The organism is Kitasatospora sp. NPDC057738 (assembly GCF_042798815.1).
In the GTDB taxonomy this organism is placed as follows: domain Bacteria; phylum Actinomycetota; class Actinomycetes; order Streptomycetales; family Streptomycetaceae; genus Kitasatospora; species Kitasatospora lactacystinica.
Genome location: NZ_JBHVJT010000028.1, coordinates 1 through 52,676, shown reverse-complemented (window position 1 = coordinate 52,676; position 52,676 = coordinate 1). Strand labels below are relative to the sequence as shown.

Below are 52,676 nucleotides of genomic sequence, written 5' to 3'. Positions count from 1 at the left end.
GGGGGGGTGGGGGACCGTCCGGGAGGAAAAAAGAGGGGGGGGGGGGGGGGGGGGGGTGGGGTGGGTGCTCTGGGCAGGAAGACCCCCCACACCGCAGTCAACCCTGCCATGAGTCGAGGGAAATGCTCGGACCATCGCCGAGGTAGCTGATCAGTGCCCCCTTAGTGGTGGAGACGAATTCGTCCGGTACGGCATCGACACCGACCCACGCCACTTCCGAGTGCTTGTCAGGCTCCCCGTTGGCAAGTTCGCCGGACCACCGATGAGCGGCGAAGACGACGGTCAGAAAGCCGTTGGGCGCCTCGACGCCCCGGGCCCCGTGGATGACGTGGGCCAGGCACAAATCCTCAGGGCTGACAACGAGTCCTGTCTCCTCCCTGAGCTCACGCACCGCGGTCTCCGTGATCGGCTCGCCGGGTTCGTTCTTGCCAACCGGCAGATCCCACATGCCCTGCGCAAACTTCGCCTTGGGCCCTCTCCGCAGGAGAACGACCCGCTGGGCTTCGAGATCATGGACGATGACAGCCGCGACCAGCAAGGTCATCGACTCCGTGGCCGGTTCGAGAGTGCTCTGATCAACGGTCGAGTGAGCCACGTCGGTCGGGTCCTTCCTGCGGTGCGGCTGTCATGTCAGTGCCTCGCGTACGCGGCGTTCCAAGTCAACGGCTCCTGGGACACCACGCCTACGGCAGACCGCCAAGCGTGGGCGAATCGAAGAGATCGCCTTTCTCGTCCGATCCGAAGTCATACCTTCCATCAGATCGAGCGCCCGCCCCCAGATCGCCACCGCCTCGTCCGCCCGCGCCTGCGCCTCCACGCTGTCGCCGAGATCGGCATAGGTGAGGGCATGGACTCTCCTGTACTTCTCGGCGTCCCAACGGATCAATGCGGCACGGTGCTGCCGCTCCGTTCCCACGTGATCTCCAAGATCAGTGAGAGTACGCGCCGTATGGCTGGCGACGGTGCCGGCTGCCGGTCCACTGACGAGCGAGAAGCTCGGCTGCTGATCGCCGCCACGGGTAAGCGAGTTCTCCGCTGCGAGGAGCGCCTTGGCTGCCGCAGGCTTATCACGGATTGCAGCAAAAGCGCGTGCATGGGTGATGTGGAGCAACGCTTCGGTCCTACTGTCCACCCGTCCGATGCTTCGGGTGAGCGCGTTCTCGATCAGCGCGACACAGTGGTTGGACAGCTTGAGGCTGAGCGCTTGGTGGGCCAGGGCACGCATCATCCAACCGGCATGACCATGAGGATCGGCCTCGACAGCGAGCTGGTAGCCGACCTGGTAGTAGCGCTGGGCCGCGCCTTCTTGGCCGAGATCATGGTGCTTCCACCCCGCAAGGTAGCCAAGTTCAGCGACCGCCCCGAAGGCCCGACGCCGCGTATCTTCGTCAGGAAAACAGCCATTGAGCATCGGGGCTGCCGTGTCGGCAAGATAGGCGGTCACGGTCGTCAGTCCATGCCCGCCGCCGAGCCGTTCGTCCGCCGCGCTGAACACTGCCGTGATCTGTCGGACGACTTCGACTTCCAGCTCGCCCACCCTCGCCATGCCGGTTCGAGCTCGCATCAGACGCGAAACCGGTTCGGGGTCGTAGAGCAGCGGCATCGCCACTCCGGTGGTGGTAAAGGCAGCAGCAGCCAGGAAGGTCCGACGCTCCACATCGGCGCGACCGAGGTTGGCGGCCGCCTCCACTGGATCGAGACTCGCCGCCAACGACTCTTCCGGGCTCGCGAAGCCGAGTTCGGCGAGGGTGACGCGGCGCCCGGAGCGACGGGACAGCGCCTCCGCGATGTACTGACCTACTTGCCCGGTCGGCTGTGCGCCATTGATCCAGTGGACCACGGCGGACTTGTTGGTCAACAAGCTCTCGCCATTCTCCGCACCGACCCGCCGCACCGCGCCCGCCAACGACTCATAGGTACATCCGGCGGCTGAAATAGCCTCCCTGAGGCGGTGATTGGGCTCTTTGAACGTGGCCACGACCGATCCTCCGACTTGGAGCAGTAAACCGCGTAAACCACTCTACGTGTCGAATCGCCTACCCATCGTGCCCCTGGATCGGTTCACTGAACAGTGCCTGCCGGGACCACCTCCCGCAAACCCGGCCCCCTGTCGGTGCCACACCCGGCGCCGCCATCCCGACCACCACGTCGCTGTCCATGCACTCCCGACAGCGAAGCGTGGGATCAGGTGTGCCGGCAGCGGCGCCCGATCCGATTCATCCAGCACCACGTGCCCTCCGGCTCGCCATGCCGAAAGCCGGAACAGGAGGGAACCGATGGACAACACCCTGACCGCTCTGGCCGGGCAGATCGCCCAGCTGGACGCCGTGGACTCCGCCCCCTTGGAGCGGATGCGCCACGAAGCCCTGACCGCCCAGGCCCCCTGGAAGGAGGAGTACGGCGCCTACCAGTCCGGCGGCTGGTGGACCACCTCGCTGATGAACGCCTCCGGCGACGCCGCCGACGTGACGATCGGCGACTGCGCCGCCCGTCCGACCGACCTGCTGGGCCGGATGCCGGCCACCGCCGCATTCCTGGCCGACCTCGGCCTGGACTTCATGTGGGTGCGGCTCGCCCGGCTGGAGGGCAACGCCTTCCTCTGGGAGCACCGCGACTACGACGAGCTCGACCAGGTCGAGCGGCACCGGCTGCACATCCCGCTGCACACCAACAGGTCCGCCTTCCTGGTCACCGGCGGCACCAAGGTGCACATGACGGGCGGGCGGATCTGGCGGCTCACTCCGACCTACGCCCACGGGGTGTGCAACCTGCTCGGCCCGGACCGGATCCACCTGATCGCCGACGTGTACGCCGACGACGCCTACCGCCACCTGGCCCGACGTCCCGCGCTCAGCCCGGTGGTCGCGGAGCCGCTGCCCGTCGCCGACCAGACGGTCCTGGCCGCGCGGCTGGAGAACGCCCGCAACATGGCCACCCTCGGCTACACGGAGGCGGCCGAGCGGATGCTGCTGCGGCTCTTCTACACGTACGCCCTGCCGGAAGGCACGGTCTACGACCTGATCGCCGAACTGCACACCTCCCTCGGCGACATGGAGGCCGCGACGCGCTGGGAGACCGCCAAGCGCCGCCTCCTCGCGATCCCCGCCTGATCCCAGCCCGCACCTACGCCCGGAAGGAAGAAGCGCATGCCCACCCTGCAACTGGCGGCGATCACCCAGGCCAACCGGCCCGCGCAGCTGCCGCTGCTGTCGAAGCTCGCCGACGTCCTGGCCACCTCCCCGGCGGTGACCCACCTGATGGTCCGAGGGTCGCTGGCCCACGGCACCGCCGACCGTCTGTCCGACGTCGACTTCGTCGCCGGCGTCCACGACGCCCACTTCCCGTCGTTCGTCGAGGCCCTGGACACCCTGATGCCGGTCGAGGCCGGCGCCCTGCTGCCCGGCTGGCGCGACACGATCGTCGCCGACCTCGGCGGTGTCGGGATGGTCTTCCTCGTCCCGGACGAGGGCAAGCTCCACCAGATCGACCTCTACCTCGCGCCGGCCTCCCGGATCCCGCGGCTGCAGGAGACGGTCAGCACTGCCGTCCTCCTCGACCGACGGCCCGGACCGGTCACCGCGCCGGACGTCGCGGCGGCCGAGAGCTTCGCCGCCGCCTTCCTCGCCCGGCCGCCCTCCTGCGCCGAGCTGCTGATCGAACACCTGGTGCTGGCCGTTCTCCTGCACAAGCGGATCAAGCGAGGCCAGCGGTTCGTGGCGTACTCCGAGTGGCACCGGCTGCACACGGCCACGAAGGACCTGATCAAGACCGCCCTGGCCCCCGCCTCGCGGTTCTGGGGCTGGTACCAGCTGCGCGAGGAGATCGCCGTCACCCCGATCGGCCGCGCCTGCCTGGGCGACCTGGACGCCGCGATCAGCGGCCCGGCCATCCCGGAGGCGGCCGACGTCACCGAGGCGATCGAGCGGGTGCTCGCCCTGGCCGAGCGGGCCTGCCCGCAGGCGCTCGACGGCCTGCACGACGCCGTCGCCGCCTACCGCACCTACCAGGAGCTGGTGTGAACGCACTCCACCTCGCGGGCCCGGCCGCCAGCCGGGCCCGCGAGGGCCTGACCGCCGTCTTCTTCGGCGGCGTCGTCCCCGCCTCCGCCCAGGAGGAGACGCTGGCCGAGGAGATCGGCCGGTCCCTCGCCCAGGCCGGCTACCAGCTCCTGCACGGCGGCTACAACGGGCTCATGGAGGCCGCCGCCCGCGGAGCCGGAGGCCAGGGAGCCACGGTCACCGCCGTCACCCTGACCGGCAAGCACGACGAGTGGGGCGTGTTCAACCCCCACACCACCCTGTCCGTCCACCTGCCCGACCCCGGCGCCCGCCTCAACCACTACCTGGAGAACGCCGACCTGGTCGTCGCCATGGGCGGCGGAGTCGGCACCCTCCACGAGCTGACCGCCGCCCTCTACTACGCGACCACCATCCGGCCCGTGCCGGTCTGCCTCGCGGGCGCGTCGGCCCTTCGCCTGCTCGCCTTCCTGCGCGAGGAGCGGTGGCTGTACGAGACCCCGACCCGGCCGCTCGGCTTCCTCACCACCGTCGAGTCCGCCGACGCCTTCCGCGCCCACCTCGCCTCGCTCGGCACCACCCCGATCGGAGGAGCATGACCACCCGCACCCCACCGGCCGGCCTCGCCGCCCGGCTCGCCGAAACCGCGTGCGTCAACGCTCCGTTCAAGCTCGCCGACGGCGGACGGCTCGACGCGTACTTCGACGAGTACCGGCTCGCCTCCGACCCCGCGCTCCTGCGCGACACCGCCACCGCCATGGCTGACCTCGTCCCCGACGGCGCCCAGGTGCTCGCGGGCATCGAACTCGGCGGTGTCCCCCTCGTCGTGGCGCTGTCCGCCGCCACCGGCCTGCCCGCCGTCTTCGTGCGCCGCAAGCCCAAGAGCTACGGCTCGCGCCACCAGGTCGAAGGCCTTCCCATCGACGGCCGCCGCATCGTCCTGGTCGACGACGTGGTCCGCTCCGGCGGCCAACTGCTCCACATGGCACGCATCCTGCGGATGGTGGGCGGACCGGTCACCCACGCGCTCTGTGTCCTGGAGCGCCCGCTCGGCGGCCGGACATTGCTGGCCGAGCACCGCGTCACCCTGAACTCGCTGTTCACCGAAGCCGACCTGCCGTCACCCCGGGCGGGCGGTGCCGCGTGAAGCGAGCCGTGCTCTTCGACCTCGACGGCGTCCTCGTCGACAGCCGGGACGCCCAACTCGCCACCCTGGCAGGCTATGCGACCGCCGCCCTCGGCAAGCGGGTGACCGTCGCCGATCTCCCGGCCGGCGCCGCGACCACCCCGCGCGAGTACGTCCTGTCCGACCTCGGACTGGACGGATCGATCAACGAGGATGGCTGGGCCGCGGCGAGCGCCACGGCCACCCTGACCGCCGAGGTGTTCCCCTACGTCGCCGAGACCCTTGCGGCGCTCCGCGAGGCCGGAGTCGGCACCGGTGTCGTCACCCTGCGAAGCCGCGAAAGGGTCAACTGGCTGCTGCCGCCGGACATCCTCGACCAGCTGGACACGGTCGTCTGCTACGAGGACGCCCAGCCCAAACCCGCCCCCGACGGCGTCCTGCTCGCCCTCGACCGGCTCGACGTTCCTCCGAGGGCGGGCATCTTCGTCGGCGACACCGAGACCGACATCCACGCCGCCCACGCCGCGGGTGTCACCGCCGTCGGCGCCGGCTGGGGCTTCGCCGGCCCCGAAGCCCTCGCCCGGGCCGGAGCCCACCTCGTGATGCCCCGCGCCGACCACGCCGCCTTCGTCCTCCCCCTGCAGGTCGGCATCGGCCGTCAGGAGGACAACTCCAAGCGATCTTGACCCCGGAGCCGCTACTGTTGGTGGCGCAGTCGCAGCGCACCGTTGCGTCCGTTGTCGGCTGCGCCACCTCAGAGCGACGGATACCGGAGTCATGGTCTACACCGTGGGGGCGCGAGCTATCTGCGCCGAGCTGGAGAACTGAGAACCACTCAGTCCTCGTTCTCGGCCCGGCTCGGCGTGTGATCACCCCCCCACCTCTCCGCGACTCTTCCGTGAGGGCCCTACCGCCATGCGCTCGACGCAGATCCGCTCCACCTTCCTGGACTTCTTCACCTCACGCGGCCACCGCCACGTCCCGTCCAGCCCGCTCATCCCCTCCGACCCGACCCTGCTGCTGGCCAACGCCGGCATGAACCAGTTCAAGCCCTACTTCCTGGGCGAGGTCACCCCGGAGTACCCCCGCGCCACCACCATCCAGAAGTGCGCCCGCACCTCCGACATCGACAACGTCGGCCGCACCAACCGGCACGCCACGTTCTTCGAGATGATGGGCAACTTCTCCTTCGGCGACTACTTCAAGGCCGACGCCATCGCTTACGCCTGGGAACTCCTCACCCAGGGCTACAACCTGGAGAAGGACCGCCTCTGGATCACCGTCCACCAGAGCGACGACGAGGCCGAACAGCTCTGGCGCAAGATCGGCGTCCCCGCCGAGCGCATCCAGCGCCTCGGCGCGGACAACTTCTGGGACATGGGCGTCCCCGGCCCCTGCGGCCCCTGCTCCGAGGTCAACTACGACCGGGGCCCGGCCTTCGGGCGCGAGGGCGGCCCGGCCGTCGACGGCGAACGGTACGTCGAGATCTGGAACCTCGTCTTCATGCAGTCCATGCGCGGCGAGGACGACGACAACGGCACCTTCCCGATTCTCGGCGACCTCGCCCAGCAGAGCATCGACACCGGCCTCGGCCTCGACCGCCTCGCCGCGATCCTCCAGGACGTCGAGAACGTCTGCAGCACCGACCTCCTCCTGCCCACCCTGACCACCGTCCAGGAACTCGCCGGCCGTGACTACCCGGGCAGCGGTTCCGGTGGTGAGGAGAAAGTCTCGTTCCAGGTCGTCTCCGAGCACGCCCGTTCCATCGCCTACCTCATCGCGGACGGCGTGCTGCCCGCCAAGGACGGCCGCGGCTACGTCCTGCGCCGTCTGATGCGCCGGGCGATCCGGCACGCCCGCATGCTCGGCATCGACCAGCCCGTCCTCGCCCCGGCCACCGCCAGCGTCATCGCCAACCTCGGCGACGTCTGGCCCGAACTCACCGGCCAGGCCAGCCTCATCGAGCAGGTCGTCATCGCCGAGGAGGAGTCCTTCACCCGCACCCTCACCCAGGGCACCCGGCTGCTCAACGCCGCCATCACGCGCAGCCGTGAGGGCCGTTCCACTGCCCTCACCGGTGAGACCGCCTTCGAACTGCACGACACCTACGGCTTCCCCGTCGAGCTGACGATCGAGGCCGCCCGCGATGCCGGCCTGACCGTCGACGAGGACCGCTTCACCGCCCTGCTCGCCGAACAGCAGAAGCGCGCCAAGGCCGGAGGCAAGGCCAAGACCGCCGAGGCCCTGCGCCGCCAGGACGCCTACCGCGAACTGTCCGCCCGCCACGGCCGCACCGACTTCGTCGGCTACGACCGCCTCGACACCGAAACCACCGTCCTCGGCATCATCTCCGACGGCACCGTCGTGCCCGGCGCCGACCAGGGCAGCACGCTCGAACTGGTCCTGGACCGCAGCCCGTTCTACGCCGAGTCCGGCGGCCAGGTCGGCGACAGCGGCACCATCCGCACCACCGGCGGTGCGCTCCTGGAGGTCCTGGACACCAGGCTCGGCCTGGAGGGCTTCCACGTGCACACCGTTCGCGTCTCCGAGGGTGAGATCCGGGCCGGCGAGCAGGCCGAAGCCCTGGTCGACGGCCCGCGCCGCGACGCCGTCGCCCGCTCCCACACCGCCACCCACGTCCTGCACGCCATGCTCCGCCGCACCCTCGGCGACCACGCCCGCCAGCACGGCTCCCTTGTCGACGCCGGCCGCCTGCGCTTCGACTTCGCCCACTTCTCCGCCCTCGACCCCACCCAGCTCGCCGCCATCCAGGCCCTCGTCAACGACCACCTCCTCGACGGCCCCGAAGTCCGCATCTGGCACGCCACCCGCTCAGAGGCCGAGGCTGCCGGAGCCACTGCCCTGTTCGGCGAGAAGTACGGCGACCAGGTCCGCATCGTCGACATCGGCGACTTCTCCCGCGAACTCTGCGGCGGCACCCACGTCCCCCACGGCTCGAACGCCGGCCCCGTCCGCATCCTCGGCGAAGCCTCCATCGGCTCCAACCTGCGCCGCATCGAAGCCCTCACCGGCCGCGACGCCCTCACCTACCACGACACCGAACGCCGCCTCCTCGAAGAAATCTCCACCCTCCTCGGCACCCGCCCCCAGAACGCCCCCGACACCCTCCGCAAGCGCCTCCACGCCCTCACCACCGCCCAGCAGGAACTCGCCCGCCTCCGCGACACCGAGCTCCGCACCCGCGCCCAGCAGCTCGCCGCCTCCGCCCGTACCGTCCCTGGCGGCCGGATCGTCACCGAGAAGGTCGCCGACCTCAGCCCCGACGAAGTCCGCACCCTGGCCACCTACACCGCCGACATCCTGGACGCCAACCGTGCCATCGTCGTCCTGGGCGCCGAGCACGACGGCAAGGCCCTCCTCGTCGCCGCCATCACCCACAGCCTCCACAGCACCGGCACCCAGGCCAGCCAGATCCTCGTCCCGTCGGCCCGCCTGGTCGGTGGCGGAGCCGGTGGCGAGGGCACCGTCGCCAGCGCCGGCGGACGCCGCCCCGGGGCACTCGACCAGGCGCTCGCCCTGGCCGCCCAGGACGCAACCCAAGTTCTCGGGCAGTAGAGCCAGGCCACCCTGGCACGGGCTGGAGGCTTCCCATCCCCGGGAGGTCCCGCCAGCCCGTGCCACCTCCGATTCAGACCATCAGGTCCTTCAGCAAGACCACACTCTCGTAGTTGGTCACATCCCACCGCCACGTCCCGACCGACACGTACCCCCGCCTGCGGTACCAGCCGACCAACTCGACGGCCTCCGCCGACGTATCGATAACAGCCGCCGTGGAACCGAGCGCAACGATGCGATCCTCCGCCAAGGTCAACAGCCGCTGTCCGAGGCCCGTCCCCTGATACGTGGGATCCACCGCAAACTGCCAGAACGAGCCCGCTCCCGCTGGGGCCGGATACCCCTCGGGAATCGGGTACGGGGCCGCCACCGTCACCGATCCCACCAGCTCAGCGGCCCGGAAGGCGAGCCAGCACTCCCCGTTCCTCACTCGGTCGACCGTGTCCTGTACGGACTGGTACGACGCGAAGAAGACTCGACCAGCCGCGGCGTGATCGGCGTATGCACGATGAAGCAAACGCGTGAGCTCCTCCACAGAGTCGCCCTCAGTGAACCGCCGCACGGCGGGACCTGCCGAAGGTCTGGGGGATGCCGAGATGCGGGCTGAACGAGCGGTCACGAGACCAAGTGTTGGCTGGACGGCGGACCCCTGCCAGTTGTGCCGTGAGCATTCGGAGACAAAGGTTCGAATGTGCAAGCACCGCTATGTCATCGAGCAACGTCAAGCTGAAAATATGACTTGCTTTGCATCGAGGTCCTTGTTGTCAATACGAGACGCATCGGGTCGGCGCCGAGGGTAGGTTCCTGGCTGTATCGCATCGACCACGCCACCCGGGGGAGACCGGAAAATGCTCGATCCCGCTCTAGTCGCTATCGCGACCGGCGCAGGCGGAAACATCGCCGCATCGATGATCACAGAGGGAGCCCTCGTCATCCGAGCGCGGATCGTGGAGCTCTTCCGCAGAGGCACCCCTGACGAACAGGCCTCAGCCATGGCCGCCTTCGACAGCGACGCGCGAGTTCTCGCCGAGTGGACTCGTGCCACCGAACACAACACCGAGTTCGCGGCCGAGCTTTCCCGTGCCACGGAGCGGATCTCACAGGAGTGGACCAACCGTGTAGGGGAGTATGTCACGGCCCACCCAGAGGCTCGACCCGACCTTGAAGCTCTCACCGTAACGGGAACAGTCTCGAATTCCGGCACTCAGCGCAACACCGGTTCAGGGACTTTCGTCAACGGGGCTGTTATCGGAGGAGTTCATAACTCTTACGGCTGGGGAGCCTGCTGATGCCTACCGCTCCAGATAAAGTTCCCCGCAGACAGCACAATACGGGATCCGGTACGTTCGTCAACGGAAATGTCTTCGGCGGCGTGCACAACTACGAGCTACTCGACAAGGAAACAAAGGCACACCTGGCCCAGATCGCAAAGACCTCGCCCGATCTAGCGAATCTCCTCGCCGACGCGGCCGCTCGAAGTGCGCAGGATGCGGCTACCGCCGACCTGATCGCCGTGACTGCAGGACGATTCCACCTCGCGAGTTCCGTGGAACTCCTTGCATCCGCGACGAAGGCTCTTGAGCGAATGTCATTCTCCAATTCGGTCGAGCTTTTAGCCTCTACTGCGAGGGACCTTGCGGCACTTACCCCCAAGCTCCTCACTGCGGCCGACGAGCTCAGATCAAGCCGGCGCGGCCGCCGGGATTGGGAGCAGTAAGCACAATGCCTGACTCCCAGCCCAGAGAGCAGCGCAATGACGGGCCCGGCACGTTCATCAACGGAAACGTCGAGGGCGGCGTGCGGAATCTTTTCTTCTTCGAATCCGCAAGCGGCAATGGCTTCAATCGTCACAAACAAGAAAGTCGGAGCCCGAAAGAGCGAAGCGAAACCGAGGATGATGACGACCCTGGAGATGCCCTGCTTGGCACAATAGCGCTAGGGTCGATGCCATTAGGAGCAATCGGCCATTCTATCGGCCTGCTGCCGGTAGGCGGCTGGTCCGACCATCCTTCCATCCTGGAGCGACTCCTTATCGGACTGGCCGGTATTATCGGTCTAATTCTGTGCACAGCATGTGCCCTCGCCAGGCTCGCCCAGATCTTCGCGCTGTGGGCAGCAAGAGCTTCCGGCTCGGCAAAAGCCAACGCGCCGAGGCATGGCCGGATTGCGGCTGGGAACGCGAGGACCGCCAGCTCGGCGGCATTGTTCGCCCACATCTCGGCGGGGCTCACATCGGCCCTCGCCGTACTTTTTGCATGGTTTTCTCTCGGCGCTACCGTCTCAAGGCGGGCGCACGACGCTGCTGGCGAAGCTGCGGCATCGGCAACGGCGGCATGGGCTCACGTTCGAGAAATCAGCACCAAGCCTCGGTGAGCGCCCTCGGCGGCGGAGCAAGCCTGTTAGCTCGCGGTCGGCCCCATGTCGTCGGCTCGCCTGACCTGCTCCGACCGGGAGCACAGCTCCGCCTGCGAAGCCACGCTGGTCAGGTCGAGAAGAAGAACGCCTGCACTGGTGGCTCAACTGGCAGTTTTCCGAAGTAGGGTCCTCGATCGCCAAGGCTGCGGCAGCCAGTCGTCTAGCCTCAGCTGCGGTCTCATTCACCGCCCCGCTACATCTTGGATCACACCCTGCGCAGCGACCTGCTTCGAGCCCCCCGCCCAACTGTCAATGGTGAAGCACAGAAGGAAGGATCCGCATCCGCGAGAGGTCACCGTCACCGCCGACGACATGGGGCACCAGCCGCGACACGTGGACCATGCCCGGGCCACCGGTATGCTCCGCCTTCACGCAGGCCCGGACCGCTTAGCGGTCCGGGCCTGCGTCGTCTCGTGGTTGCAGTTTTGGTTGCAGTCGCCGTCCCGCTTGCCGGCGTGCCGCGAGCGGCCGCCGGGCTGCGGGTCAGGCCGTCCGGCCGGGGGCCGGGCGGGGCAGGCGGCGGAGCGCCCAGACGGCCGCCGCGAGGGCGAAGCCGTAGACGGACACCAGCCCGTGGCCGTTCTCCTGGGCGAGCCACACGGCGAGGCCCAGCGCGGGGACGCCGGCGGCCAGGGCGATCTCCTTGGGGAGGCGGGTGCGGGTGAGGAGGGCGAGGGCGAGGGTGGCGCCGAGGAAGTAGGTGGCGCCGGAGCTGCCGGCGAAGTTGCGCGGGTCGGTGCTGGGGCCGCCGCCGAGGCCGAGCAGGGTGTCGATGCGGCCGGGCAGCAGGATGCCGGCGAGGAAGAAGCCGAGGGTGAGCGGACCGCCCCAGTACCACTGGGCGAGCGCGGCGACGGCGGCGAGGGTGACGAGGTTCCACAGGCCGCCGAACAGGCCGCCGTTCTGCATGAACACCGAGGTGAGCTCGCGCCACCAGCCGGACTTGGCGGGGTCCGCGTCCAGCGCGTCCATCGCGCCGGACCAGAGGAGTTGGAGCAGCACGCCCGCGACGGCGACCGCGGTCAGGGCGATCGCCGCCCACGGGAACGGGCGTCCGCGCAGGGTGTCGCGGCCCACCACGCCGAGCCCGCAGTTGACCATCATGACCATCAGTGCGGCCGTGGTCACGTTGAAGACGATCGCCCCCATGTCCGGCTCCTCCCCCTGGCTCCGGCGTTTTCCAACACCGTTCGAAAACTTGATGGGGCAAAGCTAGCACAGTTTTCGAACGGTGTTGGAAAACGCTGTACGGTGAGGTCATGAAGCTCACCAAGGACCGCATCGTCGACGCGGGCATGGCCGTCTTCGCCGAGGTCGGCTACCAGAACCTGTCCATGCGCCAGGTCGCCGACCGGCTCGACGCCCACGCGGGCAGCCTCTACTACCACGTACGCGGCAAGGACGAACTCCTCGCCCTGATGGCCGACCGGGTCTGCCGCCGGGCCTACGACGCCGGCACCCGGGCCCTCACCGCCCTCCCGCCCACCGCCACCTGGCAGGACCGCACACAGGCCCAGGCCACCGCCCTGCGCCTGAGCATCAAGCAGCACCCCGGCGGCGCCCAACTCCTCGCCGAGAGCCCCGGCATGCTCAGCACCGGCGCCCTCTCCCTGATGGAACGCCTCCTGCGCACCCTCCTCGACGCCGGCCTGCCCGCCGATCACTGCCACATCGCCGCCGACACCCTGCTCAGCCACGTCACCGGCTTCGTCCTCCAGGAGCAGAACCAGCCCGCGACACCCCCACCCGTCACCGCCGAGCTCTACTCCGAACTGCGCGAACGGTTCCCCCTCCTCATGGACCCGTCCACACCCCGCCACAGCCAGGACGAGAAGTTCGCGCGAAGCGTCCGCCTGCTCTGCGCCGGCATCGCGACGCTCCCCTAGGCTGACGGCATGTCGAACCACGCCCTCGCCGAACGCCACCGGCTCGCCCAACTCCTCACCGCCGCCGGGCCGGACGCGCCCACGCTCTGCGCCGGGTGGACCACCCGGGACCTCGCCGCCCACCTGGTGGTCCGGGAGCGCCGGCCCGACGCGGCGGCCGGCATCCGGGTCGGGGCGCTGGCCGGGTGGACGCGGCGGGTGCAGGACGGGTACGCCGAGCGGCCGTACGAGGAACTGGTGCGGCTGTTCCGGGCCGGGCCTCCGGTCTACTCCCCGTTCGCCCTGCCCGGCGCGGACGAGGCGGCGAACACCGTGGAGTACTTCGTCCACGCCGAGGACGTCGTACGGGCGGCCGAGGACTGGACCGCTCAGCCCGTGCCGCCCGGGCGCGCCGAGGCCCTCTGGCGCCGCCTCCCGCTCATCGCCCGCCTGGAGGCGGGCCGCCGCTCCCCCGTCCGCCTGGCACTCACCCACCCGGACGGCCGTTCCCTCACCGTCGGCCCGGCCGGAGCCGCCACCGTCCGCGTCACCGGAGAACCCGGCGAGCTGGTGCTCTTCACCTACGGCCGCGGGGCCCTGACCGCCCTCGCCGTCGACGGTGCCTCCGACGCCGTCGAGGCCCTGCGCCACGTCCTTCCCCTGCCCCCGAGGTAGCAGCGGAACGGGGGCCGGGTGGCCGCCGGCCCACGCGCGGCCGGGGGTGGGCGGTCAGCTTCCGGGGCGGCCCTTGGAGACGAACAGCTGGACGACGCCGTTCGCCGCCGCGGTGCGCCCGGCCTGCGGCTCGGAGTTGACGACCGACCCGGCGGGCACCTTCCAGTCGGTGAGTTCGTGGACCTCGTAGCGCAGCCCGGCCGCGTCCAACAGCCGGGTGGCGGCGTCCCGGGACAGGCCGGTGACCGCGGGGACGGTCACGGTCGCGGTGCCGGGCGCGGGCGGGGCGACGGGGGAAGGGGTGCCTTCGGTCGCCGACGGCGCGAGCGCGGACGCCGACACCGGAGCGGAGGGAGCGGAGGGAGCGGCAGGGGAGGCGGGCGGGGCAGGGGCCGGTGGCGCTGACTGGACGGCCGGGCCCGGCGCGGTCCCCGCCGGGCCGTCGCCGCCGCCCGGCGATCCGGGCAGGAGCAGGGCCGCGCCCGTCGCGATGGCGGCCACCGCCGCCACCGCCGCGACCCCGGCGAGGGCGGTGCGACGGCGCACCGCGCGCCGGATTCCGGCGGCGTCGATCACGGGGGTGGGGGTGTTGTCGGCGAAAGCGGTCATGGCGGCGAGGAGTTCCTTGTCGAAGCCGGGGTCGGGGGCGGGGGCGGAAGCGGGGTCCTGGGGCGGGAAGCGGATCATCACGCACCTTCACGCGAGGTCGACGACGCGGACGGGACGTCCTGCCGGGGCAGCGCGGCCCGCAGTTTCGCAAGCCCGCGGGCGAGTTGCGAGCGCACGGCGCCGGGGGAGATGTCGAGGGTCTGCGCGATCTCCCGGTCCCCCAGGTCGTGGAGGTAGTACAGGACGACCACGGTGCGCATCCCCATCGGCAGGGTGTGCAGCGCCGCGACGAGCTCGGCGCGCAGCTCCACCGACCGGTAGGCGTCGCGGGGGTCGGGGCGCTCGATGACGGGTTCCGGCGCGGGGCGCTCACCCGAGCGGTGCAGGCGCCGCCAGCGGTCGTTGGCCAGGTTCACCAGGATCCGGCGCACGTACGCCTCGGGCACCTCCGCGCGCGCGACCCGCCGCCAGTGTCGGCAGGCCCGTTCCAGGGCCTCCTGCACCAGGTCCTCCGCGGTGTGCGCGTCCCCGGTGAGCACGTACGCCGTGCGGAACAGCGCGCCCGCACGCTGTTCCACGAACTCGACGAAGTCGATCCCGGGACTGGCCCTGCGCAGCCTCACCCGCGGCCTCACTCTCTCTCCCGCCGTCTCTTCCGCCCCCCTGACGGCCCCCGTCCGCCCGCTGCTGCACGGCGGGCGGGGAAGTGACGCGGCTCACAGCGGGCCCCGGCCGCCTCCCCGGCTGTCCCAGGCCGTCCCGGGCCGTCCCCGGCCACCTCCCAGGCCGTCCCCCCGGCGGCTTCCCCGGCTGCGGATGTCAGTGCCCGGGTGCAGACTCGCAGGTGGCCGGGGTCCGCCCCGGGCCACCCGGCCGTCCCATCCGTCGAAGGGCACACCGCCATGCTCACCACCGACTTCCCCATCGGCTCGCCCTGCTGGATCGACCTGGGCAGCCCGGACATCCCCGCCACGGCCGCGTTCTACAGCACGGTCTTCGGCTGGACGTTCCTGGAGATCCCCGACACCGGTGGCTACGGCTTCGTCCAGCTGAACGGGAAGACCGTCGGCGCGATCGGCTCGCTCAACGAGGGTGACCCGTCCACCTGGACGACGTACTTCCGCAGCTCCGACGCGGACGCCACCGCCAATGCCGTCCGGCAGGCCGGCGGCAAAGTCCTGGTCGAGCCGATGGACGTGATGCAGGAGGGCCGACTGGCGCAGTTCTCGGACCCGCAGGGCGCCCGGTTCGCCGTCTGGCAGTCCGGCAACACCAAGGGCCTGGACGCCGTGTCGGAGGAGGGCGCCCTGGTCTGGGCCGAACTGCACACCTCCGACCAGGACGGCGCCTTCGCCTTCTACCGGCAGCTGTTCGGCTGGCGGGTGGAGAACTTCGAGCCGTCGCCGGGCATGACCTACCGGGTGCTCTCCACCGCCGAGGGCGACCAGCGGGACACCAGCTTCGGCGGCATCGCCCCGACGATGTCCCCGGAGCAGCCCTCCGCCTGGACGCCGTACTTCGCCGCCGAGGACGTGGACGCGGTGATCGCCAGGGCGACGGCGGCCGGCGGCTCGGTGCTGATGCCGGCCGCGGACGTGGAGAACGTCGGCCGGCTGGCCTGGCTGGCGGACCCGAACGGCGCCCCCTTCGCGCTGATCAAGGGCGAGCCCCAGGAGTCCTGAGGGTGCGGCGAGGGCCCGCGGTTCCGGGAACCGCGGGCCCTCGTCACGCACGGAACGCGCACGGAACGCGCGCGCCGAACGTCAGCGCACACGCAAACGAACACTCCGAACGTCAGCGCACGCGCGGAACGCACACGCACGCGCCGAACGTCAGCGCACCGGGTGCCCGGCCTCGCGCAGCGCGCCCTTGACGTCGCCGATCCGCAGGTCCCCGAAGTGGAACACGCTGGCGGCCAGCACCGCGTCCGCGCCCGCCTCGACGGCCGGCGCGAAGTCGGCGAGCCTGCCCGCTCCGCCGGAGGCGATCACCGGCACCGAGACGGCCTTGCGCACGGCCCGGATCATCTCCAGGTCGTAGCCGTCCTTGGTGCCGTCGGCGTCCATCGAGTTGAGCAGGATCTCGCCCGCGCCCAACTCGGCGGCGCGGCCCGCCCATTCGACGGCGTCCAGGCCGGTGCCCTGCCGCCCGCCGTGCGTGGTGACCTCGTAGCCCGACTCGGTCTCCGTCCCGGGCGGGCAGCGCCGGGCGTCCACCGAGAGCACCAGGACCTGCCGGCCGAAGCGCTTGGCGATCTCGCGGATCAGCTCGGGCCGGGCGATGGCCGCGGTGTTGACGCCGACCTTGTCGGCGCCGGCCCGCAGCAGCTTGTCGACGTCCTCGACGGCACGGATGCCGCCGCCCACCGTCAGCGGGATGAAGACCTGCTCGGCGGTGCGGCGGACCACGTCGTAGGTGGTCTCCCGGTCGCCGGAGGAGGCGGTGATGTCGAGGAAGGTGAGCTCGTCGGCGCCTTCGGCGTCGTAGAGCTTGGCCATCTCGACCGGGTCGCCGGCGTCGCGCAGGTTCTGGAAGTTGACGCCCTTGACCACCCGCCCGGCGTCGACGTCCAGGCAGGGGATGACACGTACTGCGAGGGTCACGGCTGTTCGCCTTCCAGGGCTTCCAGGGTTTCCAGTGCTTCCAGGGTCTTCGCCAGCCCGGACCGGTAGGCGTCGAGCTCGATCTCGACCATCATCCGGGAGTCGATGAGTCCCTCGACCACCACCATGGTGGCCGCCGGGCGTGCGGCGTCGAAGAGTTCACGGTGGGCGCGGCCCACCTCCTCGGCGTCGCGGACGTGGGTGATGTACATCCGGGTGCGGACCACGTCGTCGATGGTCAGACCGTACGCGGCCAGGGCCTTGAGCCCGACGCCGAACGCGGCGAGGGTCTGCCGGTACGGGTCGCCCTCGTGCTCGATCCGGCCGTCCACCCAGGCGGTGGAGCCGGCCACGTGCACGTGGTCCCCCGCGGCGACCGCCCGGGAGTAGCCGAACTCGTCCTCCCAGGGGGAGAATCCGCCGACCCGGCCGCGCACGACCGCGCCGTGCCCGAGCGCGCCGTGTTCGACCTCGCCGCGTACGATCCGACCATCCGTCATCCTGAAACCGCCTCCAGGGCCTCTTCGAGGGTGAACTTCTGCTCGTAGAGTGCCTTGCCCACGATGGCTCCCTCGACACCCTCACCGACGAGCGAGGCGATGGCGCGCAGGTCGTCGAGCGAGGAGACGCCGCCGGAGGCGACCACGGGCTTGGCGGTCGCGGCGCAGACGTCGCGCAGCAGCTGGAGGTTGGGGCCGGTCAGGGTGCCGTCCCGGTTGACGTCGGTGACGACGTAGCGGGCGCAGCCCTCCTGGTCGAGGCGCTCCAGCACCTCGAAGAGCTGGCCGCCGTCGCGGGTCCAGCCGCGGCCGCGCAGGGTGGTGCCGACGACGTCCAGGCCGACGGCGATCTTGTCGCCGTGCTCGGCGATGGCCTTGGCGACCCACTCCGGGGCTTCCAGGGCGGCGGTGCCGAGGTTGACCCGGGTGCAGCCGGTGGCGAGCGCGCGGGCGAGCGACTCGTCGTCGCGGATGCCGCCGGACAGCTCGACCTTGATGTCCAGCCGGCCGGTGACGTCGCGCAGCAGCTCGTAGTTGGAGCCGGTGCCGAAGGCGGCGTCCAGGTCGACCAGGTGCAGCCACTCGGCGCCGGCGTTCTGCCAGGCGAGGGCGGCGGCGAGCGGCTCGCCGAAGGAGGTCTCGGTGCCGGAGGCGCCCTTGACCAGGCGGACGGCCTGACCGTCCCGGACGTCGACGGCGGGCAGCAGTTCGAGGCTCATCAGATCCAACTCTCAGACAGTCAGAGGGTGTTGACCCAGTTGGTCAGCAGGGCGGCGCCGGCGTCGCCGGACTTCTCGGGGTGGAACTGGGTGGCCCAGAGCGGGCCGTTCTCGACGGCCGCGACGAACGGCTGCCCGTGGGTGGCCCAGGTGACCAGCGGCGGGTTGATCCGCGCGCTGTGGGCCTCCAGTTCCCAGTGCCGCACCCCGTAGGAGTGCACGAAGTAGAAGCGGGTCTGCGGGTCGAGGCCGGCGAACATCCGGCTCTCCGCGGGCGCGTCCACGGTGTTCCAGCCCATGTGCGGGACGACGGGGGCGTCCAGCGGCTCCACGGTGCCCGGCCACTCGTCGCAGCCGGCCGTCTCCACGCCGTGCTCGACCCCCTTCTCGAAGAGGATCTGCATGCCGACGCAGATGCCCATGACGGGTCGGCCGCCGGCGAGCCGGCGGCCCACGATCCAGTCCCCGCGGACGGACTTGAGTCCGCGCATGCAGGCCTCGAAGGCGCCCACGCCGGGGACGAGCAGACCGTCCGCGGCCATCGCGGTGTCGTAGTCGGAGCTGACGGTGACGTCCGCTCCGGTCCGCTCCAGGGCGCGCTGCGCCGAGCGGAGGTTGCCGGAGCCGTAGTCGAGGACGACGACGTTCTTGCCCATGTTCAGGTGTCCAGTCTCTGTGCGGCGGGCGGCGGGTCCCGGGCGGCGGGTCTACAGGCGCAGGAGGCCGGAGGCCAGGCACATCACGGAGCCGAAGGCGAGCACCAGGATGACGCTCTTCGAGTGCTTCTGCTTCCAGAAGGAGATGACTCCGCCGGCCAGGAAGAGGCCGACGAAGATGAGGATCATCGCGGTATTGCTCACAGCGCACCCTTGGTCGACGGGAGGATTCCGGCCGCGCGCGGGTCGCGCTCGGCGGCGTAGCGCAGCGCCCGGGCCAGCGCCTTGAACTGGCACTCCACGATGTGGTGCGCGTTGCGCCCGTACGGCACGTGGACGTGCAGCGCGATCTGCGCCTGGGCCACGAAGGACTCCAGGATGTGCCGGGTCATCGTGGTGTCGTACGAGCCGATCATCGGCGCGATGCCCTCGGGCTCGGTGTGCACCAGGTACGGCCGGCCGGAGAGGTCCACGGTGACCTGGGCGAGCGACTCGTCCAGCGGCACCGTGCAGTTGCCGAAGCGGTAGATGCCCACCTTGTCGCCGAGCGCCTGCTTGAAGGCGGCGCCGAGCGCGAGGGCGGTGTCCTCGATGGTGTGGTGGGTGTCGATGTGCAGGTCGCCGTCGGTCTTGACGGTGAGGTCGAACAGGCCGTGCCGGCCGAGCTGGTCGAGCATGTGGTCGTAGAAGCCGACGCCCGTGGAGATGTCGGTCCTCCCGGTGCCGTCGAGGTCTATCTCGACCAGGACCGAGGTCTCCTTGGTGGTGCGCTCGACGCGTCCGATGCGGGACATGGGGTTACAGCTCCTGACTGGCAGCGCGCGCGGAGCGTGCTCGATCAAGGGTGGGGGTGGGAGACGGGAGGGCGGTGCGGACGGCGTCCAGGAAGGCGTCGTTCTCGGCGGGCGTGCCGGCGGTGACGCGCAGCCACCCGGGGACGCCGTTGTCGCGGACCAGGACGCCCTGGTCGAGGATGGCCTGCCAGACCGCGTGGGTGTCGGCGAAGCGGCCGAACTGGACGAAGTTGGCGTCCGAGTCGGTGACCTCCAGGCCCATTCCCCGCAGCGCGTCGACCAGCCGGTCGCGCTCCTCCTTGAGCCGCCCGACGTACCCCAGCAGGGTGTCGGTGTGCTCCAGGCAGGCCAGCGCGGTGGCCTGGGTGACGGCCGACAGGTGGTACGGCAGGCGCACCAGCTGCACCGCGTCCACCACGGCCGGGTCGGCGGCCAGGTAGCCCAGGCGCAGTCCGGCCGCGCCGAAGGCCTTGGACATGGTGCGGCTGACCACCAGGTTGGGGCGGCCCTCGATCAGCGGCAGCAGCGAGGCGCGGTGCGAGAACTCGACGTACGCCTCGTCCACCACCACCAGGCTGGGCCGGGCGGCCTGCGCGGCCTCGTACAGCCGCAGCACGGTGTCGGCGTCCACGGCGGTGCCGGTCGGGTTGTTGGGTGAGCAGACGAACACCACGTTCGGCCGGTGCTCCGCGATGGCGGTGACGGCGGCGTCCACGTCGATGGTGAAGTCGTCGTTGCGCGGGCCGGAGATCCAGGCCGTGCCGGTGCCCCGGGAGATCAGCGCGTGCATCGAGTACGAGGGCTCGAAGCCGAGCGCGCTGCGGCCGGGGCCGCCGAAGGTCTGCAGCAGCTGCTGGAGCACCTCGTTGGAGCCGTTGGCCGCCCACACCTGCTCACGCCGGACGGGGAAGCCGGTGGTCTTCCCGAGGTACCCGGCGAGGCCCTCGCGCAGCTCGACCGCGTCCCGGTCGGGGTAGCGGTTCAGCCCGCGGGCGGCCTCGGCGACGCGCTCGGCGATCCGGGCGACCAGCTCCTCGGGCAGCGGGTACGGGTTCTCGTTGGTGTTCAGCTGGACGGGCACGTCCAGCTGCGGCGCGCCGTACGGGGACTGGCCGCGCAGCTCGTCCCGGATGGGCAGGTCGTCGATGCGAGTCATGGCAGTCACGCTCCCGGCACCGTCCAGTCGAAGCGGGCCTTGATGGCGTCCCCGTGCCCCGGCAGGTCCTCGGCGTTCGCCAGGGTGACCACGTGCGCGGCGACGTCCGCCAGCGCCTCCCGGTCGTACTCGACGACCTGGACGCCGCGCAGGAAGGTCTGCACCGACAGCCCGGAGGAGTGGCAGGCGCAGCCGCCGGTCGGCAGCACGTGGTTGGAGCCGGCCGCGTAGTCGCCCAGCGAGACCGGGGTCCAGCGGCCGATGAAGATCGCGCCGGCGTTGACCACCCGGGCCGCCACGGCGTGGGCGTCGCGGGTCTGGATCTCCAGGTGCTCGGCCGCGTACGCGTTGACCACGGCGAGGCCCTGCTCCAGGTCGTCGACCAGGATGATGCCGGACTGCCTGCCGCCCAGCGCCTCGGCCACCCGCTCGCCGTGCTTGGTCCTCGCGACCTGCACGGCCAGCTCGGCCTCGACCGCGTCGGCCAGTGCCGGGGAGTCGGTGACCAGCACCGAGCCGGAGGTCGGGCCGTGCTCGGCCTGGCTGATCAGGTCGGCGGCGACGTCGGACGCCAGCGCGCTGTCGTCGGCGAGGACGGCGATCTCGGTCGGGCCGGCCTCGGAGTCGATGCCGATCCGGCCGGCGAAGTAGCGCTTGGCGGCGGCCACGTAGATGTTGCCCGGGCCGGTGACCATGTTCACCGGCGCGCACTCCTCGGTGCCGAGGGCGAACATCGCGACCGCCTGGGCGCCGCCGACGGCGTACACCTCCTCCACGCCGAGCAGCGCACAGGCCGCCAGGATGGCCGGGTGGACGCGGCCGCCGAACTCCTTCTGCGGCGGCGAGCTGACGGCGATGCCCCGGACGCCCGCCGCCTGGGCCGGCACCACGTTCATCACCACGGAGGACGGGTAGACCGCCAGCCCGCCCGGCACGTACAGGCCGACCCGCTCGACCGGCACCCAGCGCTGGGTGACCGTGCCGCCCGGCACCACCTGGGTGGTGTGCCCGGTGCGGCGCTGGTCCGCGTGCACGGCGCGGGCCCGGCGGATCGACTCCTCCAGCGCGGCCCGGACCTTCGGGTCCAGCGTCTCCAGTGCCGCGGTCAGCTGCTCGGCCGGGACCCGGGTCGACTCCAGCCGGACGCCGTCGAAGCGCTCGGTGATCTCGATCAGCGCCGCGACCCCGCGATGGCGTACGTCCTCGGCGATCGGCCGCACCTTCTCCAGGGCGGCCGCGACGTCGAACTCGGCACGGGGCAGCAGGTCACGCGGGTCGTCCAGCGAGCCGCGGAGGTCGATTCGAGAGATCACGCCACCCAGTGTAAGGAGTGGCCGGAACCGCTGGTCCCGCATTTCAGTCCGTGATACGAAGGGCGAGACGACCGGGGGGACGGGGGAAACATGGCGGAGCGTGCTCCGGAGGGCTGGAACGGGGTCGAGCGGAGGCTCTGGGAGGCCTACCGCGAGGGCGAGATCCTGGACCTCCGTACGGGCGAGGCGGAGGCCGACGACCCCTTCGGCGACGCCGTCTGGGGCCCCGAGCGCACCGTCCGCGCCGAGGTGCTCGCCCACCTGCTGCTGGCCGGCCCGGAGCCCGCCGCCGGGCGGGTCGCCTCGCTGCGGCTCAGCGGCGTGCTGGTCACCGGGGCGCTCAAGCTGGCCGGCGCCGACATCGACCGCTACGTCGAGGTCCACGGCTGCCGCTTCGACCAGAAGATCCTGATGTCCGAGGCCGTGGCCTCGACGCTGCGCTTCGTGGGCTGCCTCATCCCCCGGCTGGAGGCCTCCCGGCTCTCCACCACCGGCGACCTCCACCTGGCCCGCTGCCGCGTCCCCGAGGGCATCCGGCTCACCGACTCCAAGATCGGCACCGACCTGCTGCTCAACCAGACGGTGGTCGGCGGCGACCGCTTCGCCCGTGCCGTCTCCGCCGACGGGATCACCGTCAACCAGGACTTCGAGGCCGAACGCCTGGAGACCACGGGCGAGTTGAGCATACGGACGGCCCGGATAGGCGGCCGGCTCTCGCTGCGCGGCGCCCAGCTGCGCGCCGTCCCGGAGAAGAACCGCATCTGCTTCAACGCCGTCCGGGTCAGTGTCGGCCACACCCTGTACCTGACCGGCTCCGCCGACCGCGGCTGGTCCGGCTCCCGCGGCTACTACGGCTCCGGCTACGGCGAGTACCCGCCGCCGGACGGCCCGGTCACCCCGTTCCGCGCCTGGGGCCAGGTCCGCCTCTCCGACTCGCGCTTCGACAGCGCCTGCCTGATCTCCGGCGAGTTCCACCTGGCGGACACCGACGAACTCGCGCTGAGCCGCATCCAGACCCCCGAGCTGCGCTTCACCTGCAAGTTCCGCCCCACCGGCACCGTCTCGCTCTCCCGCGCCCGGGTCGGCAACCTGGTCGACGCCCCGGAGGCGTGGCCGCTCGGCAAGCACCTGCGCCTCACCGGCTTCGTGTACGAGAACCTGCGTCCGGCCCGCCCCTTCACCGTCCAGCAGCGGATCGCCTGGCTGGAGGGCTCCTCGGTGGACTTCCAGCCGGAGTCCTACGAGCAGCTCGCCGCCGCCCTGCGCCGCGACGGCGCCGACGACGACGCCCGCGAGGTGCTGTACGCCAAGCAGCGCCGGCGCCGGCGCACCCTGCCGCTGCCCGCCCGGGTCTGGGGCGCGGTCCAGGACGTCACCGTCGGCTACGGCTACCGGCCCGGCCGGGCGGGACTGTGGCTGCTTCTCGCCTGGATCCTCGGCAGCGTCTGGTTCGCCACCCACCCGCTGGAGCCGCTCAAGGCCGACGAGCGCCCGCACTGGAACCCGGTGCTGTACACCCTCAACCAGCTGCTGCCGATCGTGGACCTCAACCAGGGCGGCTGGAACCCCGCGGGCCTCACCCAGTGGATCTCCGCCGGGCTGGTCGTGATCGGCTGGCTGCTCGCCTCCACGGTCGTCACCGGCGCCACCAGGATGCTCCAGCGCGGCTGAGCCGGCCGACGGGCCGACGGCCGGCCCGACGGCGGTCGGCAGTCGGCGATCGGCCCGTCGGCGGCCGCCTCGTCGACGGCCGACCCCGCAGACCGTGCGACAAGGCCCCCGCCCGGGGAACTACGCTGTCCGCCGTGACAGAACGGCTGCCGCTCTTCCCGCTGAACACCGTGCTCTACCCGGGCCTGGTGCTGCCCCTGAACGTCTTCGAGGAGCGCTACCGCCGTCTCGTCGCCGACCTGCTCGAACAGTCCGAGGACACCCCCCGGCGGTTCGGCGTGCTCGCGATCAGGGACGGCCGGGAGGTCGCCCCGGTCAGACCCGAGGGCGGCCCGGCCGGCCCGCTGGACGGCCTCGGCACCGCCACCGGGGACCCCTTGGAGGCGATGTTCCACATCGGCTGCGTCGCCGACATCGCCTCGGTCGAGCACCAGCCGGACGGCCGCTACGAGCTGCTGGTCACCGGCACCACCCGGTTCCGGCTGCGCTCGGCGGACGTCTCCGGCCCGTACCTGACCGGTGAGATCGAGTCGATCGAGGAGCGCCCCGGCGAGGGCTCCGGCGCGCTGGCCTCCGAGGTCGAGCGGGCGTTCCGGGTCTACCAGAAGCGCCTGGCCGGCGCCCGCGAGGCCAGCACCGTCGGCCACCAGGAGCTCCCGGACGACCCTCAGGTGCTCTCCTACCTGGTCGCCGCCGCCTCGGTGTTCGAGACCCCGGTCAAGCAGCAGCTGCTCGCCTGCCCGGACAACGCCCAGCGGCTGCGCGCCGAACTCGACCTGCTGCGCCGCGAGAGCGCCGTCCTCAGCTGGCTGCCCTCGCTGCCCGCCACCGACCTCACCCGCCAGCGCTTCAGCCCCAACTGACCGAGGACCCCGAGGACCCGACATGGCCAAGAAGCCCAGGAAGGGCGGCCAGGGCACGCCCGCCACCGTCGCCCTGGAAGCCGCCGCCGTCCCGTTCACCGTGCACGCCTACGACCACGACCCGGCCGCCGCCTCCTACGGCGGCGAGGCCGCCGAGGTCCTCGGCATCGCCCCCGAGCGGGTCTTCAAGACCCTCGTCGCCGACGTGGACGGCACCCTCACCGTCGGCGTGGTCCCGGTCGCCGGCCAGCTCGACCTCAAGGCCCTGGCGGCGGCCGTCGGCGGCAAGCGCGCCGCCATGGCCGACCCGGCCGCCGCCGAGCGCAGCAGCGGCTACGTCCTCGGCGGCATCTCCCCGCTGGGCCAGCGCCGCCCGCTGCGGACCGTCGTCGACGCCAGCGCGCTCGGCCACCCCACCGTCTACGTCTCGGCGGGCCGCCGCGGCCTCGAAGTCGAACTGGCCCCGGGCGACCTCGTCACACTCACCAGGGCCAGCACCGCCCCCATCGCCCGCTGAGCGCTGCCGAGCACCTTCCGGGCCCTGCCGAGCGCCCCCGGAGCCCCTCCCCCGCGAAAGCGGCGGCTCGGGGGCTCGGGGGACGACGCGTACGTCAGTGCCCCGTACCGCTCCCCGTTCCCGTCCCCGGCTGCGACCCCGCTCCCGGGTACGGCCCGGCCCACGGCCCCGTCGGCGCCCCCGCCGGAGGCGCCCCCAGCGGCGACTGCGCCACCGGCGCCCAGTACGGCGGCGGGTCCTCCTCGCGCTTCCCGAACGCCGCCGAGAGCAGGAGCAGCACCACCATCGCCGTCATCGGCCAGACCAGCAGCGCACCCAGCGCCCCCAGGTCGATGCCCGCGTCGAAGTGCCCGCCGTTGCCGACCCGCCGGGCCTCGCCGATCAGGTCGTTGCCCGGCCCGAGCCAGCGCCCGATCCGCCAGGCCCCGATCGACCCGAGCAGCCCGCCGACGGTCAGCCCCAGCGCGACCGCGATGCCGCCGCCGCGCCTGCGGGTGATCAGGAAGGCGCCGAGCGCGGTCAGGGTCCCCGCCCCCAGGCAGATGAGCACGAACACCGCGTCGGCGCCGGCCCGCTGCTCCCCCTCGGGGTCGGCGTAGAGGATGCGGTCCCCGTCCACCACCAGCGGCACCTTCGGCGCCAGCCAGGCCCACAGCCCGGCCACCACCAGACCGGCCACCAGGCAGGCGACCACGACCCCCGCCCCGACCCGGACCTCCGGCAGCAGCCGCTGCCCCAGCGGGGTCGTCCCGTGCCCGAGGGCGGTGGCCCCGTACGGCGGCGCGAACGGGTCGGACGCTGCGTCCGGCACCGCCTGCGCATCGCGCGCGTCGTGCACGCCGTGCGGGCCCTGCACGTCGGCGGGGGCGGGATCCGGAGGTGTGTTCGGTACGGTCACGGACCCCATCGTTTCACGACGGCCACTCGAACGACCCACCACCGTACCGACCGCCGTACCGGGCCCGCACCGGCCCGCACCGGCCCGTGCCGCCCGGGACCGGTCAGCGACCGCGGGACGGCCCGCCGCGCAACGCCCTACCGCGAGACCGCCCGCCGGTACGCCCAGGTGGCGACGGCCAGCGACACCACGCCCACCCCCGCGCAGACCGCCAGGTCCCCGAGCACCAGCGCCCAGTCCGGATCCGGCGCGAACGTCCGCGCGAAGGCGTCCACCCCGTACGTGGACGGCAGCAGGTCCCGCAGCCACTGCACCGGCTGCGGCAGGTGGTTCACCGGCAGCACGCCCAGCAGCAGGGCCGCCGACATCCCGAGCTGCCCGAGCATCGTCGCGATCTCCTGGCGCGGCGCCAGCAGGCCGCAGGCCGCTCCCAGCCCGGACAGCGCGGCCCCGGCCAGCGGCACGACCGCCAGCAGCACCCACAGCTGCCCGAGCGGCAACCCGAACATCACCGCCCCGAACACCGCCGTGACGAGCGTCCCGGGCAGGGTGAAGGAGGCGTACGCGGCGGCCGCCCCCAGCACCACCGAGGCGGCCGGCACCGGCAGCGTCGCGTAGTGGTCGAGCCCGCCGGTGGCCCGCAGCTTCCCGAAGTACTGGGCGAGCAGGTTCAGCGCGACGAAGGCCACCACCAGCACGCTCGACCCGGCGACCACCGACCGCGCCTCCGAGGACTGCCCGGCGTCCACCACGCCCCGCATCATCACCAGGATGCCCACGGACTGGAAGGTGGCCACGAACAGCAGCGGGATGCGCGCCACCCGTGCCCGGGCGAGCTGCGCCCGGTACACGGCCGCGAGCGCCGGCAGCAGCCTGGCCGCGGGGGCGAGCGGAGCGGGGGCGGCCGTGGACCGGTCGGTCCGCGGGGGCACCGAGAGCAGTGTCACTTGGCCAGTCCTCCGTGGCGGCCGCCCAGCTTGAGGTACGCGTCCTCAAGGCTCGGGGTGGCGAGGGTGAAGTCGTCGAGGGCGGCGAAGGCCGGGCCGGTGGTGACGGCGGCGACCAGTTCGCGGGCCTGCTCGGGGGTGGTGCGGACGGTCCAGCGGCGGCCGGTGCACTCGGCCCGCTCGCGCAGCGCGGCGACGGCGGGCACGCCGACCGGCGCCTCGTCCCGCCAGACCAGGTCGAGCCGGACGTCACCGTCCACCAGCGCCTTGAGCCCGCCGGGCGTGTCGCAGGCGATCACCCGGCCGTCGTCCACCACGGCGACCCGGTCGAGCACCGTCTCCGCCTCGATCACGTTGTGGGTGACCAGCAGCACCGTCGTCCCGTGCTCGGCGCGCCGCCGGTCCACGGCGCTCCACACGGCCCGCCGGGCGACGGGGTCCATGCCGGTGGTGGGCTCGTCCAGGACGAGCAGCGGCCGGTCCCCCACCAGGGCGGCCGCGAAGCAGGCGAGCCGCCGCTGTCCGCCGGACAGCTTGGCGAGCGGCCGGGTGGCGATCGGCTCCAGCCCGAGCTCCGTCAGCACGTCCGCGGCCGTACCGCGGGCCTGGGCCCGGGTGAGTCCGCGCAGCCGTCCGGTGGTCTCGGCGGCGAGCGCCACCGTCAGCTCGTCCAGCGCGGTGGATTCCTGCCCGAGGTAGCCGAGCAGCCGGGCGGCCCGCTCGGGGTGCCGCACGATGTCGTGGCCGAAGAGTTCGACGGATCCCGAGTCGGGGCGCAGCAGCCCGGTGAGCTGGCGCACCAGCGTCGACTTCCCGGCTCCGTTGGGCCCGAGCAGCCCGAAGATCTCGCCCCTGCGGACGGTGAGGGTGATCCCGTCGTTGGCCCGGATCTCGGTGGCGGCCGCGCCGCGCCCGCTGCGGTAGGTCCTGACCAGGTCGCGCACGACGGCGCACGGCTGGGGTTCCTCGGGTGCTCGCCCGGCCGTCTCGTTCACGACCGACGACTCTACGCGCTCGTACGGGCGAACCGGACAACGGGGCCCTGCCGACCCCCGGGCCGCCGACCGGCCGGCTCAGTCGTCGACGACCATCGACCCGCCCGGCACCCGGGCCGCCAGTTCCTTCCAGAACCCGGCCCGGATGGCGTAGCGGTCGTGCTCGTCGATCTGGTCGTCCTTGTGCGCCAGCAGCCCGAAGCGGGCGGCGTAGCGCAGCAGCTCGCCGTCCACCCGGTGCGGGATGCGCGGGTAGTCGGGCCAGAGCATGGTGAGTCTCTCGGTGTCGCCGACGCGGTCGCTCCAGCGGCGGGCGAAGACCTGTCCGACTTCGTGGGCGTCGCCGCCGATGGAGGTGATGTCCTCCTCGCGGTCGGCCCAGCGCTGCTCGGCGGTGGTGAGCTGGGCGAGTGTGGGCAGGCTGTCGCCGGCGGTGACGGCGGGCTCCGGGGCGGGCCGGTCCACCCAGCCGCGGTCGGAGGACCAGCGCAGCACCGGCCCGGCCTGCGCGACGGCCCCGTGCCCGTTGACCCCGTGCCCGTTCGCGGCGTGCCCGTTCGTGCCGTGGCCGGTGGCCCCGGGGCCGTTGGTCCCGTTCGCCGACGGGGTGATCGCGGTGACGGAGGAGGCCCTGCCGGCGAGGTCCTTCGGCGTCGGGACGACCTTGAGCGCGGCCGCGGCCGGCTGCGGCCGGCCGTCGGCGTCGGGGTCCGCTCCCGCCGAGGCCGCGGCGGGGGCCGCGGCGGCCGAGGCGGCGGCCACCGGACGGACCACCGGCGGCACCACGGTGGGCAGGACGGCGGGCGGTGCGGCGGGCGGGGCGGCGAGGATCTTGGCGATCTCCTGCCGGGCCCCCGGGGCCGGGAACATGCTGGAGTGCTCCCGCAGCGAGAAGGAGCCCTCGATCCACTCCCGGTCCAGCACCCGCCGCTCGTCCGCCTCGCCGACCAGGTCCTCGGACTGGTTGAAGTCGCCGTCGGCGGCCTGCAGGGCCCACAGGTGGACGGCCACCCCGTGTTCCTTGGCGGTCATCATGCCGGGCAGCAGGTCCCCGTCACCGGTGATCAGCACGACGTCGGCGCAGGCCCGGTTGCGGGCGAGTTCGGAGAGTTCGGCGTGCATCGCGGCGTCCACGCCCTTCTGCACCCAGCGCCCCTCGGCCCGGGTGAGCGCGCCGAGCCGCACGGTGACCCGGGGCAGTACCCGCAGCCGCCGGTGCTCGGGCATCGGGCGCCGGTCGGGCGCGGCGTCGAACCAGTAGATCCGCAGCAGCGGCAGCCCGGTCTCGGCCTCGGCGCGCTCGCGCAGTGCGGTGATCAGGGCGGTGTGGTTCACCGTGACCTTGGACCGGGACGGATCCCCGGCGAGCAGGCTGGCGGCGGCGCCCAGCAGATATCCGGCGTCCACCAGGACGACACAGCGGTCCATCGCGCACCTCTTTTCGCTCGCCCTCGGAATCAGTCGGGTGGGTCGATTCGGGAATGGGCGGTCCTCCCGCCGTCCGGGCGTGCCGAGGTGAGGGGCCCCCGTCGTCGCCCGATCGTTGGGTCACCTTTTACCCCCGGTTCGCCCGCCGAACCTCGCCGGTTGTCCCGGCGCCGCAACAGCCGCCCCGGCGCGGAGCGAACAAAAGCGAGGGCGGGCCCCGTACAACGACGAGGCCCGCCCGAGGTCACGCGGCGGTGTTCCGACCGGTGGACGCCGGTGGTCCGGCCCGGGGGTCCGGCCGCGCAGGACCGGAGGCGCTCAGCCCCTGAGCTCGGCGGCGACCAGCTCGGCCAGCTGGACGGCGTTCAGCGCGGCGCCCTTGCGCAGGTTGTCGTTCGAGACGAACAGCGACAGTCCGTTGTCCACCGTCTCGTCCACCCGGATGCGGCCGACGTAGCTCGGGTCCCGGCCGGCGGCCTGGAGCGGGGTGGGGATGTCGGACAGCTCGACGCCGGGGGCGCCGCTGAGCAGCTCGACGGCGCGCTCGGGGCTGATCGGGCGCTCGAAGCGGGCGTTGATCTGCAGCGAGTGGCCGGAGAACACCGGGACGCGCACGCAGGTGCCGGCGACCTTCAGCTCCGGGATGCCGAGGATCTTGCGGCTCTCGTGGCGGAGCTTCTGCTCCTCGTCGGTCTCGTTGGAGCCGTCGTCCACGACGGAGCCGGCCAGCGGCACCACGTTGAAGGCGATCGGCCGCTGGTAGACCTTGGGCTCCGGGAACTCGACGGCGCCGCCGTCGTGGGCGAGCGCGGCGGCGCCCAGCTCGACGACCTTGGCGGCCTGGTCCTGGAGCTCGGCGACGCCGGCCACGCCGCTGCCGGAGACGGCCTGGTAGGTGGAGACGACGAGCGCGGCCAGGCCGGCCTCCTCGTGCAGCGGGCGCAGCACGGGCATGGCGGCCATGGTGGTGCAGTTCGGATTGGCGATGATGCCCTTGGGGCGGTCCGCGACGGCCTCCGGGTTGACCTCGGAGACGACCAGCGGGACCTCGGGGTCGCGGCGCCAGGCGGAGGAGTTGTCGATCACGACGGCACCGGCCGCGGCGACCTTGGGGGCCAGGGCCTTGGAGGTGGAGCCGCCGGCCGAGAAGATCACGATGTCCAGGCCGGTGTAGTCGGCCGTGGCCGCGTCCTCGACGGTGACCTCGGTGCCCTGCCAGGGCAGCGTGCGTCCGGCCGAGCGGGCCGAGGCGAACAGCCGCAGCTGCTCCACCGGGCCCAGTCCGCCTTCACGACCAGCGCGCTCCGCCAGGATCTCGCGGACCACGCCGCCGACCTGGCCGGTGGCACCGACAATGCCGATCTTCATCTCCGACTACTCCTCTGAATGGTGCTGTTCACAGCCGCACTCTGCCCATCATGCCTTGTCACGCGGGTGGGGCGGCCTGGTGTTCCACGGTGTGAGAGGCCGCCCGGACGACCCCTACTGGTCCAGACCACTGGCGAGGGCCAGCGCGGCGTCGACCTCCGCCCGCCCGGCCGGCAGCAGCGGCAGCCGCACGTCCGGGGTCGGGATGCGGCCCTGGGCGTGCAGCACGCCCTTGGTCACCGACGGGTTGGGCGCCGTGAAGGCGGACAGCGCCAGCCCGGTCAGCCGGTGCCCGAGCGCCCGTGCCCGCGCCACGTCCCCGGCCTGCCAGGCCTCGGCCAGCTCGACGAACCGGGCGGTCGCCAGGTGGGCGGAGGCGAGGATGCCGCCGGCCGCGCCCAGCGCCAGCATCGGCGAGAGGAACGCGTCCTCGCCGGTGAGGAAGGCGAATCCGGCGGGGGCGTCGGCGAGCAGCTCGGCGGCCGCCTGGTCCAACCCTCCGGTCGCGTACTTGACGCCCACCACGCCCTCGATCGCGGCGAGTTCGCGCAGCGCGGCGGTGGAGAGCTGCTGCCCGGTGCGGTACGGGATGTGGTAGACGATCAGCGGCAGCGGGCTGCTCGCGGCCAGTGCCCGGAAGTGCGCGACCGTCCCGGCCTCGCCGGCCCGGACGAAGGACGGCGTGGTGACCAGCGCCGCCGCCCGCGGCACCCGCGCGCCGAGCGCGGCCAGCGCCTCGCCGACGGCCCGGGTGTCGCCGCCGGAGGCTCCGACGGTCAGCTGCGCCCCGCGCGCGGCGCAGGCGGCCGCGGCGACGTCCACCACCGCGTCCCGCTCCTCGGCGGTCAGCGCGGCCGGCTCGCCGGTGGTGCCGAGCGCGACCAGCCCGGCCGCCCCGGCGTCCAGGACCTCGTGCGCCAGCTTCTCCAGCGCGTCGAGGGCGACGGAGCCGTCGGCGGCGAAGGGGGTGATCAGGGGGACGTGGATGCCCTTGAGTTCCATGTCCACGATCCTGCGGCCCGTCGATCGCCCAGGTCCAGTTCATATTTCCGACGCTTCTCGTAAGCTGAGCCGATGCTCGACTAGGCTGGCCCGATGCTGGACGTCCGACGCCTGCGCCTGCTGCGCGAACTCGCCCACCTCGGCACCATCGCGGCCGTCGCCGAGGCGCTCTCCTTCAGCCCTTCGGCGGTGTCCCAGCAGCTGTCCGTCCTGGAGAAGGAGGCGGGCGTCCCGCTGCTGGAGCGCACCGGGCGGCGGGTCACCCTCACCCCGGCCGGGCTGGGCCTCGTCCGGCACGCCGAGGCGGTGCTCGCCCTGCTGGAGCAGGCCGACGCCGAACTCGCCCACACCAAGCGGGGGTTGGCGGGCCCGCTGCGGATCGGCACCTACCCGTCGGCGGCCCGGGCGATCATCCCGGCGGTGCTCGCCGAACTGGCCGGCTGGCACCCGGGGCTGGAACCGATGGTCACCGAGGTGGACCCGGCGGCCGTCGGCGCGGCCCTGCGGGCGGGCGAGCTGGACGTGGCGCTGGTGCACGAGTACGACCTCGTCCCGGCCGACCCGGAGCCGGGCCTCGCGGTGACCCGCCCGGTCTTCACCGAGCCCATGTACCTGGCCGCCCGCACCCCGGGCACCGTCGCCGAGCAGCGCGGCGCCCCGTGGATCATGTCCCCGCCCGACACGCTCTGCCACACCATGGCCGTCCGGGCCTGCGAGGCGGCGGGCTTCGCGCCGCGCATCCGGCACCAGATCGACGACTTCACCACCGTGCTGGCCCTGGTCGCGGCCGGCCAGGGCGTCGCCCTGGTCCCCCACCTGGGCACGGCCGGCCTCCCGCCCGGGGTCGTCCTCACCCGCCTGCCGATGTACCGCCGCACCCGCGCCGCCTTCCGCGCCGGCGCCGGCTCCCACCCGGCCATCTCCGCCTTCGTCTCCGCCCTGCACACGGCCGTCCCGCCGGGCCTGGGCGGCGGCACCTGAGCCGGAGCCCCCGGGAGTGGCTCCTCCCCGGACGCGAAAGGCCCGGGGCGCCCACCGCGACGGGTGCCCCGGGCCTTTCGCCTCCGCGCTAACCCGCCAGACAGCTCGGCCCGAGCAGCTGCTTCAGGTCCCCGAACAGCGCCGGGTCCGACTTCACCCGGTGCCGGTCCAGTCGCAGCACCGTGGTCTTGTTGCGGCCCTCCAGCCGCACCCGCACCTCGGTGGTGCCGCGGTGGCTGCCCAGCACCTCGCCGAGCCGGGCGACCAGCGGCGGGGTGACCTTCCCGCTCGGGATGTTGATGACGATCGGCGCCTCGGCGTGCGCGTTCGACAGGTCGGGGACGGACAGCTCCATCCCCATCAGCCGCGGCACGTCCTCCCGCTTGTCCAGCTTGCCGCGCACGAAGACGACGGCGTCCTCGACGAGCTGCGAGGAGACCAGCTGGTAGCTGGCCGGGAAGAACATGCAGTCGATCGAGCCCGCGAGGTCCTCGACGGTCGCGATGGCCCAGGCGTTGCCCTGCTTGGTCATCTTCCGCTGGAGGCCCGAGATGATGCCGCCGATGGTGATGATCGTCCCGTCCGGCCGCTCCGCGAGGTCCGCGACCGCGCAGTCCGCCTTGTCGGCGAGCACGTGCTCGATGCCGTGCAGCGGGTGCGAGGAGACGTACAGGCCGAGCATCTCCCGCTCCTGGGTGAGCAGGAAGGACTTCTCCCACTCCTCCTCGGAGAAGACGACGTCCAGGCCGAAGCTCGGCTCGTCGGCGGTGGCGTCGCCGCCGAAGAGGTCGAACTGCCCCTCGGCCTCCTTGCGCTTCACGCCGACGACGTTGTCGATCATCGGCTCGAACTGGGCGCTCAGGCCCTTGCGGGTGTGGCCGAGCGAGTCGAAGGCACCGGCCTTGATCAGCGATTCGACGGTCCGCTTGTTGCAGACCACCGACTCCACCTTGTCCAGGAAGTCGGGGAAGGACGCGAACTTCCCCTTCGCCTTCCGGGTCCGGATCATCGAATCGACCACCGGCCCGCCGACGTTGCGGATGGCGGTCAGGCCGAAGCGGACCAGGGTGTCACCGTGCGGGGTGAAGTCCGAGTCCGACTCGTTGACGTCCGGCGGCAGCACCTGGATGCCCATCTTGCGGCACTCGTTGAGGTAGACCGCGGACTTGTCCTTGTCGTCCTTGACGGAGGTGAGCAGGCCGGACATGTACTCGGCCGGGTAGTTGGCCTTGAGGTAGGCCGTCCAGTACGAGACCAGCCCGTAGCCGGCGGTGTGGGCTTTGTTGAACGCGTAGCCGGAGAAGGGGACGAGGACGTCCCACACGGCCTGGATGGCCGCGTCGGAGTAGCCGCGCTCGCGGCAGCCCTTCTGGAAGGGGACGAACTCCGCCTCCAGGATCTCCTTCTTCTTCTTGCCCATGGCCCGGCGCAGCAGGTCCGCCTGTCCGAGCGAGTAGCCGGCCAGGATCTGCGCGGCCTTCTGCACCTGCTCCTGGTAGACGATCAGGCCGTACGTCGGCCGGAGCACCTCCTCCAGGGGCTTCTCCAGCTCCGGGTGGATCGGGGTGATCTCCTGCTGGCCGTTCTTGCGCAGCGCGTAGTTGGTGTGGGAGTTGACGCCCATCGGGCCCGGACGGTACAGCGCCAGAACGGCGGAGATGTCCTCGAAGTTGTCGGGCTTCATCAGGCGCAGCAGCGAGCGCATCGGCCCGCCGTCGAGCTGGAAGACGCCGAGCGTGTCGCCGCGGGCGAGGAGTTCGTAGGTCGGCTTGTCGTCGAGCGGCAGCTTGAGCAGCTCGATCTTCTCGCCCTTGTTCTTCTCGATCGCCTTGACGGCGTCGTCCATGATCGTCAGGTTGCGCAGGCCGAGGAAGTCCATCTTGAGAAGGCCGAGGCCCTCACAGGTCGGATAGTCGAACTGCGTGATGGTGACGCCGTCGGTGTGCCGGGTCCAGACCGGGATGTGGTCGGTCAGCGGCTCGGCGGACATGATGACGCCGGCGGCGTGCACACCGGGCTGGCGGATCAGGCCCTCGATGCCGCGCGCGGTGTCGATGACCTTCCGGACGTCCGGGTCGGTCTCGTACAGCCCGCGGATCTCGCCGGCCTCGCTGTAGCGCGGGTGCGAGGAGTCGGTGATGCCGGAGAGCGGGATGCCCTTGCCCATGACGTCCGGCGGCATCGCCTTGGTGATCCGGTCGCCCATCGCGTACGGGTAGCCGAGGACGCGCGAGGAGTCCTTGATGGCGGCCTTCGCCTTGATGGTGCCGTACGTGACGATCATGGCGACCTTGTCGGATCCCCACTTCTCCGTCACGTAGCGGATCACGTCACCGCGCCGGCGCTCGTCGAAGTCGATGTCGACATCGGGCATGGAGATGCGCTCGGGGTTGAGGAAGCGCTCGAAGATCAGGCCGTGCGGGATGGGGTCGAGGTCGGTGATGCCCATCGCGTACGCGACCAGCGAGCCGGCCGCCGAACCACGGCCGGGACCCACCGCGATGCCCTGGCTCTTGGCCCACATGATGAAGTCGGCGACCACGAGGAAGTACGCCGGGAACCCCATCTGGATGATGGTGTCCATCTCGTACTCGGCGAGCTTCTTGTGCTCCTCGTCGTACCCGCCCGGGAAGCGCCAGTCCATCCCCTCCCAGACCTTGGACTTGAAGAAGTCCGCCTCGGACTCGAAGCCCTCCGGGATGGGGAAGCGGGGCATCAGGTTCTTGAACTTGAACATGCCCTCGGTGTCGACCCGGGAGGCGACGAGGAGCTGGCTGTTGCGGCAGCCCTCCTGCCAGGCGTCCGAGGAGTCGAGGGCGTACATCTCGGCGGCGGACTTGATGTAGTAGCCGGTGCCGTCGAAGCGGAAGCGGTCCGGGTCGGAGAGGTTCTTGCCGGTCTGGACGCAGAGGAGGAGGTCGTGCGCGCCGGCGTCGGCCTCGGTGGTGTAGTGCGAGTCGTTGGTGACGACCGGGGGGATGTTGAGCTTCCTGCTGATCTCCAGCAGCCCGTCGCGGACCCGCTTCTCGATGTCGAGGCCGTGGTCCATCAGCTCCAGGAAGTAGTTCTCCTTGCCGAAGATGTCCTGGTAGTCGGCGGCGGACTTCAGCGCCTCGTCGACCTGGCCGAGGCGCAGCCGGGTCTGCACCTCGCCGGACGGGCAGCCGGTGGTGGCCATCAGGCCGCCGGACAGCTCCGCGATCAGCTCCTTGTCCATCCGGGGCCACTTCACCAGCCAGCCCTCGGCGTAGGAGCGCGAGGTCAGCTTGAAGAGGTTGTGCAGGCCCTCCTTGTTGCGGGCCCAGATGGTCTTGTGGGTGTACGCGCCGGACGCGGAGACGTCGTCCCGCTTCTGGTGCGGCTGGCCCCACAGGATGCGCTTGGTGTTGGAGCGGGACTCCGGGGCGACGTACGCCTCGATGCCGATGACGGGGGTGATGCCCGCGTCGGTCGCCTGCCGGTGGAACTCGGCGGCGCCGTACATGTTGCCGTGGTCGGTCATCGCCACGTGGGTCTGCCCGAGGCGCTCGACCTCCTTGAACATCTGCTTCAGCCGGGCGGCACCGTCCAGCATCGAGTACTCGGTGTGGACGTGCAGATGCGCGAACGGCTGATCGCTCAAGGCGGGGCCTCCGGAGGCTCTGGTGCTGGTCTGGTGGGCCGGCGAACGCGCAGGTCACGGGGGAAACGCCCCGGAAATGGGTGTGGCCCGGAACACCTCTCGGGGTCCGGACCACCACTCACGCGTTCACGCGTCCACTCTAGCCCCCCACCGCCGGGTTGCCCCTCTTCCGGGAAGGCCTACCGGGCGAGCCCGGCGAGTCGTCCCGCGGCCGCCTCACGGACCTCCGGCTCCTCGATCGGATCGTCCCGCAGGAGGGCCAGGCGCTCCCGCACGTCGGGCCGGTCGGGGGCGTGCTCGACGGCGAGGAGCCGGGCTCGCGGCTCGCAGTCCCACAGCGACTCGGTGTACGCCTCGGCCATGCCCGGGGCCCCCATCGCCGACAACGCCTCCAGGTAGTCGGCACGCTCGTACGAGTGCGGGGTGCAGAGCCAGAAGCGGCGCAGCAGGGAGACGGCACCGGCCGCCTCCGGCCCGAAGCGGGCGAGGCGGGCGAGACCGCGCGCGAGCTCGTCCGGCCCGCACCAGGACCGGTCCACCCACCGCCGCTCCAGCTCGGCGATCAAGGCCGGCACGTCCCCCTCGTCACCGTGAGCGGCCAGCACCGCGTAGCCGATCTCGGCCAGCCACGCCCGCTCCGAAGCCGCCCACTCCCGGGCCGCCGGCACGGCCTGCTCGGCCAGCCGCTCGACGGCCTTGCCCAGCAGCGGCAGCGGTCGGGTGCCGTCGGCGGAGCCGAGGCCGGGCACCAGCGGGATCAGCGCGGGCTCGGGCGGGCGGAGCGAGAGGGCCACGAGAGCGGAGGTCCTGGCTCCCTCCGGCGCCGCCGGATCGCGCAGCAGGGCCAGCAGGCCCGTACTGTCCCGCTCCGGGTACGGATCCGGCCGCCGCACCGGGCGACGCGCGGACGGCTCGTCCTCCTCCGGAACGAAGTCCGGCAGCGCCGCCCGGGCGTCCGCCGAGCCGGCGAGCACCAGCAGTTCCAGCACGCCGGTGGCCCGGCCCCGGGTGTCCTCGTCCTGGGCCGTCGCCATCTCGACCACGGGCCCGAGCGGGAGTTCCAGGTCCCGGATCAAGCGGGCGAGGTACAGGTGTCGGTCGTCCACCTGCGAGTCCCAGCGCCAGTCCCAGCGGATGCAGCCGTGGACGAGTTCGGCGACCGACATCCGGTCCTCGGCGGCTATCCGCGCGCCCTGGCCCCGGCCGCGCTGGAGGAGGCCGAGGAGGGTGGTCGGCGGCGCGTAGTGGTCGCTGTGCATGGGGTCCATCGTGCCGCAGCCCCCGGCGCGGGGCGTAGCTCGTTCAGGTGATGGCGGGCCGAGGCCCCTGCCCCGGCTTCCTCCGAGCACGTACAACTGTCCTGCATCTCGCCCGCACCGCGAAGGAATGACAGCCATGGCCCAGTTGGAGTCCGGCCTCTACACCATCCAGCACGGCGACGCCAGGATCGGCCGAGCCCGTCACGAAGCCCTGGACCTCTCCCCCAAAGCCGTCTTCGCCGACACCGACGACCAGGACGCCGTCTGGGTCGTCGAGGCCCACCCCGACAACCGCTACCGGCTCTACGCGAAGGGCGCCCCGACGGCCGTGGAGGACCTCGGGCCCGCCGGCCCGCTGGTCTCCCTCCTCCTCGACCAGGGCGACGCCCCGGAGTGGGAGCTGATCCCCGTCGACGGCACCCCGAACACGTACCGGATCGCGTCCCCCCACGGTTCCTCGTGGACCGTCCTCGAACCCGGCAGGCGGAGCCCGATCGAGGTCATCCCCGTCCTCGAAGGCGCCACCGCCTTCACCTTCGAGAAGCTCGACGTCTGATCCCCCGAGCCGCGCCCCTCGCCCTCCCCGGGCGAGGGGGCGTCACGTCGCCCCGGGCCGGCTGCGCGCCCGGGTGAGCCATCGGTACGCGAGAAGGACCGCGAGGCCCAGCAGGACCATGACCACCGACGCGACCACGGCGACCACGTCGAGCGCGTTCCGGCTCAGTGAGTTCCAGAAACCGATGCTCGAAGCGAGGGCGGCGGTGTCGGTGTGCCGGGGGTCGTACACCACCGTCACGGTGTCACGGGCCTTGACGCTGCCGGTGACGTAGGCGAGTCGGGTCTCGACGGACGCCCCCTCGGACGTCGTGAACCGCACCCGGCACTCGGAGTTGCCCGCCGGGTTGTCCTGCGGCCCGCTCACCTCCACGCACCCGGTGACGACCGCCGTGGCGTGGACGCCGCGGCTGCGCAGAGCCGACGTCACCCCCATGTCGTGCGGTATCAGATAGACCAGGCTGAGGACGAACAGCAGGACCCCCAGGCCGATCATCGCGAGCGAACCGTTCCGCACGGTCCGGCCGTGGTCCGGCGCGTTCTCCATCGGTCCCCCCGGTGTCAGCCCAGCTGCCCACGTGCGCTCACGCTAGCCGTACCCACCGACACCGGCCGTACCGTCGTGGGCCCCGATCGCGAGGCGGCCGGACGGTGGCCGGTGTGCTCACAGCGCCGCGTCCAGGGGCCGGACCCGGCGGCGCACCAGCTCCTTGATCTCCTCCGGGAACGCCTCCACCGCCAACAGGCTTGGCAGCAGCTCCGGTTCGGTCGTCACCGCGCGGAACGACCGGGCCACCGTGACGTCGTGGTCCGGACGGTGCACCACCTCCACCGCGTCCCCGGCGCGCAGCTCGCCCGGTGCGACCACCCGCAGGTAGGCGCCCGGCAGGGCCGCCTCGGTGAAGCGCCGGATCCAGCCCTCCCTCGCCAGCCAGCCCTGGAAGGTGCCGCAGGGGATGCGCGCGCAGGACACCTCCAGGACGATGTCCGGGCCGATCCGCCAGCGCTCCCCGATCAGCGCGTCGTTCACGTCCAGGCCCGTGGTGGTCAGGTTCTCGCCGAAGGAGCCGTTGGCCAGTTCCCGGCCCAGCTCGGTCTGCCAGCCGTCCAGGTCCTCCCGGGCGTAGGCGTACACCGCCTGGTCGTCGCCGCCGTGGTGCTTCAGGTCGTACACCCGGTCCCCGGCCAGGGCGATCGCGCCCGTCCCCCGGGGGCCCGGTGCGGCCACCGCGACCGGGCCGTCCACCGGGCGCTTGTCGATGCCGGTGAGCCCGAGGTCCTTCTTCCACGGGTTCGGCCGGGGCCTGCCGACGTTGACGGAGAGCAGTCGCGCCTGTGCGTCCATATGTCGACCGTACGCCGAACGGGCGCACCTGTACGGCCATCGGGGAGCTCTCCGCCCTGGTCCCGCCCGGGCCGGCGGCCGCGGCGGTGTGTCGAGTGGCGAGCCACGGTGCACGAGGAGATGGTGACCGGCAGGGACCCCTCACCAGAAAGGGCGATCATGCCCGAAGTCACCACCCCGTACGCGACCGGCACCCCGTGCTGGGTCGATCTGATGGCCAAGGACCAGCAGGCCGCGCTGGACTTCTACCGCGACCTCCTCGGCTGGCAGGGGCAGGCCGGCCCGGCCGAGTTCGGCGGCTACGCCGTCTGCACCCTCAACGGCAAGGCCGCGGCCGGCATCGGCCCGGGGACGGCCCCCGAGGGGATGCCGGAGCCGCCGACCGTCTGGACCAGCTACCTGGCCTCCACCGACGCCCAGGCCACCCAGGACGCGATCGTCGCCGCCGGCGGCACCCTGATCGTCCCGGTCATGGACGTCGGCGACCTGGGCCGGATGCTGATCGCCGCCGACCCGCAGGGCGCGGTGTTCGGCGTCTGGCAGCCGGGCGAGTTCTTCGGCGCCCAGGTCGTCAACGAGGCCGGCGCGCTGACCTGGAACGAGCTGCACACCAGCGACATCCCGGCCGCCACCGCCTTCTACGGCGAGGCGTTCGGCATCGAGATCGAGCCGATGCCGGGAGTGGACTCGTACTGGGTACTGAACGTCGGCGGCCGGGCGGTGGGCGGCGCCACCCTGCTCGCCAACGACCCGCCCGGCACCCCGGCCCACTGGCTGACGTACTTCGCGGTCGACGACGTCGACTCCACCGTGGACGCCCTGGTCAAGAGCGGCGGCACCGTCCTCGCCCCGCCCTTCGACATGATGGCCGGCCGGATGACCGTCGTCACCGACCCGCAGGGCGCCCCCTTCGCCATGATCAAGCCCCAGCCGCTCTGACCCCGAGCCCGACCGTTCCGCCCGCCCGGACTCCCGCCCGGGCGGGCGAGGCCGTGTCCCGCCGCAGCCGTCAGTCGTCCAGCTCCGCGAGGAAGTCCAGCGACGCCGCCCAGGCGCGCTCGGCCGCCTCCTCGTCGTAGTCCGGCAGCTCCGGGTCGGTGAACAGGTGCCCGGCGCCCCGGTAGCGGTGCACCTCCACCTCGGCCCCGGCCCGCCGCATCCGCAGGTACCAGGCGTTCAGCCAGTCCTCCGGCTCGAACGGGTCCGGCTCCGCGATGTGCAGCTGCACCGGGATCTCGGTGGCCGCGTCCTCCCGCAGGTCCGAGGTGCCGTGCAGGAGCAGCAGCCCGCGGGCCTTCTCGTCGGCCAGTGCCAGGTTCTGCGCCACCGCGCCGCCGAGCGAGAAGCCGGCGTACACCAGCCCGCCCTCGGACACCGGCGCGGCCGCGGTCACCGCCCGCCGCAGCAGCTCGTCACGGCCGCCGAGTTCCTCCTGGAACTCCTGCGCCTCCTCGACGGACTCGAAGGTCCGCCCGTCGAACAGGTCCGGCGTGTGCACGGTGTGCCCGGCGGCGCGCAGCCGCTCGGCGGCGGCGCGCACGGCGGGGCGCAGCCCGTAGGCGGAGTGGAAGAGGACGATCTGGGCCACGGTTCGGGTCCTTCACCAGCGAGGTCAGCTACCCACCCATGATCCCGCATGCCCCGGCGGTGCCCCACCGCACGCCTACGACACCACGTCCTTGCGCGCGAACCCCCGGAACGCCAGCGCCAGCAGCACCGCCGCGTACGAGAGCGACAGCGAGACGCCCTGCACCATGCCGCCCCATTCCAGCTGCGGCTGCAGGGCGTCCGCCCAGGAGTACTGCCAGTGCGCCGGCAGCCACTCCCGCAGGTCGCCCAGCGCGGTGACGGCGTCCAGCACCCCGGTGATGATCGAGGCGAACACCGCGCCGCCGACGGCGCCCAGGGGCGCGTCCGTCGCGGTGGAGAGCCAGAAGGCGAGCGCCGCGATCACGGTCTCGCTCAGGAGGACGAAGGCCACCGCGATGGCGATCCGGGGCAGCGCCTGCCCGGCCGGCAGGCTGACCCCGGCGGGCAGTTCGAGGTCCCCCCAGCCGTACGCGGCCGTGCCGACGACCAGCCCGATCGCGGGCAGCATCACCACCGCCACCGCCGAGAACGCCAGGCCGACGGCGAACTTGCGGGCCAGCAGCCGGGCCCGGGGCACCGGTGCGGCCAGCAGGTAGCGCAGCGAGGACCAGCTGGCCTCGGAGGCGACGGTGTCCCCGCAGAACAGCGCGACGGGGATGACCAGCATGAAGCCGGTGCCGACGAACAGCATGGTGACCGCGAAGTTGGCCCCCGAGGCGGTGGCCAGCTCGATGAAACTGGTCCGGCCCGGACGGCCCGGGGTACCGCCGATCTGGAACGCGGCCAGGAGGACGAACGGCATGGCGGCCAGCACCCCGCCGATCACCATCGTGCGGCGCCGGCGCAGCTGCCGCATGGCCTCCACCCGCAGCGGCAGCGTCCGGCTCGCCCGGTACCCCTCGGCGTGGTCCCTCGACTCGGCGCGGTCCATCGACTCGGCGTGGTTCCTCGACTCGGCGCGGTCCTCGGCACGGTCCATCGACTCGGCACGGTCCTTCGGCTCGGTGTGGTCCTTCGGGGCGACGCTCACGCTCCACCTCCGATCAACGACAGGAACGCGTCCTCCAGGCGGCGCTGCGGCCCGGCGCTCTCCACCGGTACCTCCAGCCGCACCAGTTCGGCCAGCAGCGCGCTGGCCGCCAGTCCGTCCAGGCGCACCAGCAGGCCGCCGTCGACGGCCTCCACCGAGCCGACCCCGGCGAGCGCGGCGACCTTCTCGACCACCGGCACCGGGTCGTACGGGCCGGCGATGCCGATCATCAGCAGCTCGCCGGCGCCCACGATGTCCCCGACCGGGCCGGCCGTGACCAGCCGCCCGCGGTCCATCACCACCAGGTCCGTACAGCTCTGCTCGACCTCGGACAGCAGGTGGCTCGACACGATCACGGTCCGCCCGCCGGCCGCGTAGCGGATCATCACCTCGCGCATCTCACGGATCTGCGGCGGGTCCAGCCCGTTGGTCGGCTCGTCCAGGATCAGCAGGTCCGGCATCCCGAGCATCGCCTGCGCGATCGCCAGCCGCTGCCGCATGCCCTGCGAGTACGTCCGCACCGCGCGGTCCAGCGCCTCGCCGAGCCCGGCGATGGCCAGCGCCTCGTCGAAGCGGGCGTCGGCCTCCGGCCGTCCGGTCGCCTGCCAGTACAGCCGCAGGTTGGCCCGCCCGGTGAGGTGCGGCAGGAAGCCCGCGCCCTCCACGAACGCCCCGACCCGCGAGAGCACGGGCGCGCCGGGCCGCACCAGGTGACCGAAGATCCGGATCTCCCCGGCGTCCGGCCGGATGAGTCCCATCAGCATCCGCAGCGTGGTGGTCTTGCCGGCACCGTTCGGCCCGAGCAGGCCGAGCACCTGTCCCTGCTCCACCCGGAAGCCCAGTTCCCGTACGGCGTAGCGGTCCTGGGCGCCCTTGTAGCGCTTGCTCAGCCCGCTGATCCGCAGCGGCACCGCGGCCAGCTCCGGGTCGAAGGCGGGCCCGGCGGCCCGGCGGCGGCGCAGCCGCGGCGCCAGCACCAGGGCCGCGGCCACCAGGACGGCGATCACCGGCAGCAGCCAGGTGCGCGAGGGCAGCGGGGCCGCCTCGGTGACCAGTTCGGCGACGGTCGGCGCGGTGAGCGCCCCGGCCGGTGCCACCCGGTAGGTGGCCGGCTCGACCGGCGAGGCGTAGGCGAGGTCGGTGGCGGCCAGCACCAGTCGCACCCGGTGCCCGGCGGGGAAGGTGTGGTCCACGGTCGGCAGCTCGACCGTGACGGTCTGCCCGGCGTCCGCGCCGGTGACCCGCAGCGGGGCGGCGAGCTGCTGCGGCAGCACCGCCTTGCCGTCCGGCCCGACGTCGTACAGCTTCGCGAACAGGACCGCGTCCGGCCGGTCCGCCGTCACCCGCACCGGCACGGTCGGCTGCCCGGTCAGGTGCAGCGGCGAGTCCAGCGGCACCGAGTCGAAGGCGGCGTTCTGCCCGGGGAAGTCCAGTGAGAGCCCGGCGCCCAGCGAGGCCGCCTGGCTGAGCGCGCCGACGCCCGGCAGGGTCGAGATCCCGGGCGGCGCGCCGCCGGGAGGGTTGGCGAGGGTCTGCTCGCCGCCCGTCAGCTCGACGGTCCGCGAGCCGGTTCCGCCCAGCCCCGGGTACCGGTCGGCGGTGGCTCCGCGCAGCACGGCCTGGAAGCCGGTCGAGTCGACCCCGCCGGTGCGGGTGACCCGGAAGGCGGCGCCGGTGTCGTTGCCGTCCCCCTTCAGGTAGTGGTCGAACCAGGCGGTCACCCGGTCGTCGACCCGGGCGCTGGTGTCCGTCCCGCCGTCGTGGCCGCCGGCGAACCAGTCCACCGCGACCGGCGCGCCGTTGGCGGCCACCGCCTTGGCGATGCGGTCGCCCTGGTCCAGCGGGAACAGCGAGTCCTGCTGCCCCTGCACCACCAGCGTGGGCGCCTTGAGCTGCGCCGCCACCGAGGACGGGCTGGAGCGCTCCAGCAGCGCGACGGCCTCCGGATCGGCGTGCCCGGCGGTGGCGACCCGGTCGTACATCCGGCAGAGCGAGTCCAGGAACCGCCCGCAGCCGACCGGCCCGTCCGCGGTCGGCTTCGGCCCGCCGCCCTCCCGCGGCGCCCCGCCGGAGGGCCCGAGGTCCCCGGCCGAGCCGGTGGTGAAGAAGATCCCGGCCCACAGCTTCTTGAACACGCCGTCCGCCGCGCCCGAGCCCTGGACGCCCTGCGGGAACAGCGCGTCGGCCAGGTTCCACCAGGTGATCTGGGTGGCGACGGCGTCGATCCGGGGGTCGTACGCGGAGGCCAGCAGCGAGACCGCCCCGCCGTACGAGGCGCCGGTGATGCCGACCTTCGGGTCGCCGGCGGCGTCCAGCTGCACCTCGGGCCGCTGGGCCAGCCAGTCCACCAGGTGCTTGACGTCCTCGACCTCGCGGTCCGGCGCGTTCAGCCCGATCCTGCCGCCCGAGTGGCCGAAGCCGCGCGCCGACCAGGTCAGTACCGCGTACCCCTGCCGGGCCAGCTGTTCGGCGCGCTCGCGCTCGCCCTCCTTGGAACCGCCGAAGCCGTGCGCCAGGAGCACCGCCGGGCGCGGACCGCCGCCGGTGGTGAAGAAGGAGGTGTCCAGCTGGACCTGCTGGGTGCTGCCGGGCGTCTCCGGCATGCTGAGGAAACGGTCCTCCTGGTGGACCGCCCGCTCACCGCCGGACGCCACCGTCGCGGTGCCGGCCGCGGCCACCGCCACCAGGGCCACCGCCCCGGCCAGCAGCCCGCGTCCGACCGTTGTTCCCCGGGCGCGCCAGCGACGCCATGCCCCACCGAACTCCATGGGCGCTGATCGTATCCGCCGTCCGGGTAGGTGTCCGATAAAGCCGCCACACCATTTCGCCCGGTTCGCCCCACTGTGCCCGAGTATCGTACGGCGCATGCCCTGGCCGCTGATCTCACTGCTCGCCACCGTCGCCGCCACCCTGGCGATCGGCTGGATCGTCGACCAGGCCCTCCAGCGGATCGCCGCCCGCAACCCCTCGGCCCCGGTCTGGCCGCTGCTGCGCCGCTGCCGGATCCCGCTCCAGCTCTCCGTCGTGTCGGCCCTGCTGCTCGCGGCCAGACCGCTCCAGCGGATCTTCCACCTGAAGGGCGACGCCGGCGCCCAGCACCTGCTCCTGCTGTTCCTGCTCGCCTCGCTGGGCTGGCTCACCGTCCGCGTGGTGGCCGCCCTCCTGGAGGCGCTGCTCAGCCGCTACGAGACCCGCGTCGACGACCCGGCCCGGGTCCAGCGGGTGCGCACCCAGATCGGCATGCTGCGCCGGGTGGCCGGCGCGCTGATCGTCGTGGTCACGGTGGCCGTGATGCTGCTGACCTTCTCCGCCATGCGCACCGTCGGCGCCAGCCTGCTCGCCTCGGCGGGCGTCATCGGCATCGTGGCCGGCATCGCCGCCCAGAGCACCCTGGGCAACTTCTTCGCCGGCCTCCAGATCGCCTTCAGCGACACCGTCCGGATCGGCGACACCGTGGTGGTGGACGGCCAGCAGGGCACCGTCGAGGAGATCACCCTCACCTACCTGGTGGTCCGGCTCTGGGACTACCGCCGGCTGGTCGTCCCGGTCTCGTACTTCGTCAACAAGCCCTTCGAGAACTGGACCCGCCGCGACCCCGGCCTGCTCGCCGCCGTGCTGCTCCACCTCGACCACACCACCCCGATGGAGGAGCTGCGCGCCGTCCTGCGCGCCCGCCTGGACCGGCACCCGCTGTGGGACGGCGACGAGTGGGCCCTGCACGTCACCGACACCACGCCCAGCACCATCGTCGTCCGCGCCACCATGACGGCCCGCACCCCGGACGACGCCGCCCGGCTCCGCTTCGACATCCGAGAACAGCTCATCGCCCACCTGCGCGACGAGCACCCCCACGCCCTCCCCCGCCTGCGCACCACCGAAGGCTGAACCGCGACCGCGACCGCGCCGGAAACAAGAGTTCCCCGCACCCCGACCGGGGCACGGGGAACCGCGCGAAGCGAAGGGCGACCAGCGGGAACCCGCCCCGGAGGTACGGCGCCGTCCGACCGGAACGCCTACAGCTACAACATCCGCGTCATCGTCCGGTGCGGGATGCCCGCGGAGTCGTACACGGGCCCCTCGGCCACGTACCCCAGCCGCTCGTAGAACCCGAGCGCCCGCACCTGCGCGTGCAGCTCGACCTCCACCGCGCCGCGCTCGGCCCCCGCGGCCTCGACCGCCCGTACGAGCACCGCCCCGAGGCCCGTCCCCCGGGCCGCCGCGACGACCGCGAGCCGCCCGAGCAGCACGCGCCCCTCGACACCGCCGGTGAGCTCGCGCGCCTGCTCCCCGAAGATCAGCCGCGCCGTCCCCAGCGCGGCCCCGTCGGCCCCGAGGGCCAGCAGGTGCACCGAGGTCGCGTCGTACTCGTCGTACTCCAGCTCCTCCGGCACGTTCTGCTCGACGACGAAGACCTCGCGCCGGACGGCCCGCACGAGCTCCAGGTCCGCCTCCCCCTCGGCGATCCGGACGGTGGCAGCCGCCACCTCAGCTCTCCGCCGCGATGATGTCCAGCGACTTCCTGAGGTCCTCCGGGTACTCGCTGGAGAACTCGACCCACTGCCCGTCCGCCGGGTGCTCGAAGCCGAGCGACACCGCGTGCAGCCACTGCCGGGTCAGGCCCAGCCGCTTGGCCAGCGTCGGGTCGGCGCCGTACGTCAGGTCGCCCACGCAGGGGTGCCGCAGCGCGGACATGTGGACGCGGATCTGGTGGGTGCGCCCGGTCTCCAGCTTGATCGCCAGCAGCGACGCGGCCCGGTACGCCTCGATCAGGTCGTAGTGGGTGACGGACGGCTTGCCGTCCCGGGTGACGGCCCACTTCCAGTCCGAGCTGGGGTGCCGGCCGATCGGCGCGTCCACCGTCCCGCTCATCGGGTCCGGGTGGCCCTGCACCAGGGTGTGGTAGCGCTTCTCGGTGATCCGGTCGTGGAACTGCCGCTTGAGGTCGGTGTAGGCGCGCTCGGACTTGGCGACCACCATCAGCCCGGAGGTGCCGACGTCCAGCCGGTGCACGATGCCCTGGCGCTCGGCGGCGCCCGAGGTGGAGATCCGGTACCCGGCCGCGGCCAGCCCGCCGATCACGGTGGGGCCGGTCCAGCCCGGGCTGGGGTGCGCGGCGACGCCGACCGGCTTGTCGACCAGCACGATGTCCTCGTCGTCGTGGACGATGCGCATGCCCTCGACCGCCTCGGCGACGATCCGCACGGGCGCGGCCGGGGCCGGGATCTCGACCTCCAGCCAGGAGCCGGCGGTCACCCGGTCCGACTTGCCGGCCGCGGCGCCGTCGAGCGTCACCTTGCCGTCGGCGGCCAGCTCGGCGGCCTTGGTCCGGGAGAAGCCGAACATCCGGGCCAGGGCGGCGTCGAGGCGCTCGCCCTCCAGGCCGTCGGGAACGGGGAGGCTGCGGATCTGCGCTGCGGTACTCACCCGTACGAGTATGCCGGAAACGCGGCCCTCCCCCGCCCGCCGGTGGCCGGGGCTACTTCTCCGCCTGCTCCGTCTTCTCCGCCTTGTCGGCCTGCTGGTGGAGCGTCCCGTCCGGGTTGCTGCCCCGGAAGGAGAGCAGCACCACCAGGATTCCGCCGCAGACGATCGCCGAGTCCGCGAGGTTGAAGACCGCGAAGTGCTGGACGGAGATGAAGTCCACCACATGCCCGCGGAAGACGCCGGGGGCGCGGAACAGCCGGTCGGTGAGGTTGCCGAGCGCCCCGCCGAGCAGCAGCCCGAGCGCGATCGCCCAGGGCAGGCTGTACAGGCGGCGCGCGATCCGCCAGATCACCACGATGACGGCGGAGGCGATCATCGTGAAGACGACGGTCAGCGCCTGCCCCATCCCGAAGGCCGCGCCCGAGTTGCGGATCACCTGGAAGGTGACCACGTCCCCGATCACCTTGATCGCCGCGTGGTTCTCCAGCCGGGCGACCACCAGCAGCTTGCTGCCCAGGTCGATCAGGAAGGCGAGCACCGCCACGACCAGCAGCACCCCGACCCGGCGCCGCCCCTTGGGCTTCTCGGTCCCCGCGTCGTCCACGGACGCCCCGGTCGGCTCCGCCACGGGCACCTCCACGGCATCGGCGGGGGACGGGACGGCGTCGTCCCGGGTCTGGGGGGAACCTTGCGTGCTGATGATCCGCTCCGCTGCCGATGGAGCTCCCCCGGTCCGCAGGAGGGGGAGGGTGGTGGGCCGGTGACAGCCTGCCCGCGTTCACGAACGCGTCAGGCGACGTTACTCGGGCGACATTACGGGGTCGAGCGTACGGCAAGCCCGACCCCGCGCGTCGCTCCGGTCGCCCGGTTCAGCGGCGTTCCTGCTTGGCCTTGCACTGCACGCAGAGCGTCGCCCTGGGGAAGGCCTGCATCCGGGCCTTGCCGATGGCCTGCCCGCAGGACTCGCAGGTGCCGAAGCCGACGCCCTCCAGTCGATCCAGCGCGCGCTCGGTCTGGGCCAGGCTGTCCCGCGCGTTGTTGGCCAGCGCCAGCTCGCTCTCCCGCGAGATGTTCTTCGTACCGGCGTCCACCTGGTCGTCGCCGGCTCCGTCGTTGGAGTCGCGCATCAGGCCGGAGATGGCCGCCTCGGCGGCGCCGATCTCGGTCCGGAGCCGGTCCAGGTCGCTGATCAGCTCGTCGTGCAGCTCGTGGACCTCCTCGGCGGTCCACGGGTCCTCGCCGGGCCGGACCGGCAGCGTGGCCGGGTCCACCGACTCGGCGCCTCTCGGCGCGGTGACGGTGTCGGTGCTGCTCTTCGGTGCGGTAGTGGTCACGGGCCCCTCCCCTGGGTCGACCGCCACGGCCTTGCGTGCCCGCTTGGTGGCGGTGCCCGCGCCGGTTCCCTTCTCAGCCATGGCTTTCGACCCCATCTACGAACGAATCGAGCCGCCGGTTCCCGGCGGCTTCCAGTGCCGGAACGATAATCCCGATCAAAACCGGTCACAACATGACATACCGACGCCTCATAACGTTCCCACCCAGGCAGCCGTCCCAACCGTCACGCCCCGTGCGCTCAGAGATTTGTGCCCAGATCGACTCCGGCTAACCTCCCTCGGCGAACGCCCCCGGAACGCTCCCGGAGCGCCCCCGGAGTGCTCCGGGCCACCCACCGGGAAACGGTTTGGACAAACCGCCGCACCCGGCCGATACACTGGCGGGGCAAGGCGCAGATGGGACGAGTACCGACGTACGCAGCCACCAGCGACCCGGGGACGGTGCGAGCCCGGGGGTGTGCACGACGGGAAGATCACCCCGGAGCCGCCGGAAGAACGGCCGCCGCGATGCCGCGGTGGCCCACTAGACCCGGCAGCAAGCCCAAACAAGAGGGCCGCGAACGCAGCACCGCGGCCAAGGAGGGTGGTACCGCGGGACGGCCGGGCCGTCTCGTCCCTCCGGAGGATCCAGTCCCGCATCCACCGGAGGTAGACGCCGCGATGGCCAGCTCCTACAACCCCGTCCCCGCGCAGGTGGATCTGCCTGCCCTGGAGCACCAGATCCTGTCCTTCTGGCAGGACAACAAGATCTTCCAGCGCAGCCTGGAGCAGTCCGAGGGCCGCCCCGAGTGGGTGTTCTACGAGGGCCCGCCCACCGCCAACGGCATGCCCGGCGCCCACCACATCGAGGCCCGCGTCTTCAAGGACGTCTTCCCGCGCTTCCGGACCATGAAGGGCTACCACGTCGCCCGCAAGGCCGGCTGGGACTGCCACGGCCTGCCGGTCGAGCTCGCCGTCGAGAAGGAGCTGGGCTTCTCCGGCAAGCAGGACATCGAGGCGTACGGCATCGCCGAGTTCAACGCCAAGTGCCGCGACTCGGTGACCCGCCACACCGACGCCTTCGCCGAGCTGACCACCCGCATGGGCTACTGGGTCGACCTCGACGAGGCCTACCGCACGATGGACCCGTCGTACGTCCAGTCCGTGTGGTGGTCGCTCCAGCAGATCTTCGACAAGGGCCTGCTGGTCCAGGACCACCGGGTCGCCCCCTGGTGCCCGCGCTGCGGCACCGGCCTGTCGGACCACGAGCTGGCCCAGGGCTACGAGACCGTGGTCGACCCCTCGGTCTTCGTCCGCTTCCCGCTCACCAGCGGCCCGCTGGCCGGCCGGGCCGCCCTGCTGGTGTGGACCACCACCCCGTGGACCCTGGTCTCCAACACCGCCGCCGCCGTCCACCCGGAGGTCACCTACGTGGTGGCCACCGACGGCGAGGAGCAGCTGGTCGTCGCCGAGCCGCTGGTCGCCAAGGCGCTCGGCGAGGGCTGGGAGACCACCGGCGAGTCCTTCACCGGCGCCGAGATGGAGCGCTGGGCCTACCGCCGCCCCTTCGACCTGGTCGAGATCGAGAACGCCCACTACGTCCTCAACGCCGACTACGTCACCACCGAGGACGGCACCGGCATCGTCCACCAGTCCCCCGCCTTCGGCGCGGACGACCTCGCGACCTGCCGCAAGTACGGCCTGCCGGTGGTCAACCCGGTGCTCGGCGACGGCACCTTCGCCCCCGAGGTCCCGCTGGTCGGCGGCCAGTTCTTCAAGAAGGCCGACGAGGCCCTGGTCGCGGACCTCAAGGAGCGCGGCCTGCTCTTCCGTCACCTGCCGTACGAGCACAGCTACCCGCACTGCTGGCGCTGCCACACCGCGCTGCTCTACTACGCGCAGCCGTCCTGGTACATCCGGACCACCGCCGTCAAGGACGCGATGATCCGCGAGAACGAGGCCACCAACTGGTTCCCGGACACGGTCAAGCACGGCCGCTTCGGCGACTGGCTGAACAACAACATCGACTGGGCGCTCAGCCGCAACCGCTACTGGGGCACCCCGCTGCCGATCTGGCGCTGCGAGGAGGGCCACCTCACCTGCGTCGGCTCGCTGGCCGAGCTGTCCGAGCTCACCGGCACCGACCAGAGCGGCCTCGACCCGCACCGCCCGTACATCGACGCGGTGACCTTCGCCTGCCGCGACTGCGGCGGCACCGCCACCCGCGTGCCCGAGGTCATCGACGCCTGGTACGACTCGGGCTCGATGCCCTTCGCCCAGTACGGCTACCCGTACCAGAACAAGGAGCTGTTCGAGAAGCGCTACCCGGCGCAGTTCATCTCCGAGGCGATCGACCAGACCCGCGGCTGGTTCTACACGCTGATGGCGGTCGGAACCCTGGTGTTCGACAGGAACAGCTACGAGAACGTCGTCTGCCTGGGCCACATCCTGGCCGAGGACGGCCGCAAGATGTCCAAGCACCTGGGCAACATCCTCCAGCCGATCCCGCTGATGGACCAGCACGGCGCCGACGCCGTCCGCTGGTTCATGGCGGCCGGCGGTTCGCCCTGGTCGGCCCGCCGGGTCGGCCACGGCACCATCCAGGAGGTGGTCCGCAAGACCCTCCTCACCTACTGGAACACCGTCGCCTTCCAGGCCCTGTACGCCCGCACCTCGAACTGGGCGCCGTCGGCGAACGACCCGGCCCCGGCCGACCGCCCGCAGCTGGACCGCTGGGTGCTCTCCGAGCTGAACACCCTGGTCCGCGAGGTCGACGCGGCCTACGAGGCGTACGACACCCAGCGCGCCGGCAAGCTGCTGTCGGGCTTCGTCGACGACCTGTCCAACTGGTACGTCCGCCGCGGCCGCCGCCGCTTCTGGCAGGGCGACGCCGCCGCGCTCGCCACGCTGCACGAGGCGCTGGAGACGGTCACCCGCCTGATGGCCCCGCTCACCCCGTTCATCACCGAGCGGGTCTGGCAGGACCTGGTCGTCCCGGTCGCCCCGGAGGCCCCGGCCTCGGTGCACCTGGCCACCTGGCCGGAGGCCGACGAGTCGCTGATCGACACCGAGCTCTCCCGGCACATGGCGCTGGTCCGCCGCCTGGTCGAGCTGGGCCGGGCCACCCGCGCCGAGTCCGGCGTGAAGACCCGTCAGCCGCTCTCGCGCGCGCTGGTCGCCGCCCAGGGCTGGGAGGAGCTGCCGGCCGACCTGCGCGCGCAGATCGCCGAGGAGCTCAACGTCTCCGCCCTGGAGTCGCTGGCGGAGGTCGGCGGTTCGCTGGTCGACACCAGCGCCAAGGCCAACTTCCGCGCGCTGGGCAAGCGTTTCGGCAAGGGCGTCCAGGACGTCGCCAAGGCGGTCGCCGCCACCGACGCCGCCCGCCTGGCCGCCGAACTGCGCGCCTCGGGCACCACCTCCGTCGAACTGAACGGTGAACCGATCACCCTCTCCCCCGACGAGGTGATCATCACCGAGACCCCGCGCGAGGGCTGGGCCGTCGCCAACGAGTCCGGCGCCACCGTCGCCCTCGACCTGGCCATCACCCCGGAGCTCAAGCGGCTCGGCATCGCCCGCGACGCCATCCGCCAGATCCAGGAGGCCCGCAAGAACTCCGGCCTGGACGTCGCCGACCGCATCGTCCTGCGCTGGCGCGCCACCTCGGAGGAGACCGCCGAAGCCATCGCCGAACACGGCCCCCTCGTCGCCGAGGAGGTCCTCGCCACCGACTTCGCCGCCGGCGCGGCCGACTGGGACTCCGAGACCTTCGCCGACGACTCCCTCGGCCTCGCCTTCCAGCTCCGCAAGGCCTGACCCGCACCACCCCCGAACCGCCGCCCGGCTCC

General features: G+C 72.2%; 51 protein-coding genes. 20 read left to right on the top strand and 31 right to left on the bottom strand.

The genetic code is table 11. The features are described 5' to 3' along the window. Window positions 1-97 precede the first annotated feature (97 nt). Complete coding sequence (locus ACFVGO_RS17655; RefSeq protein WP_359910217.1) at window positions 98-544, bottom strand: NUDIX domain-containing protein; 447 nt, start codon at window positions 542-544, stop codon at window positions 98-100. Between the two features lie 81 nt (window positions 545-625). After that, entirely contained in the window at window positions 626-1,978 is a 1,353-nt protein-coding gene (locus ACFVGO_RS17650; RefSeq protein ID WP_380632633.1) for a tetratricopeptide repeat protein, read from the bottom strand. A gap of 298 nt (window positions 1,979-2,276) precedes the next feature. Here ACFVGO_RS17650 and ACFVGO_RS17645 point away from each other — a divergent pair, with 298 nt between their 5' ends. The 6 genes from ACFVGO_RS17645 to alaS all read left to right on the top strand — a co-directional run bounded on the left by ACFVGO_RS17645 (window position 2,277) and on the right by alaS (window position 8,718). Continuing rightward, complete coding sequence (locus tag ACFVGO_RS17645) at window positions 2,277-3,110, top strand: aspartyl/asparaginyl beta-hydroxylase domain-containing protein (RefSeq protein ID WP_359910219.1); 834 nt, start codon at window positions 2,277-2,279, stop codon at window positions 3,108-3,110. Window positions 3,111-3,146: 36 nt separating this feature from the next. After that, window positions 3,147-4,019, top strand: a complete 873-nt coding sequence (locus ACFVGO_RS17640) for a hypothetical protein (protein ID WP_380632630.1) — start codon at window positions 3,147-3,149, stop codon at window positions 4,017-4,019. After that, complete coding sequence (locus ACFVGO_RS17635) at window positions 4,016-4,615, top strand: LOG family protein (RefSeq protein ID WP_380632628.1); 600 nt, start codon at window positions 4,016-4,018, stop codon at window positions 4,613-4,615. The genes ACFVGO_RS17640 and ACFVGO_RS17635 overlap by 4 nt, the downstream gene beginning before the upstream one ends. Further along, the gene (locus ACFVGO_RS17630) at window positions 4,612-5,163 is read left to right on the top strand and encodes an orotate phosphoribosyltransferase (protein WP_380632625.1); all 552 of its coding nucleotides are present in this window, start codon (window positions 4,612-4,614) and stop codon (window positions 5,161-5,163) included. Before ACFVGO_RS17635 ends, ACFVGO_RS17630 begins: the two co-directional genes overlap by 4 nt. Further along, entirely contained in the window at window positions 5,160-5,828 is a 669-nt protein-coding gene (locus ACFVGO_RS17625) for an HAD family hydrolase (protein ID WP_380632623.1), read from the top strand. Before ACFVGO_RS17630 ends, ACFVGO_RS17625 begins: the two co-directional genes overlap by 4 nt. Window positions 5,829-6,057: 229 nt before the next feature. After that, window positions 6,058-8,718, top strand: a complete 2,661-nt coding sequence (alaS, locus tag ACFVGO_RS17620) for an alanine--tRNA ligase (RefSeq protein ID WP_380632621.1) — start codon at window positions 6,058-6,060, stop codon at window positions 8,716-8,718. 73 nt (window positions 8,719-8,791) lie between these two features. Here the strand turns inward: alaS and ACFVGO_RS17615 are convergent, their stop codons facing one another. Beyond that, entirely contained in the window at window positions 8,792-9,253 is a 462-nt protein-coding gene (locus ACFVGO_RS17615) for a GNAT family N-acetyltransferase (RefSeq protein ID WP_380358278.1), read from the bottom strand. 313 nt (window positions 9,254-9,566) lie between these two features. On the opposite strand from ACFVGO_RS17615, the gene ACFVGO_RS17610 reads away from it, so the two are divergent. From ACFVGO_RS17610 to ACFVGO_RS17600, 3 genes are read left to right on the top strand one after another with little or no spacing between them, the layout of a single operon-like run. Then, window positions 9,567-10,007 (top strand): hypothetical protein, encoded by a 441-nt coding sequence (locus tag ACFVGO_RS17610; protein ID WP_380632619.1) that lies wholly within the window; start codon window positions 9,567-9,569, stop codon window positions 10,005-10,007. Next, window positions 10,007-10,435, top strand: coding sequence for a hypothetical protein (locus ACFVGO_RS17605; protein WP_380358272.1), 429 nt, complete (start codon window positions 10,007-10,009; stop codon window positions 10,433-10,435). The genes ACFVGO_RS17610 and ACFVGO_RS17605 overlap by 1 nt, the downstream gene beginning before the upstream one ends. A 5-nt stretch (window positions 10,436-10,440) precedes the next feature. Next, window positions 10,441-11,091 (top strand): hypothetical protein, encoded by a 651-nt coding sequence (locus ACFVGO_RS17600; RefSeq protein WP_380358270.1) that lies wholly within the window; start codon window positions 10,441-10,443, stop codon window positions 11,089-11,091. 525 nt (window positions 11,092-11,616) lie between these two features. On the opposite strand, the gene ACFVGO_RS17595 is transcribed toward ACFVGO_RS17600, so the two are convergent. Continuing rightward, window positions 11,617-12,282, bottom strand: a complete 666-nt coding sequence (locus ACFVGO_RS17595) for a hypothetical protein (protein WP_380632616.1) — start codon at window positions 12,280-12,282, stop codon at window positions 11,617-11,619. A gap of 110 nt (window positions 12,283-12,392) precedes the next feature. Here ACFVGO_RS17595 and ACFVGO_RS17590 point away from each other — a divergent pair, with 110 nt between their 5' ends. After that, window positions 12,393-13,019 (top strand): TetR/AcrR family transcriptional regulator, encoded by a 627-nt coding sequence (locus ACFVGO_RS17590; protein WP_380632613.1) that lies wholly within the window; start codon window positions 12,393-12,395, stop codon window positions 13,017-13,019. A 9-nt stretch (window positions 13,020-13,028) separates the two neighbouring features. Then, entirely contained in the window at window positions 13,029-13,673 is a 645-nt protein-coding gene (locus ACFVGO_RS17585) for a TIGR03085 family metal-binding protein (RefSeq protein WP_380358262.1), read from the top strand. Between the two features lie 54 nt (window positions 13,674-13,727). On the opposite strand, the gene ACFVGO_RS17580 is transcribed toward ACFVGO_RS17585, so the two are convergent. Beyond that, window positions 13,728-14,360 carry a PASTA domain-containing protein gene (locus ACFVGO_RS17580; RefSeq protein ID WP_380632610.1) on the bottom strand — a complete coding sequence of 211 codons (633 nt, stop codon included), beginning with the start codon at window positions 14,358-14,360 and terminating at the stop codon, window positions 13,728-13,730. Further along, entirely contained in the window at window positions 14,360-14,905 is a 546-nt protein-coding gene (locus tag ACFVGO_RS17575) for a SigE family RNA polymerase sigma factor (protein WP_380358256.1), read from the bottom strand. Before ACFVGO_RS17575 ends, ACFVGO_RS17580 begins: the two co-directional genes overlap by 1 nt. Window positions 14,906-15,184: 279 nt before the next feature. On the opposite strand from ACFVGO_RS17575, the gene ACFVGO_RS17570 reads away from it, so the two are divergent. Next, window positions 15,185-15,964, top strand: a complete 780-nt coding sequence (locus tag ACFVGO_RS17570) for a VOC family protein (RefSeq protein ID WP_359908286.1) — start codon at window positions 15,185-15,187, stop codon at window positions 15,962-15,964. 150 nt (window positions 15,965-16,114) lie between these two features. On the opposite strand, the gene hisF is transcribed toward ACFVGO_RS17570, so the two are convergent. The 8 genes from hisF to hisD are packed head-to-tail and all read right to left on the bottom strand — an operon-like array spanning window position 16,115 to window position 22,023. Continuing rightward, window positions 16,115-16,885 carry an imidazole glycerol phosphate synthase subunit HisF gene (hisF, locus tag ACFVGO_RS17565; protein WP_359908289.1) on the bottom strand — a complete coding sequence of 257 codons (771 nt, stop codon included), beginning with the start codon at window positions 16,883-16,885 and terminating at the stop codon, window positions 16,115-16,117. Beyond that, window positions 16,882-17,385 (bottom strand): RidA family protein, encoded by a 504-nt coding sequence (locus ACFVGO_RS17560; protein WP_380632607.1) that lies wholly within the window; start codon window positions 17,383-17,385, stop codon window positions 16,882-16,884. Before ACFVGO_RS17560 ends, hisF begins: the two co-directional genes overlap by 4 nt. After that, window positions 17,382-18,104: a bifunctional 1-(5-phosphoribosyl)-5-((5-phosphoribosylamino)methylideneamino)imidazole-4-carboxamide isomerase/phosphoribosylanthranilate isomerase PriA gene (gene priA / locus ACFVGO_RS17555; protein ID WP_380548722.1), complete on the bottom strand. Its 723-nt coding sequence runs from the start codon at window positions 18,102-18,104 to the stop codon at window positions 17,382-17,384. Before priA ends, ACFVGO_RS17560 begins: the two co-directional genes overlap by 4 nt. Window positions 18,105-18,124: 20 nt before the next feature. Continuing rightward, window positions 18,125-18,760: an imidazole glycerol phosphate synthase subunit HisH gene (gene hisH, locus ACFVGO_RS17550; RefSeq protein WP_359908295.1), complete on the bottom strand. Its 636-nt coding sequence runs from the start codon at window positions 18,758-18,760 to the stop codon at window positions 18,125-18,127. Window positions 18,761-18,811: 51 nt separating this feature from the next. Further along, on the bottom strand, window positions 18,812-18,964 hold the full coding sequence (locus ACFVGO_RS17545) for a hypothetical protein (protein ID WP_359908297.1): 153 nt from the start codon (window positions 18,962-18,964) through the stop codon (window positions 18,812-18,814). Beyond that, on the bottom strand, window positions 18,961-19,554 hold the full coding sequence (hisB, locus tag ACFVGO_RS17540; protein ID WP_049650368.1) for an imidazoleglycerol-phosphate dehydratase HisB: 594 nt from the start codon (window positions 19,552-19,554) through the stop codon (window positions 18,961-18,963). The genes ACFVGO_RS17545 and hisB overlap by 4 nt, the downstream gene beginning before the upstream one ends. Window positions 19,555-19,558: 4 nt before the next feature. Then, window positions 19,559-20,710, bottom strand: a complete 1,152-nt coding sequence (locus ACFVGO_RS17535) for a histidinol-phosphate transaminase (RefSeq protein WP_359908300.1) — start codon at window positions 20,708-20,710, stop codon at window positions 19,559-19,561. A gap of 5 nt (window positions 20,711-20,715) precedes the next feature. Continuing rightward, complete coding sequence (gene hisD, locus ACFVGO_RS17530; RefSeq protein ID WP_359908303.1) at window positions 20,716-22,023, bottom strand: histidinol dehydrogenase; 1,308 nt, start codon at window positions 22,021-22,023, stop codon at window positions 20,716-20,718. Between the two features lie 90 nt (window positions 22,024-22,113). Here hisD and ACFVGO_RS17525 point away from each other — a divergent pair, with 90 nt between their 5' ends. The 3 genes from ACFVGO_RS17525 to ybaK all read left to right on the top strand — a co-directional run bounded on the left by ACFVGO_RS17525 (window position 22,114) and on the right by ybaK (window position 25,074). Then, a complete protein-coding gene (locus ACFVGO_RS17525) occupies window positions 22,114-23,694 on the top strand; it encodes an oxidoreductase (RefSeq protein WP_380632603.1) in 1,581 nt (526 codons plus the stop codon). Between the two features lie 134 nt (window positions 23,695-23,828). Then, complete coding sequence (locus ACFVGO_RS17520) at window positions 23,829-24,557, top strand: LON peptidase substrate-binding domain-containing protein (RefSeq protein WP_359908309.1); 729 nt, start codon at window positions 23,829-23,831, stop codon at window positions 24,555-24,557. Between the two features lie 22 nt (window positions 24,558-24,579). Then, window positions 24,580-25,074 (top strand): Cys-tRNA(Pro) deacylase, encoded by a 495-nt coding sequence (ybaK, locus tag ACFVGO_RS17515; RefSeq protein ID WP_359908312.1) that lies wholly within the window; start codon window positions 24,580-24,582, stop codon window positions 25,072-25,074. Window positions 25,075-25,168: 94 nt separating this feature from the next. Here the strand turns inward: ybaK and ACFVGO_RS17510 are convergent, their stop codons facing one another. The 6 genes from ACFVGO_RS17510 to ACFVGO_RS17485 form a co-directional block, all read right to left on the bottom strand. Further along, window positions 25,169-25,972: a hypothetical protein gene (locus ACFVGO_RS17510; RefSeq protein ID WP_380632602.1), complete on the bottom strand. Its 804-nt coding sequence runs from the start codon at window positions 25,970-25,972 to the stop codon at window positions 25,169-25,171. Window positions 25,973-26,109: 137 nt separating this feature from the next. Then, window positions 26,110-26,919 (bottom strand): ABC transporter permease, encoded by an 810-nt coding sequence (locus ACFVGO_RS17505; protein ID WP_380355618.1) that lies wholly within the window; start codon window positions 26,917-26,919, stop codon window positions 26,110-26,112. Continuing rightward, window positions 26,916-27,914 carry an ABC transporter ATP-binding protein gene (locus tag ACFVGO_RS17500; RefSeq protein WP_380632600.1) on the bottom strand — a complete coding sequence of 333 codons (999 nt, stop codon included), beginning with the start codon at window positions 27,912-27,914 and terminating at the stop codon, window positions 26,916-26,918. The genes ACFVGO_RS17505 and ACFVGO_RS17500 overlap by 4 nt, the downstream gene beginning before the upstream one ends. 78 nt (window positions 27,915-27,992) lie before the next feature. Further along, a complete protein-coding gene (locus ACFVGO_RS17495) occupies window positions 27,993-29,342 on the bottom strand; it encodes an NYN domain-containing protein (RefSeq protein WP_359908321.1) in 1,350 nt (449 codons plus the stop codon). A 318-nt stretch (window positions 29,343-29,660) separates the two neighbouring features. Beyond that, window positions 29,661-30,710 carry an aspartate-semialdehyde dehydrogenase gene (locus ACFVGO_RS17490; protein WP_359908324.1) on the bottom strand — a complete coding sequence of 350 codons (1,050 nt, stop codon included), beginning with the start codon at window positions 30,708-30,710 and terminating at the stop codon, window positions 29,661-29,663. A gap of 114 nt (window positions 30,711-30,824) precedes the next feature. After that, a complete protein-coding gene (locus ACFVGO_RS17485; protein WP_359908327.1) occupies window positions 30,825-31,712 on the bottom strand; it encodes a dihydrodipicolinate synthase family protein in 888 nt (295 codons plus the stop codon). Between the two features lie 93 nt (window positions 31,713-31,805). On the opposite strand from ACFVGO_RS17485, the gene ACFVGO_RS17480 reads away from it, so the two are divergent. Then, on the top strand, window positions 31,806-32,693 hold the full coding sequence (locus ACFVGO_RS17480; RefSeq protein WP_380632596.1) for a LysR family transcriptional regulator: 888 nt from the start codon (window positions 31,806-31,808) through the stop codon (window positions 32,691-32,693). 88 nt (window positions 32,694-32,781) lie between these two features. Here the strand turns inward: ACFVGO_RS17480 and dnaE are convergent, their stop codons facing one another. Beyond that, window positions 32,782-36,315, bottom strand: coding sequence for a DNA polymerase III subunit alpha (gene dnaE, locus ACFVGO_RS17475; protein ID WP_359908333.1), 3,534 nt, complete (start codon window positions 36,313-36,315; stop codon window positions 32,782-32,784). 179 nt (window positions 36,316-36,494) lie between these two features. Further along, window positions 36,495-37,574, bottom strand: a complete 1,080-nt coding sequence (locus ACFVGO_RS17470) for a hypothetical protein (RefSeq protein ID WP_380632592.1) — start codon at window positions 37,572-37,574, stop codon at window positions 36,495-36,497. Window positions 37,575-37,710: 136 nt separating this feature from the next. Here ACFVGO_RS17470 and ACFVGO_RS17465 point away from each other — a divergent pair, with 136 nt between their 5' ends. Continuing rightward, complete coding sequence (locus ACFVGO_RS17465) at window positions 37,711-38,130, top strand: I66 family serine proteinase inhibitor (RefSeq protein ID WP_359908338.1); 420 nt, start codon at window positions 37,711-37,713, stop codon at window positions 38,128-38,130. A 42-nt stretch (window positions 38,131-38,172) separates the two neighbouring features. On the opposite strand, the gene ACFVGO_RS17460 is transcribed toward ACFVGO_RS17465, so the two are convergent. Together ACFVGO_RS17460 and ACFVGO_RS17455 are read right to left on the bottom strand one after the other, a co-directional pair. After that, a complete protein-coding gene (locus ACFVGO_RS17460) occupies window positions 38,173-38,676 on the bottom strand; it encodes a DUF3592 domain-containing protein (protein ID WP_380632588.1) in 504 nt (167 codons plus the stop codon). A 117-nt stretch (window positions 38,677-38,793) separates the two neighbouring features. Continuing rightward, window positions 38,794-39,474 (bottom strand): MOSC domain-containing protein, encoded by a 681-nt coding sequence (locus ACFVGO_RS17455; protein WP_380632585.1) that lies wholly within the window; start codon window positions 39,472-39,474, stop codon window positions 38,794-38,796. Window positions 39,475-39,633: 159 nt separating this feature from the next. Between ACFVGO_RS17455 and ACFVGO_RS17450 the strand changes: the two genes are divergently transcribed. Further along, window positions 39,634-40,413, top strand: a complete 780-nt coding sequence (locus ACFVGO_RS17450) for a VOC family protein (RefSeq protein WP_359908346.1) — start codon at window positions 39,634-39,636, stop codon at window positions 40,411-40,413. A gap of 70 nt (window positions 40,414-40,483) precedes the next feature. Here ACFVGO_RS17450 and ACFVGO_RS17445 read toward each other — a convergent pair whose 3' ends face one another. The 3 genes from ACFVGO_RS17445 to ACFVGO_RS17435 all read right to left on the bottom strand — a co-directional run bounded on the left by ACFVGO_RS17445 (window position 40,484) and on the right by ACFVGO_RS17435 (window position 44,862). Beyond that, complete coding sequence (locus ACFVGO_RS17445; RefSeq protein WP_359908348.1) at window positions 40,484-41,062, bottom strand: dienelactone hydrolase family protein; 579 nt, start codon at window positions 41,060-41,062, stop codon at window positions 40,484-40,486. 75 nt (window positions 41,063-41,137) lie between these two features. Continuing rightward, the gene (locus tag ACFVGO_RS17440) at window positions 41,138-41,995 is read right to left on the bottom strand and encodes an ABC transporter permease (RefSeq protein ID WP_359908379.1); all 858 of its coding nucleotides are present in this window, start codon (window positions 41,993-41,995) and stop codon (window positions 41,138-41,140) included. A 95-nt stretch (window positions 41,996-42,090) separates the two neighbouring features. Next, window positions 42,091-44,862, bottom strand: coding sequence for an alpha/beta fold hydrolase (locus ACFVGO_RS17435; RefSeq protein ID WP_380632582.1), 2,772 nt, complete (start codon window positions 44,860-44,862; stop codon window positions 42,091-42,093). Between the two features lie 97 nt (window positions 44,863-44,959). Between ACFVGO_RS17435 and ACFVGO_RS17430 the strand changes: the two genes are divergently transcribed. Continuing rightward, window positions 44,960-45,979, top strand: a complete 1,020-nt coding sequence (locus tag ACFVGO_RS17430; protein WP_380548658.1) for a mechanosensitive ion channel family protein — start codon at window positions 44,960-44,962, stop codon at window positions 45,977-45,979. Window positions 45,980-46,113: 134 nt separating this feature from the next. On the opposite strand, the gene ACFVGO_RS17425 is transcribed toward ACFVGO_RS17430, so the two are convergent. The 4 genes from ACFVGO_RS17425 to ACFVGO_RS17410 form a co-directional block, all read right to left on the bottom strand. Next, window positions 46,114-46,578, bottom strand: a complete 465-nt coding sequence (locus tag ACFVGO_RS17425) for a GNAT family N-acetyltransferase (RefSeq protein WP_359908356.1) — start codon at window positions 46,576-46,578, stop codon at window positions 46,114-46,116. A gap of 1 nt (window position 46,579) precedes the next feature. Beyond that, window positions 46,580-47,518, bottom strand: coding sequence for an RluA family pseudouridine synthase (locus ACFVGO_RS17420; protein ID WP_359908359.1), 939 nt, complete (start codon window positions 47,516-47,518; stop codon window positions 46,580-46,582). A gap of 52 nt (window positions 47,519-47,570) precedes the next feature. Then, entirely contained in the window at window positions 47,571-48,221 is a 651-nt protein-coding gene (gene lspA / locus ACFVGO_RS17415; RefSeq protein ID WP_380355635.1) for a signal peptidase II, read from the bottom strand. A 166-nt stretch (window positions 48,222-48,387) separates the two neighbouring features. Next, a complete protein-coding gene (locus ACFVGO_RS17410; RefSeq protein WP_359908365.1) occupies window positions 48,388-48,852 on the bottom strand; it encodes a TraR/DksA family transcriptional regulator in 465 nt (154 codons plus the stop codon). A 660-nt stretch (window positions 48,853-49,512) separates the two neighbouring features. Between ACFVGO_RS17410 and ileS the strand changes: the two genes are divergently transcribed. Then, window positions 49,513-52,644: an isoleucine--tRNA ligase gene (gene ileS / locus ACFVGO_RS17405; RefSeq protein WP_380632577.1), complete on the top strand. Its 3,132-nt coding sequence runs from the start codon at window positions 49,513-49,515 to the stop codon at window positions 52,642-52,644. Window positions 52,645-52,676: the final 32 nt, after the last annotated feature.

Bases quoted from the DNA above. Each gene is read 5' to 3' on its own strand.
- ACFVGO_RS17535 (WP_359908300.1), bottom strand. From the start codon at position 20,710: ATGACTCGCATCGACGACCTGCCCATCCGGGACGAGCTGCGCGGCCAG.
- ACFVGO_RS17605 (WP_380358272.1), top strand. From the start codon at position 10,007: ATGCCTACCGCTCCAGATAAAGTTCCCCGCAGACAGCACAATACGGGA.
- ACFVGO_RS17485 (WP_359908327.1), bottom strand. From the start codon at position 31,712: ATGGAACTCAAGGGCATCCACGTCCCCCTGATCACCCCCTTCGCCGCC.
- ACFVGO_RS17570 (WP_359908286.1), top strand. From the start codon at position 15,185: ATGCTCACCACCGACTTCCCCATCGGCTCGCCCTGCTGGATCGACCTG.
- ACFVGO_RS17590 (WP_380632613.1), top strand. From the start codon at position 12,393: ATGAAGCTCACCAAGGACCGCATCGTCGACGCGGGCATGGCCGTCTTC.
- ACFVGO_RS17525 (WP_380632603.1), top strand. From the start codon at position 22,114: ATGGCGGAGCGTGCTCCGGAGGGCTGGAACGGGGTCGAGCGGAGGCTC.
- ACFVGO_RS17560 (WP_380632607.1), bottom strand. From the start codon at position 17,385: ATGACGGATGGTCGGATCGTACGCGGCGAGGTCGAACACGGCGCGCTC.
- ACFVGO_RS17470 (WP_380632592.1), bottom strand. From the start codon at position 37,574: ATGCACAGCGACCACTACGCGCCGCCGACCACCCTCCTCGGCCTCCTC.
- ileS (WP_380632577.1), top strand. From the start codon at position 49,513: ATGGCCAGCTCCTACAACCCCGTCCCCGCGCAGGTGGATCTGCCTGCC.
- ACFVGO_RS17640 (WP_380632630.1), top strand. From the start codon at position 3,147: ATGCCCACCCTGCAACTGGCGGCGATCACCCAGGCCAACCGGCCCGCG.
- ACFVGO_RS17455 (WP_380632585.1), bottom strand. From the start codon at position 39,474: ATGGACGCACAGGCGCGACTGCTCTCCGTCAACGTCGGCAGGCCCCGG.
- hisB (WP_049650368.1), bottom strand. From the start codon at position 19,554: ATGTCCCGCATCGGACGCGTCGAGCGCACCACCAAGGAGACCTCGGTC.
- ACFVGO_RS17460 (WP_380632588.1), bottom strand. From the start codon at position 38,676: ATGGAGAACGCGCCGGACCACGGCCGGACCGTGCGGAACGGTTCGCTC.
- ybaK (WP_359908312.1), top strand. From the start codon at position 24,580: ATGGCCAAGAAGCCCAGGAAGGGCGGCCAGGGCACGCCCGCCACCGTC.
- ACFVGO_RS17645 (WP_359910219.1), top strand. From the start codon at position 2,277: ATGGACAACACCCTGACCGCTCTGGCCGGGCAGATCGCCCAGCTGGAC.
- ACFVGO_RS17495 (WP_359908321.1), bottom strand. From the start codon at position 29,342: ATGGACCGCTGTGTCGTCCTGGTGGACGCCGGATATCTGCTGGGCGCC.
- ACFVGO_RS17580 (WP_380632610.1), bottom strand. From the start codon at position 14,360: ATGATCCGCTTCCCGCCCCAGGACCCCGCTTCCGCCCCCGCCCCCGAC.
- priA (WP_380548722.1), bottom strand. From the start codon at position 18,104: ATGAGCCTCGAACTGCTGCCCGCCGTCGACGTCCGGGACGGTCAGGCC.
- ACFVGO_RS17440 (WP_359908379.1), bottom strand. From the start codon at position 41,995: ATGGACCGCGCCGAGTCGAGGGACCACGCCGAGGGGTACCGGGCGAGC.
- alaS (WP_380632621.1), top strand. From the start codon at position 6,058: ATGCGCTCGACGCAGATCCGCTCCACCTTCCTGGACTTCTTCACCTCA.
- ACFVGO_RS17630 (WP_380632625.1), top strand. From the start codon at position 4,612: ATGACCACCCGCACCCCACCGGCCGGCCTCGCCGCCCGGCTCGCCGAA.
- ACFVGO_RS17480 (WP_380632596.1), top strand. From the start codon at position 31,806: ATGCTGGACGTCCGACGCCTGCGCCTGCTGCGCGAACTCGCCCACCTC.
- ACFVGO_RS17655 (WP_359910217.1), bottom strand. From the start codon at position 544: ATGACCTTGCTGGTCGCGGCTGTCATCGTCCATGATCTCGAAGCCCAG.
- ACFVGO_RS17610 (WP_380632619.1), top strand. From the start codon at position 9,567: ATGCTCGATCCCGCTCTAGTCGCTATCGCGACCGGCGCAGGCGGAAAC.
- ACFVGO_RS17595 (WP_380632616.1), bottom strand. From the start codon at position 12,282: ATGGGGGCGATCGTCTTCAACGTGACCACGGCCGCACTGATGGTCATG.
- ACFVGO_RS17435 (WP_380632582.1), bottom strand. From the start codon at position 44,862: ATGGAGTTCGGTGGGGCATGGCGTCGCTGGCGCGCCCGGGGAACAACG.
- ACFVGO_RS17585 (WP_380358262.1), top strand. From the start codon at position 13,029: ATGTCGAACCACGCCCTCGCCGAACGCCACCGGCTCGCCCAACTCCTC.
- ACFVGO_RS17465 (WP_359908338.1), top strand. From the start codon at position 37,711: ATGGCCCAGTTGGAGTCCGGCCTCTACACCATCCAGCACGGCGACGCC.
- ACFVGO_RS17450 (WP_359908346.1), top strand. From the start codon at position 39,634: ATGCCCGAAGTCACCACCCCGTACGCGACCGGCACCCCGTGCTGGGTC.
- hisH (WP_359908295.1), bottom strand. From the start codon at position 18,760: ATGGGCAAGAACGTCGTCGTCCTCGACTACGGCTCCGGCAACCTCCGC.
- ACFVGO_RS17600 (WP_380358270.1), top strand. From the start codon at position 10,441: ATGCCTGACTCCCAGCCCAGAGAGCAGCGCAATGACGGGCCCGGCACG.
- ACFVGO_RS17430 (WP_380548658.1), top strand. From the start codon at position 44,960: ATGCCCTGGCCGCTGATCTCACTGCTCGCCACCGTCGCCGCCACCCTG.
- ACFVGO_RS17490 (WP_359908324.1), bottom strand. From the start codon at position 30,710: ATGAAGATCGGCATTGTCGGTGCCACCGGCCAGGTCGGCGGCGTGGTC.